Origin of the sequence: Saccharothrix sp. NPDC042600 (assembly GCF_040647305.1) — a bacterium.
Taxonomy (GTDB): domain Bacteria; phylum Actinomycetota; class Actinomycetes; order Mycobacteriales; family Pseudonocardiaceae; genus Actinosynnema; species Actinosynnema mutabilis.
In genome coordinates this window covers 112668-170338 of sequence record NZ_JBEZBW010000002.1, presented here as the reverse complement: position 1 = coordinate 170338, position 57671 = coordinate 112668, and the positions used below count along the sequence as shown (strand labels likewise).

General features: G+C 71.7%; 47 protein-coding genes, 3 tRNA genes and 2 pseudogenes (1 of these 52 only partly in view). 22 read left to right on the top strand and 30 right to left on the bottom strand.

All coding sequences use genetic code 11. The features are described from left to right. Positions 1–2748, top strand: the 3' portion of a protein-coding gene (locus AB0A74_RS02730; protein ID WP_358247156.1) for a DUF87 domain-containing protein. Its footprint begins 327 nt before the window's first position; only the last 2748 of its 3075 coding nucleotides appear in the window; its start codon lies off the left edge, out of view; it ends in the stop codon at positions 2746–2748. 68 nt (positions 2749–2816) lie between these two features. On the opposite strand, the gene AB0A74_RS02725 is transcribed toward AB0A74_RS02730, so the two are convergent. Beyond that, positions 2817–5018 carry a helix-turn-helix domain-containing protein gene (locus tag AB0A74_RS02725; RefSeq protein ID WP_358247155.1) on the bottom strand — a complete coding sequence of 734 codons (2202 nt, stop codon included), beginning with the start codon at positions 5016–5018 and terminating at the stop codon, positions 2817–2819. 553 nt (positions 5019–5571) lie between these two features. Next, positions 5572–5712, bottom strand: coding sequence for a hypothetical protein (locus tag AB0A74_RS02720; protein ID WP_358247154.1), 141 nt, complete (start codon positions 5710–5712; stop codon positions 5572–5574). Positions 5713–6201: 489 nt separating this feature from the next. Between AB0A74_RS02720 and AB0A74_RS02715 the strand changes: the two are divergent. The 4 genes and pseudogenes from AB0A74_RS02715 to AB0A74_RS02700 all read left to right on the top strand — a co-directional run. Beyond that, a pseudogene (locus tag AB0A74_RS02715) lies at positions 6202–6543 on the top strand (ThiF family adenylyltransferase); the annotation flags it as partial. Between the two features lie 183 nt (positions 6544–6726). Further along, on the top strand, positions 6727–7023 hold the full coding sequence (locus tag AB0A74_RS02710) for a hypothetical protein (protein ID WP_358247272.1): 297 nt from the start codon (positions 6727–6729) through the stop codon (positions 7021–7023). A 244-nt stretch (positions 7024–7267) separates the two neighbouring features. Next, positions 7268–7417: pseudogene (locus tag AB0A74_RS02705) on the top strand (transposase); the annotation flags it as partial. Between the two features lie 208 nt (positions 7418–7625). After that, positions 7626–7713: transfer RNA gene (locus AB0A74_RS02700), tRNA-Ser, on the top strand. Positions 7714–7803: 90 nt separating this feature from the next. On the opposite strand, the gene AB0A74_RS02695 is transcribed toward AB0A74_RS02700, so the two are convergent. Continuing rightward, complete coding sequence (locus AB0A74_RS02695; RefSeq protein WP_358247153.1) at positions 7804–8325, bottom strand: isoprenylcysteine carboxylmethyltransferase family protein; 522 nt, start codon at positions 8323–8325, stop codon at positions 7804–7806. Between the two features lie 157 nt (positions 8326–8482). Here AB0A74_RS02695 and AB0A74_RS02690 point away from each other — a divergent pair, with 157 nt between their 5' ends. Both AB0A74_RS02690 and AB0A74_RS02685 read left to right on the top strand, forming a co-directional pair. After that, on the top strand, positions 8483–9391 hold the full coding sequence (locus AB0A74_RS02690; protein WP_358247152.1) for an MmcQ/YjbR family DNA-binding protein: 909 nt from the start codon (positions 8483–8485) through the stop codon (positions 9389–9391). A gap of 772 nt (positions 9392–10163) precedes the next feature. Further along, positions 10164–10955, top strand: a complete 792-nt coding sequence (locus AB0A74_RS02685) for an AfsR/SARP family transcriptional regulator (protein ID WP_343931768.1) — start codon at positions 10164–10166, stop codon at positions 10953–10955. A gap of 66 nt (positions 10956–11021) precedes the next feature. On the opposite strand, the gene AB0A74_RS02680 is transcribed toward AB0A74_RS02685, so the two are convergent. Then, the gene (locus AB0A74_RS02680) at positions 11022–12416 is read right to left on the bottom strand and encodes an aminotransferase class V-fold PLP-dependent enzyme (RefSeq protein ID WP_358247151.1); all 1395 of its coding nucleotides are present in this window, start codon (positions 12414–12416) and stop codon (positions 11022–11024) included. 146 nt (positions 12417–12562) lie between these two features. Further along, entirely contained in the window at positions 12563–12943 is a 381-nt protein-coding gene (locus tag AB0A74_RS02675; RefSeq protein ID WP_343931770.1) for a hypothetical protein, read from the bottom strand. Between the two features lie 170 nt (positions 12944–13113). Between AB0A74_RS02675 and AB0A74_RS02670 the strand changes: the two genes are divergently transcribed. From AB0A74_RS02670 to AB0A74_RS02660, 3 genes are all read left to right on the top strand, one after another. Beyond that, positions 13114–13199 (top strand) — tRNA-OTHER (locus AB0A74_RS02670). 19 nt (positions 13200–13218) lie between these two features. Continuing rightward, positions 13219–13301, top strand: a tRNA-OTHER gene (locus AB0A74_RS02665). Positions 13302–13373: 72 nt separating this feature from the next. Continuing rightward, positions 13374–14429, top strand: coding sequence for an iron-containing redox enzyme family protein (locus AB0A74_RS02660; protein ID WP_358247150.1), 1056 nt, complete (start codon positions 13374–13376; stop codon positions 14427–14429). 131 nt (positions 14430–14560) lie between these two features. Here the strand turns inward: AB0A74_RS02660 and AB0A74_RS02655 are convergent, their stop codons facing one another. The 3 genes from AB0A74_RS02655 to AB0A74_RS02645 all read right to left on the bottom strand — a co-directional run bounded on the left by AB0A74_RS02655 (position 14561) and on the right by AB0A74_RS02645 (position 17277). Further along, complete coding sequence (locus AB0A74_RS02655) at positions 14561–15541, bottom strand: VlmB-like protein (protein WP_358247149.1); 981 nt, start codon at positions 15539–15541, stop codon at positions 14561–14563. Between the two features lie 122 nt (positions 15542–15663). Further along, positions 15664–16176 carry a hypothetical protein gene (locus AB0A74_RS02650; RefSeq protein WP_343931773.1) on the bottom strand — a complete coding sequence of 171 codons (513 nt, stop codon included), beginning with the start codon at positions 16174–16176 and terminating at the stop codon, positions 15664–15666. A gap of 39 nt (positions 16177–16215) precedes the next feature. After that, positions 16216–17277, bottom strand: a complete 1062-nt coding sequence (locus AB0A74_RS02645) for an acyl-CoA dehydrogenase family protein (protein ID WP_358247147.1) — start codon at positions 17275–17277, stop codon at positions 16216–16218. Positions 17278–17611: 334 nt separating this feature from the next. Here AB0A74_RS02645 and AB0A74_RS02640 point away from each other — a divergent pair, with 334 nt between their 5' ends. Further along, positions 17612–18604, top strand: a complete 993-nt coding sequence (locus AB0A74_RS02640) for a DUF2156 domain-containing protein (RefSeq protein ID WP_358247146.1) — start codon at positions 17612–17614, stop codon at positions 18602–18604. Beyond that, positions 18589–18843, top strand: coding sequence for a hypothetical protein (locus AB0A74_RS02635; RefSeq protein WP_358247145.1), 255 nt, complete (start codon positions 18589–18591; stop codon positions 18841–18843). Before AB0A74_RS02640 ends, AB0A74_RS02635 begins: the two co-directional genes overlap by 16 nt. A gap of 105 nt (positions 18844–18948) precedes the next feature. Here AB0A74_RS02635 and AB0A74_RS02630 read toward each other — a convergent pair whose 3' ends face one another. Beyond that, entirely contained in the window at positions 18949–19674 is a 726-nt protein-coding gene (locus AB0A74_RS02630; protein WP_358247144.1) for a 2OG-Fe dioxygenase family protein, read from the bottom strand. A gap of 152 nt (positions 19675–19826) precedes the next feature. On the opposite strand from AB0A74_RS02630, the gene AB0A74_RS02625 reads away from it, so the two are divergent. Genes AB0A74_RS02625 through AB0A74_RS02610 form a run of 4 tightly spaced genes read left to right on the top strand, consistent with a single transcriptional unit; the run spans position 19827 to position 26266 of the window. Next, entirely contained in the window at positions 19827–20138 is a 312-nt protein-coding gene (locus AB0A74_RS02625) for an acyl carrier protein (RefSeq protein ID WP_343931778.1), read from the top strand. 20 nt (positions 20139–20158) lie between these two features. Next, positions 20159–24154, top strand: a complete 3996-nt coding sequence (locus AB0A74_RS02620; protein WP_358247143.1) for a beta-ketoacyl synthase N-terminal-like domain-containing protein — start codon at positions 20159–20161, stop codon at positions 24152–24154. Next, the gene (locus AB0A74_RS02615; RefSeq protein ID WP_358247142.1) at positions 24141–25775 is read left to right on the top strand and encodes a long-chain-fatty-acid--CoA ligase; all 1635 of its coding nucleotides are present in this window, start codon (positions 24141–24143) and stop codon (positions 25773–25775) included. The genes AB0A74_RS02620 and AB0A74_RS02615 overlap by 14 nt, the downstream gene beginning before the upstream one ends. Next, positions 25772–26266, top strand: a complete 495-nt coding sequence (locus tag AB0A74_RS02610; RefSeq protein ID WP_358247141.1) for a nuclear transport factor 2 family protein — start codon at positions 25772–25774, stop codon at positions 26264–26266. Before AB0A74_RS02615 ends, AB0A74_RS02610 begins: the two co-directional genes overlap by 4 nt. Positions 26267–26611: 345 nt before the next feature. Here AB0A74_RS02610 and AB0A74_RS02605 read toward each other — a convergent pair whose 3' ends face one another. From AB0A74_RS02605 to AB0A74_RS02585, 5 genes are all read right to left on the bottom strand, one after another. Beyond that, a complete protein-coding gene (locus AB0A74_RS02605) occupies positions 26612–27211 on the bottom strand; it encodes a TetR/AcrR family transcriptional regulator (RefSeq protein WP_358247140.1) in 600 nt (199 codons plus the stop codon). 163 nt (positions 27212–27374) lie between these two features. After that, positions 27375–27731: a nuclear transport factor 2 family protein gene (locus AB0A74_RS02600; protein ID WP_343931785.1), complete on the bottom strand. Its 357-nt coding sequence runs from the start codon at positions 27729–27731 to the stop codon at positions 27375–27377. Positions 27732–27843: 112 nt separating this feature from the next. Next, positions 27844–29505 carry a nitrite/sulfite reductase gene (locus tag AB0A74_RS02595; protein WP_358247139.1) on the bottom strand — a complete coding sequence of 554 codons (1662 nt, stop codon included), beginning with the start codon at positions 29503–29505 and terminating at the stop codon, positions 27844–27846. Positions 29506–29522: 17 nt separating this feature from the next. Then, entirely contained in the window at positions 29523–30773 is a 1251-nt protein-coding gene (locus AB0A74_RS02590; protein WP_358247138.1) for a hypothetical protein, read from the bottom strand. Continuing rightward, positions 30770–32443 (bottom strand): hypothetical protein, encoded by a 1674-nt coding sequence (locus AB0A74_RS02585; protein WP_358247137.1) that lies wholly within the window; start codon positions 32441–32443, stop codon positions 30770–30772. The genes AB0A74_RS02590 and AB0A74_RS02585 overlap by 4 nt, the downstream gene beginning before the upstream one ends. Positions 32444–32777: 334 nt before the next feature. Here AB0A74_RS02585 and AB0A74_RS02580 point away from each other — a divergent pair, with 334 nt between their 5' ends. The 6 genes from AB0A74_RS02580 to AB0A74_RS02555 all read left to right on the top strand — a co-directional run bounded on the left by AB0A74_RS02580 (position 32778) and on the right by AB0A74_RS02555 (position 38628). Further along, entirely contained in the window at positions 32778–33476 is a 699-nt protein-coding gene (locus AB0A74_RS02580; protein ID WP_358247136.1) for a phosphoadenylyl-sulfate reductase, read from the top strand. 96 nt (positions 33477–33572) lie between these two features. Then, positions 33573–34490: a sulfate adenylyltransferase subunit CysD gene (gene cysD, locus AB0A74_RS02575; RefSeq protein WP_358247135.1), complete on the top strand. Its 918-nt coding sequence runs from the start codon at positions 33573–33575 to the stop codon at positions 34488–34490. A 2-nt stretch (positions 34491–34492) separates the two neighbouring features. Beyond that, the gene (locus tag AB0A74_RS02570) at positions 34493–35797 is read left to right on the top strand and encodes a GTP-binding protein (RefSeq protein WP_358247134.1); all 1305 of its coding nucleotides are present in this window, start codon (positions 34493–34495) and stop codon (positions 35795–35797) included. Positions 35798–35799: 2 nt separating this feature from the next. Next, positions 35800–36903 carry an ABC transporter substrate-binding protein gene (locus AB0A74_RS02565; protein WP_358247133.1) on the top strand — a complete coding sequence of 368 codons (1104 nt, stop codon included), beginning with the start codon at positions 35800–35802 and terminating at the stop codon, positions 36901–36903. Further along, entirely contained in the window at positions 36900–37700 is an 801-nt protein-coding gene (locus AB0A74_RS02560; protein WP_358247132.1) for an ABC transporter ATP-binding protein, read from the top strand. Before AB0A74_RS02565 ends, AB0A74_RS02560 begins: the two co-directional genes overlap by 4 nt. After that, positions 37687–38628: an ABC transporter permease gene (locus tag AB0A74_RS02555; protein WP_358247131.1), complete on the top strand. Its 942-nt coding sequence runs from the start codon at positions 37687–37689 to the stop codon at positions 38626–38628. The genes AB0A74_RS02560 and AB0A74_RS02555 overlap by 14 nt, the downstream gene beginning before the upstream one ends. On the opposite strand, the gene AB0A74_RS02550 is transcribed toward AB0A74_RS02555, so the two are convergent. The 16 genes from AB0A74_RS02550 to AB0A74_RS02475 all read right to left on the bottom strand — a co-directional run bounded on the left by AB0A74_RS02550 (position 38516) and on the right by AB0A74_RS02475 (position 57269). After that, positions 38516–39334 carry a sirohydrochlorin chelatase gene (locus AB0A74_RS02550; RefSeq protein ID WP_358247130.1) on the bottom strand — a complete coding sequence of 273 codons (819 nt, stop codon included), beginning with the start codon at positions 39332–39334 and terminating at the stop codon, positions 38516–38518. The genes AB0A74_RS02555 and AB0A74_RS02550 overlap by 113 nt on opposite strands. Positions 39335–39464: 130 nt before the next feature. Then, entirely contained in the window at positions 39465–40898 is a 1434-nt protein-coding gene (locus tag AB0A74_RS02545) for an MFS transporter (protein WP_358247129.1), read from the bottom strand. 281 nt (positions 40899–41179) lie between these two features. Continuing rightward, positions 41180–42142, bottom strand: a complete 963-nt coding sequence (ligD, locus tag AB0A74_RS02540) for a non-homologous end-joining DNA ligase (RefSeq protein ID WP_358247128.1) — start codon at positions 42140–42142, stop codon at positions 41180–41182. A 135-nt stretch (positions 42143–42277) separates the two neighbouring features. After that, positions 42278–42844, bottom strand: a complete 567-nt coding sequence (locus AB0A74_RS02535; protein ID WP_358247127.1) for a GNAT family N-acetyltransferase — start codon at positions 42842–42844, stop codon at positions 42278–42280. Continuing rightward, complete coding sequence (locus AB0A74_RS02530; protein ID WP_358247126.1) at positions 42841–44301, bottom strand: ATP-binding cassette domain-containing protein; 1461 nt, start codon at positions 44299–44301, stop codon at positions 42841–42843. Before AB0A74_RS02530 ends, AB0A74_RS02535 begins: the two co-directional genes overlap by 4 nt. Beyond that, positions 44298–45053 (bottom strand): ABC transporter permease, encoded by a 756-nt coding sequence (locus AB0A74_RS02525; protein WP_358247125.1) that lies wholly within the window; start codon positions 45051–45053, stop codon positions 44298–44300. Before AB0A74_RS02525 ends, AB0A74_RS02530 begins: the two co-directional genes overlap by 4 nt. Continuing rightward, positions 45050–45988, bottom strand: coding sequence for an ABC transporter permease (locus AB0A74_RS02520; protein WP_358247124.1), 939 nt, complete (start codon positions 45986–45988; stop codon positions 45050–45052). Before AB0A74_RS02520 ends, AB0A74_RS02525 begins: the two co-directional genes overlap by 4 nt. Next, a complete protein-coding gene (locus tag AB0A74_RS02515; RefSeq protein WP_358247123.1) occupies positions 45985–47499 on the bottom strand; it encodes an ABC transporter substrate-binding protein in 1515 nt (504 codons plus the stop codon). The genes AB0A74_RS02520 and AB0A74_RS02515 overlap by 4 nt, the downstream gene beginning before the upstream one ends. An 11-nt stretch (positions 47500–47510) precedes the next feature. Further along, a complete protein-coding gene (locus AB0A74_RS02510; protein ID WP_358247122.1) occupies positions 47511–48287 on the bottom strand; it encodes a class I SAM-dependent methyltransferase in 777 nt (258 codons plus the stop codon). After that, a complete protein-coding gene (locus AB0A74_RS02505; protein WP_358247121.1) occupies positions 48284–49462 on the bottom strand; it encodes an MFS transporter in 1179 nt (392 codons plus the stop codon). Before AB0A74_RS02505 ends, AB0A74_RS02510 begins: the two co-directional genes overlap by 4 nt. Continuing rightward, positions 49459–50505 carry a dipeptide epimerase gene (locus AB0A74_RS02500; RefSeq protein ID WP_358247120.1) on the bottom strand — a complete coding sequence of 349 codons (1047 nt, stop codon included), beginning with the start codon at positions 50503–50505 and terminating at the stop codon, positions 49459–49461. The genes AB0A74_RS02505 and AB0A74_RS02500 overlap by 4 nt, the downstream gene beginning before the upstream one ends. Further along, positions 50502–51563 carry a PLP-dependent cysteine synthase family protein gene (locus tag AB0A74_RS02495; RefSeq protein ID WP_358247119.1) on the bottom strand — a complete coding sequence of 354 codons (1062 nt, stop codon included), beginning with the start codon at positions 51561–51563 and terminating at the stop codon, positions 50502–50504. The genes AB0A74_RS02500 and AB0A74_RS02495 overlap by 4 nt, the downstream gene beginning before the upstream one ends. A gap of 3 nt (positions 51564–51566) precedes the next feature. Continuing rightward, on the bottom strand, positions 51567–52337 hold the full coding sequence (locus AB0A74_RS02490) for a DUF364 domain-containing protein (RefSeq protein ID WP_358247118.1): 771 nt from the start codon (positions 52335–52337) through the stop codon (positions 51567–51569). Beyond that, positions 52334–53572 (bottom strand): ATP-grasp domain-containing protein, encoded by a 1239-nt coding sequence (locus AB0A74_RS02485; protein WP_358247117.1) that lies wholly within the window; start codon positions 53570–53572, stop codon positions 52334–52336. Before AB0A74_RS02485 ends, AB0A74_RS02490 begins: the two co-directional genes overlap by 4 nt. Positions 53573–54312: 740 nt before the next feature. Further along, on the bottom strand, positions 54313–54927 hold the full coding sequence (locus tag AB0A74_RS02480) for a hypothetical protein (protein ID WP_358247116.1): 615 nt from the start codon (positions 54925–54927) through the stop codon (positions 54313–54315). Positions 54928–55010: 83 nt separating this feature from the next. Further along, entirely contained in the window at positions 55011–57269 is a 2259-nt protein-coding gene (locus AB0A74_RS02475) for a hypothetical protein (protein WP_358247115.1), read from the bottom strand. Positions 57270–57671 lie beyond the last annotated feature (402 nt).

The window sequence follows — 57671 nt, the reverse complement described above, 5'->3', positions numbered from 1 at the left end:
TCCCGGCCGGACGTGTCGGGCGACGCGCAGTTGACGAGCTTCCTGCGGAGGGCCTGCGCGCGCGCCGGCACGGCTCCGGAGGTGACCCGCGCCATCACCACGGGGAAGGGCCTGACCAGGAAGCACCTCGACGCGTTCATCGTGGCGCTGCGCTCGATCGACCAGCAGTTGGTGATGGAATGCGGTGACACCGCACGAGCACTCGTGCTGTCCGCCAGCGCGAACCCGACGACCAGCTACATCGGCGACTACTACCTCGGTGGGTTTGACGAGTCGAGGGGCGGCGAACGGCGCAAGTGGGGTATTCGGTCCGCCCCCAAGTCTTCCCTCACCCGGGCGCGCGAGATCACCCGGCTGCTCGCCTCGACCGGACCGATCGTCATCGGCGTCGACCAACTCGACACCCTGATCGCCCGGTCCGTCCTGCAGACCAAGGACCTCGGGCGGGCGAGCGCTGACGACCTGCTCGTGGCGCAGATCGCCGACGGCCTGATGCGCCTGCGCGAGGTGACCCGTCGTACCGTCACGGTGTTGACGTGCTTGCCTGGTACCTGGGACCAGATCAAGCACAAGGCGTCGGACACGGTCCCCGACCGGTTCCGGGAGTCGTTGACCCTGGGGCGGATCACCGATCCGGAACTGGCACGAGCCTTCGTCGAGAAGCGGCTCGGCGTGGCGTACAAGGTGATGGGTTTCACGCCGCCGTACCCGACCTGGCCGGTCGCGCCGTCGGCATTCGGCCCGGGCTGGGAGGAGAACACCCCGCGCGGTCTGCTCAAGCGTATCGGCGCCCACATAGACCTGTGCGTGCGCACCGAACAGGTGCGCGAGTTGACTTCGTTCGACGAGCGCGAGTCCGTTCACCCCGGTACGCCGCGGCCCGCGCCGAAGGCGGACCGGTTCACCGAGTTCGACACCCGGTTCCAGGAGTTGCGTTCCCTGGCCGATCCCGCGGTCCTGCTCGACGTCGACAGCGAGGACCAGGTGATGCCGCACCTATTGTCCGCCGCGCTGCGCGGCTGGATCACCGAGGTCGGCGACGACAACATGGAATGGGCGTGCGAGAACCAGAACGACGGCGGTGAATTGCACGCTTGGCTCACCCGCACCCTCGACGAGGCCTCCGACCTGGAGGAGCACTGGGCGTTCCGGGTGATCTCGGTCAAGAACGCGAACTCCGCCCTCCACCGGTTCCGCAAGGCCAGGTCTGCGGCGGGACTGCGGCAGGGCGCCGAAAACCGCCACTTGATCGTCATCCGCAACGCCTCTTGGTCCAAAGGACCCAAGACCCAAGCCGAGTTGAAGGCGTTCGAGGCGGCGGGCGGCAAGCGGATCAAGCTCTCGGAGGCTGACGCGCGCACGTTCTGGGCACTCGACCGGATGTTCGTCAACGGTGGCGCAGAACTGCACGAGTGGCTGGTCGCGAGGCGTCCCGCCAGCCGGTCCCAGCTGCTGTCGGCGGTCCTGCCGGCCGCCGCGGCGGAGCCCCGTTCGGGTGGCACACACCCTCCGCCGGACGACAGCGCGATCACGCTCGGGGTCTCCACGGGCACCGGGGAGCCCGTCCGGGTACACCTCGAGGACCTCCGGAAGCACACCGCCGTGTTCGCCGGTTCCGGGTCGGGCAAGACCGTGCTGCTCAGGCGGATCGTGGAGGAGTGCGCGCTGCGCGGGGTGTCGGCGATCGTGCTGGACCCGAACAACGACCTGGCTCGGCTCGGGGATCCCTGGCCCACTCCGCCAGAGGGGTGGGGGCCCGACGACGCGCGGCTCGCGCAGGAGTACCTGACCGAAACCGATGTGGTCGTCTGGACACCGGGCCGCGCCAACGGCCGTCCGCTGTCGTTCCAGCCACTGCCCGACTTCGCGAGCGTCAGGGATGACGACGACGAATTCGGCACGGCCGTGGAGGTCGCCCTGGCGACGCTCGCTCCACAGCTGCGCCTCACCGGCAGCACCGCCAAGGCGAACATCGGCCTGGCGGTGCTGCGCCAAGCGGTGGTCCACTACGCCCGCAGCGAGGACCGGCGCCTACCTGGGCTCATCGCTCTGTTGGGTAATCTGCCTGACGGGGTCACCACTTTCAACGACGGTCGGCGCATCGCCGCGGACTTGGCCGAGGTGCTCAAGGCCGCGATGGTCAACGACCCGTTGCTGGGTGGTCGCGGAGATCCCGTCGACCCCGGCGTCCTGCTCACACCGAGTCGTGGCAAGCGCGCGCGGGTATCGGTCATCAGCTTCGTCGGTCTGCAATCGGACGCGCAGCGGCAGAACTTCGTCAACCAGCTCCAGATGGAGTTGTTCGCGTGGGCGAAGCGAAATCCCGCGGTGGATCGCCCTCTCGGCGGGCTTTACGTCATGGACGAGGCCCAGGGTTTCGCGGCGTCTGGAGTGTTCGGCGCCAGCACCCGCAGCACGATCGTGCTCGCCTCCCAGGCTCGCAAGTACGGCTTGGGTCTCCTGTTCGCGACGCAGGCTCCAAAGGGCTTGCACAACCAAGTCGTCGGAAACGCGATGACACAGTTCTTCGGTCGTCTCAACAGTCCGGCGCAGATCGCCGCGGCCGTTGACCTCGCGAGGGCGAAGGGCAGTTCGGTGGCCGACATCTCGCGGTTGGAGCGCGCCCAGTTCTACGTGTCGGGGGAGTCGTTCGGCTTTCGGAGGGTCAGGACTCCGCTGTGCCTGACCCACCACCCGGCTGGACCGCTGCAACTCGAGGAGGTGGTTCGCCGTGCCAGATCGGGCTGAAGCGTCGACCACGTCCGAACCAACGCGACGGGCCGCCGACGTCCGTAACGTCGGCGGCCCCATGCCGGTCAACTCCCGTGCGTCCCGATCACGGGTTCCAGTCGAGCCCGCGCGTCCCCTTCTCCCACGACCAGCGGGTTCACCGGCAGCTTCGACTCGTCGGCTTCCCGCCACAGCCGAACGGCCTCCGCAGGTGAGCCGCGGTGGGCGGCGGTGTTGCCCAAGCCGACGAGGGCACGCGTGTGCTCGTAGGGCGTGTTCGCCAGTTGCGCTCGGTGCGCCGCCTGCCGGTAGAGGTGGCCGGCCTCCTCCAGCCGCCCCGCGCGGAAACAGACCCACGCCAGGCAGTTGAGGCACATGACCACGTCCAGCGGCAACTGCGCGAGGCTGTGAGCTTCGCAGGCGAACTCGAGGGCGGTATCGTGGTCGTCGAGCGCGGCCGAGGCCAGTGCGAGCCCCCGCAGCGCGATCATCTCGTTGCGCGTCCTCCCCGACCTCCGGTACCCGTCCAGTGCGATGCCGAGGTCGCGCACGGTATCGCCCGGTGATCCCTGGTAGAGCCGAACCCAAGCGGCGCTGGACAACGCGTCGAGGGCGCCCGGCGAATTGCCGGCCGAGTTGTACGCCGTTTCGGCCGCGGTGTGGCAGTCGAGGGCTTCGGCCAAGGCACCTCGTTCCACGTGCGCCATCCCAAGGCTGTTGAGCACCATGCCACAGGCGTTGTCGTCGGACAGGAGGCGAGCGGTGCGCAGCGCGGCCTCATGTGTGGCCGTCCAGGGCTCGAAGAGCTTCTCCCTGAAGAAGAACGGCCGCAGCAGGATCGCGAGCTGCCAGCACGGCGGTTGTCCCTCCACCGAGCGGACGATGTCGGCCAACGTCGCCCAGGACGTTCTCAACCACGCCAATGCCTGGTCGGCGTTGGCGAACGGCAGCCTGACAGGCGGGGGAAGGCTGACATGAGGGCGGAACTTGTGCGGGTCGAGCAGTTGATCCGCTGCGGCGACGAGCCCCATGACGTGAGCCGCCAACCGGAGCCGGGCGGCTTCGCGGTCGGCTTCGGCGACCGCCGGGAGCGCTTCGTGCAGGGCGAAGTCGCGCACGAGGTCGTGCATGGTCACGTCACCCTGGAAGGACCTCGTCACGAGGTTGACGTCGTGGAGTTGGTCGAGTACTTGATCCACCCTGGCGGTACCCAGTCCGATGAGGGCCTCGGCTGCCTCGGTGGTGATCGGGCCGGACGGGTGGCACGCGAGCAGCGCCAACGCTTGGCCGTGCGCCGCCGGCAATTCCTCGAACGACACGCGGAGTGCGGCGGTGACATCGCGTTCGCCGTCGTTCAGCGCCGGTAAGACCGTCGACTCGCGCGAGAGCCGCTCCAGGTACCGTTCCGGCGTCCAGTTGCCGGTGGCACAACGCGCAGCCGCCACGCGCACGGTCAACGGGAGCATGCCGCACCGTTCCACGATCTCGTCGACAACCGCACTCGCTTCACCGTCGTCGACAAGGGTCCGGAAGAGTTCGGAGGCAGCGGCCCGCGACAGGGTTCCCAACCCCACGTGCAGCGCCTCGTCGAGGGCTGCCAACCGGTTCCGGCTCGTCACGACGAAGCGGCAATTCGCGCTCTCGACCAGCAACGGACGCGCTTGGGCCGCCGAGGCGACGTTGTCCAATAACACCAGCGCGCGACTTGCGCGCAGCAAGGCCCGAAGTGCGATCGTGCGGTCATCGGCTTCCGCAGGGATCTGCTCGGGCTGGACATCGAGTTGGCGCATGAGGCGGTACGCCGCTTCCCCAGGGGTCACCGGGTCGGAACCGGGTGTGTGGCCCCGCATGTCGACGTAGAGCGTGCGCAACGCGAATTGCGTCGTCACGGCACGCACAGCGGTGAGTGCGAGGGCGGTCTTCCCCACGCCCGCCAAGCCGCTGATCACGCATGGTCGTTGCGCCCGGTTCGCCAGGCTCAACGTCGATGCGACGACCGACAATTCACGCTCGCGTCCGACGAACACCATCGGGGGAGCGGGTATCCCGGACCCGTTCGCAGTGGCTGGAGCACCTTTCGCGGCCGAGGCGATCGCAAGTTCGACCAACTCGCCGTGCGCCTCCAGTACTTCGTCGCAGCGCCGTGCGATCGACGCGGTGATGCCTCGGTGCCCGGTTTCGATCTTGCTCAGATGACCTTTGCTGATGTTGATCGCCTTGGCCAACCGGGTCAACGTCATTTCGCGTGCCTCGCGCCGTCGGCGCAATTCTGTGCTGAATTCAGTCACGTTCTCCAGGTCCTCTTCGAGTGGGTGGGGAGCCGGCCTGCGGCATCCGCGCCGCAGGCCGGAGTTTCGTCATCGGCTCAACATCGACAGGAGGGTTCCGAGGGCAATGAGGATTTCGTGGGTGTGCACGGTCGTTTCCTTTCGGTTCAGCAGGAGCCGGCTCCGCGGACAATGTGGCTGATCGTTCGTCGGTGGCGGAGCCTTCGGGTGCAGCAATCATCGATGCGTGGCGGCTGCGCCGGAAGTGGTTTCCTGTCGACAAATCGTGTCCCTTTCAATAGGTGCCCTGATCTGCACTGTTTCCTGCGTGTGGAAACGGTGGAAACGCCACTCCCCGGCGGGCAGTGCTCGGCCGTAGCGAAGGTGGGCCTCAGAGGGCATGGTGGGCACTCCTCGTCCGGTCGATGGCCCGGGGCACCACAACCATGCCCGTGTGGCAGTGCCGATTGGTACGACAAGTCATTGCCAGTAGGTGGTCACCGGGACGCGACCGAGCGCCGCCGAGGCGGTCGAGCACATCACCGATCGGTGGCGAGGGTGCGAGCGGAGCACCTCAGCCCCGATCGGTGCTCTGTGTCTTCGAGTCGTCCGACACGATATCGGTGGGGGACTTGTCGGGGCGGAGGCCTCGCCAGGTGGGGTGGCGAAGGCGGCCTTCTGGGGTCCAGGTGCGGAATTGGACTTCGGCTACCAAGGTGGGGGTGGACCCAGTGGGCGTTTCGGGCGTAGTCGGTGGGGACTTCGGTGGTGAAGGGGGGTTGGCGGTGTAGGGGGTGTAGGCAACAGCCCTCGAACCCCCGAAGTGAGGCAGCCTTGACCAGCGGCACTCCCCGAAGAGCTGCTCCGACCCAGCCCAGCTTGAGGCAGACGTCGCCTTGGAAGGACCGCCCGACGCGAGTTCAACCCCGGCATCGCCAGCCGCATCGTCGCCAGCAGTTCTACGGGAAGACCGCCAAGGTTGCAGTCCGAACTACTGAACCCGAAGCGTTATGTGGGTTCGGTCGAAGAGCATGCTGAGCGTGCGGCGGCTATACGGCTTGCCACTGACTGTAAAGGCGATCATGAGCATCGCGTACGCCTGGAGCCTTGTTCGCGTGATCCCAAACGCCGCGTTCGTGAAGACATCACCGACCACTCCCACGCCCGCGTCGCGGAGACCATCACCGGGCAGCCACTCGTCGGTATGAAGCTAGCTGGCGACCGGACCTGGTTGGCAAGGACATGGGATGCCGAACAGAGGCACCTCCACGCGGAGAGTGTCCGCGTCGTCGGCCGTGGGTTCCGCGTCCATTGGAACGACGCCGTCCGACCTACCCCGGTCCCCACCAGGTCTCAGGTGCGGACTGTCTCGGCCTGGGGCGAGTCCGTCCAGCGGGACCTGGCGCGACTCAGAATTCTCGTTGTCGGCGGCGGCACCGTCGGGCTCGATGTCGCCATCCGCTTGGCGCAGGCCGGCATCCAGAACGTCGCCGTGATGGACTTCGACACCGTTGAGGAGGTCAACCTCGACCGCCTCATCATGGCGACCCGGCTTGACGCCCGTCTTTCCGCAGCAAGGCGCACGTGGCACAGCGAGCCCTGCACGAGGCCACGACCGCAAGCAGCCCCGAGATCGAGAGCTTCGACCTCAGCGTGTGCGAGCCCGACGGCGAGTGGACCGCGTTGGACTACGACATCATCTTCAGCCCGACCCGGCTGCGACGGCCTGGTGTTGCTGTGGAGCAACGACGACCTGGACTGGCGTCCGCTGGCCACCTTCCGCGCCACCGCCGCCGACGCCTTCCGAATCCACGACGGCGCCACCCTCGATGGCGAGCGGGCCTGGTCGGCACAGGCCGGTGCCGGGACAACGGCAGGACGCGAGAAACCCATCGCCCTGACCGGCCATTACCGGATGGCCTGGCGCGACTTCACCACGCTCGACCATGCCGTCGGCGGCCGCATGCGACTGCTCGCGGTGCAGGTTGAGAAGGTCGCGCAAGGCATGACGGCTCAGCATGGTTGACCTGCCTGGACGACGCTGCAGGTCTCCACGGCCCGTGCTCGGTGGATGATTGGCGTGAGCGCCTCTGACGGCGCAGGGGCGCTTCAGGAAGGCTAATCTTCGGTCTTGTCGGGTGAGGTGTTGTCCGGCGGTAGGTTGGTTAGGCTGGTGTGGCCCGGCGTCGGCCGTGGGAGGTCGAGGGCGAGCTGTGGGAGCTGATCGAGCCGCTGCTGCCGAAGGTCGAGCGGCGGTTCCGGTACCCGGCGACGGCATGCCCTTAGCGGTGGCGCTGACTGGTGCCAACCGCAATGACGTCACCCAACTGCTGCCACTGCTCGACGCCGTCCCACCCCTCCTCACACGGGCGGGACGGCCGCGCCGTAGGCCCGACCGGCTGTATGCCGACCGGGCCTACTGCCACGACCAGTACGCCGGCCACCGCAAGCGACACAGCCGGATCGAGCCGCACGGGCCCTCCTGCGGAGGTTCCCCATCGGGCATCGGACGGTGATTCGCTACCTTGAGGAGCACGTGGGAGCGGATTGTGGGAGCAAATTAGGAGCCATGGAACGCGTTCAACGGCGTTGAGTCGCATTGAACGGCTCCGTGCGCTCACGCCTTTCGTGCGATGATTTGTGTTTGCGCTGGTAGAGGTGTTGTTTGGCTTCATTCACACCGAAGAGGTCACAGGTTCGATCCCTGTATCGCCCACACCGCGAAGATCCCCTCTGGCCACCATGACCAGAGGGGATCTTGCTATTCACGGGCGCGTCGGGGTGGGGCGCGAGGGGGTTTGCGTTGTCATCTGGGTTTGTTGGGTGGGGTTGGGCGGTGGGGGGTGAGGGTGGGGAGTAGGCGGGGGACTTGGTGGGTGTAGGGCTTGTAGGCCGGGAAGTGTTTGGTCAGGTGGGTTTCTTCCCAGCGGGCCTTCGTGGTCAGTAGGGCGGTTAGGGCTAGTAGGGTGCCGGCTCGGAGCGGGCTGGGGGTGGTCAGGGTCCAGCCCAGGGCGGTGGCTAACAGGCCCGTGTACATCGGGTGGCGGACGTATCTGTACGGGCCGGTCGTGCGTAGCTTCGCGTGGGCGTTCGGGAGTGGGGACGGGGTCAGGCCTCGGCGGAGGGTTGCCGCCGTCGCGATCATCGTCAGTAGGCCCGCTGTGATCAGGAGGATGCCCGTCCAGCGGAGCAGGGGCGGGGGAGTCCACGCGGGCTGCGGGAAGGCCAGGACCAGTAGCAGGGCTAGTTGTAGGGCTACCAGGGTTGCGGCTATCGCTTTGTCCCGCGGCGTCCGTGAAGGGGGAGGGGAGGGCGTGTCGGGGGTCATGTCGGCGGACTGTACGTCTGGGGGTGTGGGGGTGGAAGTGCGGACGGTGGGGTCGGCGTGGGCCTAAGGTTTGTGTGTGGAGCCGGATGTTGCCTCGTTGAGGGCTGCTGTCGCCTTGTTCGGTGGGGACGGGCAGCCGGAGCGGTCGTGGGGTGTGTTGAGTGCCGCGACCGGCGGGGTGATCGACCTCGGGGTGGCGGCGCATCGTGATGCCGTGCATGTGTGGCTCAACGCCTGGGGGTGTCGCATCCGGGTGCCGCGTGCCGGCGAGCCGCGGGTGTTGGATGACGGGTTGGCCCGATGGTGGGAAGTCTGGCGGGACTCGCTGCCCGGGCCGGGGGTGCGGCTGGCGGACCTGACCGACGACGTCGTGGAACGGGTGGGTGACGCGTTCGCGGCGTTGTCCGCCACGGCGGCGGCGCGAAGCGGGCGTGGCGTTCGGACACTCGGGCCCACCGCGGCGTCGAAGTTGCTGTTCGCGTTGCGGCCCAACAGTCTGCCGCCGTGGGACAACCTGATCGCGCAACGGCTCCACGGCGGCCGCGACGGTGCGGCCTACCGCGCCCACCTCCGGGTGACGCGGGGCTGGGCGGCGCGCCTGCTGGCCGAGGCCGGTGTGTCCGAAAGCGAGCTGCTCGACGGGCTGGGGCGGCCCGGGCGGTCGCTGGCCAAAGTGCTCGACGAGTACTGCTACCTCGTGTTCACCCGCGGGTGGACGCCCCCGCGCACGCGGGCCACGGCCGACGACGTGCGGCGCGTCGCGCGTTCCCTGCCGCGCACCGAGGAGTACGTGGTGCGCGACCAGGTCCGGTTCCGCGTCGGCCGGCTGGTCTACCTGAACCTGTCCCCGGACGAGGAGACGATGGGCTTCGCGTTCCCGAAGGAGGAACGGGAAGCGCTCATCGCGTCCGCACCGCACCGGTTCCACGCTCCGTCGCGTTCGGACATGCGGTTCAACTGGGTGTGCGCGACGCTGGCGGAGTTGACTGTCGACGAACTCGAAGAGTTGGTTGTGGACGCTTGGCGCATGTGCGTGCCGAAGAGCGTCGCGCGCACCCTGTCCTGAGACTTTCGACGCGCTGTCGGGCCGTCGCGGCCTTCTTCGACCCGCTGCCGATCATTGTGATCATGCCGTCGGCGTGACGGTCGGTAATCTTTTTTGTTTGCTGAACGAAAGCGTTTCGCAATGCTTCCTGACGCCCTGTGCGCACGTTTGAAGAAGCTGGTCCGGCGGACGGGGCCGGTTATCCGTCGTGACTGGGCCAGATGGCTCGTTGACAGAGGTATCGCCCTCGACTACTTTTGATCAATGTTTGCGGAACGTTCGGTCCAATTCATTGAAATTGGCTGGGGTGCAGATGTCGGAAACCTCCCGTCCAGGTGGCGATAACGTTCGGCGCACGCCGTCCCGCGGCCTTCGCCGGCACTTGCGACCGTTGTCGGTCCCGAGTTCGGCCACCGCGCCCCGCCCCCGGCGGAACCGCACCGCACCCGGTTCGGTCCGCATCGTCGACGCCGTGGTGGGCGTCACGTAGCGCCATGTCAGGCCTGGTCAGGGCCTACTCCGTGGAACGTGTCAAGTGTGGGGGCCGAAGTTCCCCGCCGAAATCGAAAATGGTGGGACCGCCCGCGCGCGAGGTGGCTGGACGACGAGTTCGTCCCCCGCCCGACGGCCGGTGGACCCGGCTGCCTGATGGCTCCGCCGCCGCGTCGGCCCACCTTGTGGAGTCGTTCACGATGGGTTTTCTTCGCCGTCTGGGGGATCAGTCGTGCAATTCTCGGTTCTCGGATCCATTGAGATCCGTCATCAAGGCCAGGTTATCCGGCTCAGCGGGGCGATGCAGCAGACGCTGCTGGTCGCGTTGCTGATGTCCGGCGGCACGTTGTTGACCGTCGACGTGCTCATGGAAGAACTGTGGGGCACCACCCCGCCGGCCAAGGTCGCCAACGCGTTGCACGCGCAGGTGAGCCGCTTGCGGCGCAGCCTGGCCCGGCTGGAGGCCGACCAGTCCGAACCGCGGCTGACCACCAGCCCGTCGGGCTATGTGCTGCGCGTCGACCGGTCCGAATTGGACGCCTGCGTTTTCGTCGACACCATCGACGCGATCCGCGCCAGGGTGGACGCCGGGCTGGTCGCCGACCCGTCCGCCTGCGCCGCCGAGGTCCGCGCGTCGCTCGCGCAGTGGCGGGGACCGGTGTTCGGCGGCCTGACCGGCGGGCTGCTCTGCCAGACGGCCGCCGCGAAGTTCGCCGAGTCCCGGATCTCGGCGCTGAGCCTGCTCTACGAATTAGAGATCAGCAGCGGGCACAGCGCGAAGGTGCTGCCCGAGCTCACCGAGCTGTTCGCCCAGAACTCGTCCCAGGAGCAGCTCTGCCTCCTGCTCATGGTCGCGCTCTACCGCTCCGGCAGGCAGATCGACGCGCTGGACGTCTACCGCAAGTTCCGCCGCGTCCTCGCCGACAACCTCGGCATCGAACCCACGCCGGCCCTGCAGCGCTACGAGCGCGCGATCCTGGCGCACGACCCGATCCTCGTGGAGGACTTCCTCCGGGTGGCCCGCACCACCGACCACGCCCGACGCCGCCTGGACCTGGTCCAGCCCGCGATGCCCGCACGCGCGGCCGGCTGAACCCGCCGCACGCCGGAGACGTCCGCGCCACCCGCCGAACCGGTGGGTGGCGCGGACGTCCCCGCGTCACCCGATGCGCTCGGCGACCGCCGCCCTGATCACCTTCACCGAGCGGTCGACGTCGTCCTCGGTTGTCCGCCACGACACCACGGACACGCGCATCGCCGCCCGGCCGTACCAGACCGTGCCGCCGAACCAGCACTCGCCGCTGGCCTGCACGCGGGCGATCACGTCCCGGGTCACCGCGTCGTCGTCGCCGAACCGCACCATCACCTGGTTGAGCACCACGTCGTTGAGCAGCTCCACGCCCTCGATCTCGCCGAGCTGCTCGGCGAACCGGCGGGTCAGCGCGCAACAGCGGTCCACGAGCTCCGCGACGCCGGACTTGCCCAGCGTGCGCAGCGCCGCCCAGACCGGCAGGCTGCGCGCGCGGCGGGAGAAGTCCGGCACCCACTCGATCGCGTCGCGCTCGCCCGGCCGCTGGGCGGGCAGGTAGCCGGCGCGCTCGTTGAGCATCGCCGCCCGGTGCGCCTCCGGCCGGGTCACGAACACGATCCCGCAGTCATAAGGGACGTTGAGCCACTTGTGCGCGTCGCACGCCCACGAGTCGGCCCGCTCCACGCCCTCGACCAACGGGCGCAGCGACGGGCTCGCCGCCGCCCACAGCCCGAACGCGCCGTCCACGTGCACCCACGCCCCGTACCGGTGGGCCAGGTCGCAGATCTCGCCCACCGGGTCGATCGCGCCGGAGTTCACGTCGCCGATCTGCACGCACACGATCGGCGGCGACTTGCAGTCGGCCAGCACGCGCGCCAGCTCGTCCGGGCGCATCCGGCCCTTGTCGTCCACCGGCACGTTGCGCACCACGCCCGAGCCGAACCCGAGGTAGCGCAGGGCCAGGTCGATGGTCATGTGGTGCTGCGCGCCGGCGATCACCTCGATCTCCGGGGCTTCGCGCAGGCCGTGCTTCTCCACGTCCCAGCCGCGCTGCCCGAGCAGGTGGTTGCGGGCCGCGGCCAACGCGGTCAGGTGGGCCATCGTGCAGCCGGTCGGGAACCCCACGGACGTGCCCGCCGGCAGCCCGAACAGGTCCACCAGCCAGTCGCCGGCGACGTCCTCGGCGACCATGACGGCGGGGGAGAGGTTGTAGAGGCCGGCGGTCTGGTCCCACGCCGCGACCAGCCAGTCGGCCGCGATGGCGACCGGCAGCGTGCCGCCGGTGACGTAGCCGAAGTACCGCGGACCGGACGCCGACGGAATTCCGCCGCGCTCCACGGCCTCGCCCAACAACGCGATGGTGTCGTTCGCCGGCAGCGAGTTCTCCGGCATCGGGCCGCCGAGCAGTTCCACGAGTTCTTCGAGACCAGCCGTGGCGCCCACCGGCCGTTCCCGCAACCCGGTCAGGTAGTCCACTGCCTGCCGATAGGCGAGGTCGAGTGGCGCTCGTTCGATATTGGTCACGAACTACACGATAGGCAGTGGCGCTGACCGGGTCCTGACCATTGTCGAAAGCCTCGGCGGTAATTCCCCGGCGGAAACGCCAAGGCACTCGCTGCCGACAGCCGGGGCCATCGGACGCGAGCGCCGAGGAGTGTGGTGGGAACGGGTCACTCCAGTTGGGAGACGATCATCGTGCAGTCGGTGTGCGCCTTGGTCCAGTGGCCCTTGCCCTCGGTGTCCTCGACCAGCATCGTGTTGCCCGGGACGAACCGGCGCGATTCGCCGTCGCTCACCCGCGACTCCAGGTCGCCGCTGATCAGGGTCATGAGCTGGCGGCGCGGGGCGGGGTGGAAGTCGCCCACGTAACCGGCCGGGAGGAACAGGTAGACGGCCTGCTTCGCGGGCACGCCGGCGGAGACGTAGAACGGCGGCGCGGGCGGCGCGAAGTCCTGCGCGACCACCTCCAGCATCTCGTCCACGAAGTGCGACTCACCGGACTCGTCGTGGTACAGCCGCTGGACCGCAATCTTGCGTGACTCGTCGCTCAACTTCTTCTCCTTCGAATCGGACGCTCGCTCCCGAGCATCCCAGAAGGCGCTGATTCCACGCTGATGCGAGTCGCGCCGGCCCGGCTCAGCGCCAGATCAGGAACGCGTCAGAACCCCTGTCGTAAGGTGGTGACAGCGAAAGGGAACACGACGTAGCGGAAGCGAAGTCGGGAGAGGTACCCGAAGCGGCCGAACGGGGTCCGGGAAACCGGACGGGTTAACACCCACGCAGGTTCGAATCCTGCCCTCTCCGCCACCTTTCGCCCGGCAAGTCGGGAGAGGTACCCAAAGCGGCCCAATGGGGTCCGGGAAACCGGACGGGTTCACGCCCACGCAGGTTCGAATCCTGCCCTCTCCGCACACACGGCACGGGCGGCGCGGCCGGTCGTGCCCCATCCGATCCGGTCACAACTACAGAAACGGAGCCGCGGTGCCCAGCATCGATACTCCCGACGTGGCGGTCGACGACCCGGTCGACCACCGGGCGGTCGTCGACGAGGTGACCTCCTGGCTCACGCGTCCGGCGGACGAGGTGGACGCGAAGTTCGCGCCCGAACAGGCCCGCGTGGTGGCGGCGGTCGACCGGCTCAACGGCGACGCCGAGTCCGGGGACGACGACGCGTACTACCTGCAACAGCTGCTGCTCTCGCGCATCTACCAGACGATCATGCAGATCCCCGAGGCGCCCACGGCCGAGGGGTCGCGGGTGCTGCACGAGGTCACCCGGTCCCTTGAGGTCGCCACCATCGCCTCGGAGGACCGGTGGATCGAGCCGGGCTTCCTGGAGTCCGCGCCCACCGAGCCCCGGGAGTACCTGTCCTGGCTCAAGGGCATCGTGCGCGGCCACCGCGCGTTCAAGCACCCCTACTACACCGAGTTCATCAACGAGTCCGCCGGGCAGGACGACCTGCGGACCTACGTGATCCAGGAGTCCCTGGTCGACGGCCGGTTCGACGACTTCCTCGCCATGATGCAGGTCGGCACGTCCGGCCAGGCGAAGATGGAGATCGCGAACAACTTCTGGGACGAGATGGGCAACGGCGACCCGGCCGAGGTCCACACGCACCTGTTCAACAAGATCTACGAGGTGTTCGACGTCCGCGGCGACGAGGTCGAGCACCTGCTCACCGGCAGCGACCTGCTCTCGGGCAACCTCGCCGTGCTGCTGTGCCGCTACCGCAACTTCTACCCGGAGGCCGTGGGCTACCTCGGCATGACCGAGTGGCTGGTGCCGGACCGCTTCCTCAACGTCATCCGGGCGTGGGAGCGGCTGGGGCTGCCCGAGGTCGGCATCACCTACCACCGGTTGCACGTCACCATCGACTCCCAGCACGCCGCCGGCTGGTTCCACAACGTGGTGCTGCCGGCCGCGACGTCGGAGTACATGCGCCGCGGCATCGCCCGCGGCGCGCTGTGGCGGGTGAACTCCTCGGCCCGCCACCTCGACGAGCGCCTGTCCTACGCCCGCGTCACGGCCAGGGCCTGACGCGAGCACCCCCGTTCCACGGTCCGGCCCGCGGCAAGGGAACAGCCGCGGGCCGGACCCTTCGCGTCGTGCGGCGCCGGAGAGACGGGAAGAGCCACGAGCCGCGCGGCTCGTGGCCCTTCCCGGTTGCCTCAGCGCTTCGGCGTGGTGCGGATCAGCTCGACCGCCTCCGGCACGCCCATGTACGGCAGGCGCACCTCGGCCATGTCGTCGGTCCACTGCTCGGCCAGGTCGTAGCGCTCCCGCGGCGTGGTCTCCAGCAGCTTGCGGCCGGGGAACACCTCGTAGTCGCGCAGCAGGTCGGCGTGGGCGGCCATCCCCTCCTGGAACAGCTCCTCCCGGTGCAGCACGAACTCGTCCACGGGCAGTTCGTCCCACAGCGCCTTGCCGCGCCGCACCAGCTCGATCAGCCGCGGCCGGTACTCGGGGTGCTGGAGCAGGTGCTTGCGGACGATGTCGCTGCCCACCGCGAGGTGGCGGATCTCGTCGATCGACGCGCCGCGCGCGATCTCCGCGGCGGCCGGGTCCAGCAGCGTCCACTTGCGCTCGCTCAGCTCGGCGGCGGGCGCCAGGACGCCCTCGATGACGATGGTGAACACCGCCACCGCGCCGATGAAGTCGCCCTCGTCGCGCACCACCTGAGTGGCGAAGTCGGCGATGGGGTTGAGCACGCGCTCGGTGTAGTCCGCGCCCTGCTCCTCGATCAGCGGGTGCAGCTTGTCCTCGGGCACGCCGAGTTCGAGCAGGTGCCGCCGGAAGATCATCGCGTGCCGGGCCTCGTCGACCACCTGGGTGGTGAAGAACTCCAGCTCGGCGATCCCCGGCGCGGCGATGACGTAGTTCGACAGCACCCGCACCGCCCGCGCCTCGGCGATGGAGCGGTTGCCCAGTTCGAGCACCAGCGCCTCGCGCAGGGGACCGGGCTCGCGCATGTAGTCCGGCGTGGTGGTCGCGTGGCCGCGCTCGGCGCGACCGCGCAGGGTGCCCTGCGCCACGGCGGTCAGCCAGTACGCGAGGTCGCACTGCTCGGCCGACATCGTGAGCTCCTGGGCGCCGTCGAGCAGGTTGGGCGCGCGGTCCCAATCGGCCTCGACCGGTACGTCGATGGTCATGTCTTCCTTTCGCGGTGGTGGGTGCGGTGCGGGAGACCGCCCGCACGCGACACGGGCCGACGGGCGCAAACCCGTCGACCCGCGCTCGTCGTGCCGGCCCGGTGCGGGCGCGGTCGGGTGGATCAGTGGGCGGCCTGGGCCGGCACGGCGGTGACGTCGTCCTCCACCGGCGCGGGCACCCGGTCGGACTGCGACCGGCGCCGCATGAGGTCCACCAGTTGCTGGTAGCGGGGGCTGTCCTCCGGCTCGAACGGCAGGCCGAACGGCTTGAGGAAGTTGCCGAACACGCCGCGGTCGCCGAAGACGTGGAACGCGACGGCCAGCAGCGCCCACTCCGGGCCGAAGATCAGCATCCACAGGCCCACCACGACACCGCACGTGATGAAGCTGTGCATGGTGTTGTAGAGGACGTAGTAGAACTTGGGGATGCGGCCGTCCTTGCTGCGCCGGTACGCGATCGCGCCGGGGATGTAGCCGAACACGTCGATGTAGAGGAACAGGCCGATCGCCGCGATCCAGTTGATCTCGGTGAAGTGCACGATCATCAGCACGATCGTGATGGCGAACGCCACCAGGTACTCCGCCCGGTGCAGGGCGAAGGTGGTCGGCGACTCGTAGGGGTTCTTGATGTCCATGGTTGCGTCCTTCCACGACCTCGTGGTGGTCTGCGGTGATCAGGACAGGTGCAGCGGGCCGCCCGCGAAGTAGTCGGCCAGCTGCGCCGCGACGCTGCCGCGCGACGGCGGGTGGAACGCCAGCGCGTGCACCGCGGAAGCGAGGTAGGCGACCTCGGGCTGGCGGATGAACGCGATGCCGCCCAGCAGCTCCACGGCCTGCGCCACGGTGCCGGCGAGCAGGTCCTGCGACGCGTACCGGGCCACCAGCACCTTCGCCACGGCCTCGTCGTCGGTCACGCCGTCCTCCAGGGCGCGCGCCGCGCCCTCGACCAGGTCGACGGCCGCCTCCATGCGCACCGCGAGCGCGCCGCGGTCGCTGTCGCTGCCGCGCTTGCGCGCCAGCACGGTGTCCACCAGCGAGGAGGCCGCGCCGACGTAGGCCGCCGACGTGAGCAGCTCGAACCAGGTGAACCCGGCCCGCTGGAGGTCGTCCAGGCTCTGCTGGTCCTCCAGCGTGCTGCGGATGACCAGGTCGCGCGGCACGTGCACGTCGGTCATCCGGACCTCGTGGCTCTGCGCGGCGGCCAGGATCGGCGTGGTCCAGAACGGGGTGACGTCGATGCCGGGCGAGTCGGCCCGGATCAGCAGCAGCGCCAGGCCCGACCAGCCGTCGGAGTCGGTGAGGTTCACGCTCGCGGTGAGCACGTCCATCGACTGCGACAGGCTGCACGGCTTCTTCGAGCCGTTGACCCGGTAGCCGTCCTCCACCGGCTCCGCGACGACGGCCGGGGCCAGGATGTTCTGGTCGGTGCGGCCCTCGGCCCAGCCCGACGCCAGCAGCAGCCGGTCGCCGGCCACCGAGGACAGCAGCGCGAACTGCGTCGCGGTGAGCCGTTCCGCGGTCTGCGCGAGGCTGAACAGCATCGCCACGGTGAAGTGGTGCATGACCGTGGCGACGCCGAGGGACGGGGACGCCGACGCCAAGCCGCGCTGCACCCTGGTCGCCTCCAGCGGTCCGGCCGCCATGCCGCCGAACTGCGCGGGCACCAGCAGGCCGGGTCCGGAGTGTTTCCGGTACATCTCGACCACCGGGCTGTCGGCGGCCTCCCGCTCTGTCATCGGCAGGCTCTCCAGAGTGCCGAGCAGTCCGGGGTGGAAGCGTTCGCAAGCCTCCCGAGCGGTTTCCAGAGAACGCATTGCCGTGCCTTTCACGCGAGAGGGCCGAATAGGCGACGCAATGGTGCGCCGAGGCGCCGCACGTCTTTGCCGACCCAGCCTGGCAGCCCCGCGCTGACCCGACCCTGACACCGTTCTGACCTGCTTCGACCCGGCGGGCGACCGGGCTTGCTGACGGCGTGCTGACCGCGCGCGGCCGGGCCTTGCGGCCGGTGCGGAAACCGTGCGATAAACGAGGAGGAGCCGACGACCGCCGCGGGCGAGTTGGGATGCCGTCATGACAGATCTGTCAGTGGAATCGGACGTGGTGGACACCATTCGGCGGTACGCCGGATCGGGCAATCCCAGCGCCTATTTCGCGTTCAACACCGGCAACGAGCACTTCCGGTCGCCCGGGGTGCCCGGCCTGATCGTCTACCGGGCGGTCGGCCGGTACCTGGTGCAGTTCGGCGGGCCGTTCGCGCCGCCGGAGGCCGCGCGCGAGCTGCTGCGCGGGTTCGTCGCGCTGGCCGCCGAGCAGGGCCGGGAGATCGTCGCCGTGCAGCTGCAGGGCGCGGACGCGGGCCCGTACCTGGCGGAGGGTTTCACCATCAACCAGATGGGCGCCTCCTACGCGGTGGACCTGGACACCTTCTCGTTGGCGGGCACGAAGTTCATGCGCCTGCGCAACAAGATCTCCCGCGCGATCCGCACGGGTCTGGAGGTCCGCGAGGCCCCGTACGAGCAGTGGGCGGACCAGGTGCGGGCGCTGGACGAGGCGTGGCTGGGCACCAAGGGGCCGGACGTCAAGCCGCTGGAGTTCCTGGTCGGCCAGACCGGCGGGCCCTACCAGCACCTGCGCCGGCTGTTCGTCGCCGAGCGCGCGGGCGACCTCATCGGGTACGTGTCCTACGCGCCGGTGTACGGCCCGCAGCCGGGGTGGATGCACGACCTGAGCCGCCGCCAGCCCGACTCGCCGCCGGGCGTGATGGAGGCGATCAACAAGGCCGCCCTGGACACCTTCCGCGAGGAGGGCGTGAAGTGGCTGCACTTCGGGTTCACCCCGTTCACGTCCCTGGACGCGCCGAAGTTCCCCGGTTACAGCAAGGCCTTCCACTGGTTCATCAACCACCTGTGGGAGCACGGCGAGCACATCTACCCGGCGCGGACCCAGTTGGCCTACAAGGAGAAGTGGGCGCCGAGCCTCGTGCTGCCCGAGTACCTGGCGTTCCAGCACGGGGCGAGCCTGCCCGCGCTGGTGCACGTCTTCCGGGCGTGCAACGCCATCTGACGCCGTCCGACCGCGCCACCGAAGGGGTGCCGATGCTGGAGCAGCGGATCGCCGAACAAGGCCTGCGCGTGGTGGAGTTGTTCACCGCGTGCGGGTCCGCGCCGGACGACCTGGACGTCGCCCGCGCCGCCGACGAGGCGTTGGCGCGCTTGGAAGTCCTGCTCACCGAAGCCGAAGACGAGACCGGGACCGGGACCGGGGCTCAGGCCGACGCCGGGACCGACGCCGACGGGTCGTAGGGGCCGTCGCCGCAGCGGCGGCCCCGACCCGGAACGCCCGACCGGACCGGCCCCCCAGGGTCGCCGGTCCGGTCGCACCGCCCGCCGGCCGCGCCGGCGGGCGCTTCAGTCGTCCTCGCCCAGCGTCGGGTCGCAGCGGTAGCCCATGATCAGCACGTCCCGGACCGCCGGGGTGCTGTCGTCCACCACGGTGATCGGCGTGACCGCGTGCAGGATCATCTCATCGGCCCAGAACATCGTGTCCATCGTATTCTGGAGCTGGAATTCGGTGACCAGCTCCTTGTCCTTCGTGTAGACCTGCGAGAAACCGCCGGCCGCGTTCGTGCGGGACATCAGGTGGATGGCGCCGAAGTGCACCTCGTCGCGGTGCGGGCCCTCCGGCGTCGGCTCGCCGAGTTCCTCGGCCCGGCCGATGATGCGGAACTGGTGGCACTGCACGTCCCACGGCTGGTGCAATTGTTCCGGCCGCACCGGGAAGTGCGCGAAGTTCCACCGGATCAACGCCTGCAACAACGGGTTCTGCACGCTGGACGCGGTCAGCGGCGCGACCGACCGGTCGATGCCGCCGCCGTAGTCGTTCACGTCGGCCGATTGGAAGTAGGGCCGGTGCGGGCGCAACCGGACCGAGTCGGTGGCCGGCACGTAGCGGAAGCGGTCGTAGCGCCGCTCGCGGAATCGCGCGCCGTTCTTCAGGTACTGGTCCAGTTCCAGGTTCTCCCACTCCTTGGCCAGGTCGGCCTCGAAGCGGCGCAGTTCCGGGTCGATCGTCAACTCGGCCTCGCGCACCAGGGCGTAACCCCTGGTCCGCAGCTCTTCGCGGGCGTCGGGCACCGCTCTCCTCCTCCATCCGCCGGCTGGTCCACCCCGACGATCCCAAATCGCGCCTGACAGCGAACTGACACGTTCGCGGTGTCAGCGCTTAGTCAGCTCCGGGTCACGTCGCGGTGATTTACTCGAAGCGCCAGCCGAAGGGGGCGGATGCGATGACCGCGGTGCTCGAAAAATTGCAGTCGCTGTCCAGGGCGGAACGGCTCGCCGAACTCGAAACGCTGATCGTGGCGGAGTTCAAGGCGGCGTTGCTGATGGACGAGGACGACGAACTGCCGTTGACCGACAGCTTTTTCGACCTGGGGCTGACGTCGTTGGGCCTGATGGACGTCCGCCAACGCCTGGAGGAACTCCTCGGCCGCGGCATCGGCAGCACGATGCTGTTCAACAGTCCCACCGTGGAGCTGTTGCTGGACTACTTGACCACCGACGTGCTCACCGAGTTGTTCCCGGCGCGTCGACAGTGACCGGACAGGAGACGCCGGCCATGCCGGACGAGGATGTCGCGACGATCCGGGCGGAGTTGCTGGCCGCCTACGAAACCATCCAGCAGCAGCAGCGCAGCCTGGAGAAGATCGTCCTGGAACGGCTCGAACCGATCGCCGTCGTCGGCACCGGGCTGCGCTTCCCCGGTGGCAACGACACCCTCGACGGGTTCGAGGAGTTCCTGCGCGCGGGCGGGTCGGGCATCCGCCCGCTGCCGCGCGAGCGCTGGGACGTCGCCGACCGGGACGTCGAGGGGCTCATCGGCACGGTCGCGGGCGGCTTCCTCGACCGCGTCGACGAGTTCGACGCGCAGTTCTTCAACATCCCGCCCAAGACCGCGCCGTTCGTGGACCCGCAGCAGCGGCTGTTGCTGGAGACCGCGTGGGAGGCGTTGGAGAACGCCAACATCGACCCCACGGCGCTGCGCCACGGCAACGGCGCGGTGTACGTCGGCGCGTCGCCGCTGGACTTCGCGCTCGGCCTGGGCACCCTCGGGGTGGACCAGCTCGACGGCGCGATGGCCACCGGCTCCGGCGCCTACTCCCTGTCGGGGCGGCTGTCCTACTTCCTCGGCTGGCGCGGCCCCAGCCTGACCGCGGACACCGCGTGCGCGTCGTCGCTGACGGCGTTGCACCTGGCCGTGGAGGGCCTGCGCCGCCACGAGAGCGACATCGCGCTGTGCGGCGCGGTCAACGCGCTGCACGACCCGCGCTCGTTCATCATCCTGTCCAAGGGCCGGATGCTCTCGCCCGACGGCCGCTGCAAGGCCTTCGACGACGCCGCCGACGGCTACGCCCGCGCCGAGGGCTGCGGCGTGCTGGTGCTCAAGCGGCTGTCCGACGCGTGGCAGGACGGCGACACGGTGCTCGCCATCGTGCGCGGCACCGCCATCGGCCAGGACGGCGAGAGCGCGGGCCTGACCGCGCCCAACGGCGTGGCCCAGGAAGCGGTCATGCGCACGGCGCTGGCCAACAGCCGCCTGGAGCCGGCCGACATCCAGTACGTCGAGGCGCACGGCACCGGCACGCCGCTGGGCGACCCGATCGAGATGAGCTCGATCCACGGCGTGTTCGGCGGGACCCGGTCGCACGACGACCGGCTGACCGTCGGCTCGCTCAAGTCCAACATCGGCCACATGGAGCCGGCCGCGGGCGTCGGCGCGGTCATGAAGGTCATCCTGCAACTGCGGGCCGGCGTGTTCTTCCCGAGCCTGATCGACGCGCCGTCGGGCCGCATCCCGTGGCACGACTACTCGGTGACCGTGCCGACGGAGGTCCGGCCGTGGGACGCGCCGGTCCGCCGCGCCACCGTCAACGGGTTCGGCGTCACCGGGGCGATCGGCGTCGCGGTGCTGGAGGAGGCCCCGCAGCCGCCCGCGCCGGAGGCGCCGCCGCGCGAGCTGCCGCGCGACACCGGGCACGTGTTCACCCTGTCGGCCAAGAGCGAGACGGCGCTGCGCCGCCAGATCGAGCGGTACCGGGAGTTCGTCGTCGCGCACCCGGACCTCGACCTGGCCGACTTCTGCTTCACCGCCAACGCCGGCCGCGCCCACTTCCGGCACCGCGTCGCGGGCGAGGTGCGCTCGCACGCCGAGCTGACCGCGTTGCTGGACCGCGCGGCGGCCGTCCCGGGCGTGCGCCCGCGCGAGTCGTTCCGCCGGACCGCGTTCCTGTTCACCGGGTCCGGGTCGCAGCACGTCGGCATGGGCGAGGTGCTCTACGAGCGGTACCCGGCGTTCCGGGCGCGGGTCGACGAGTGCGACGCGCTGTTCCGGCCGCACCTGGGCCGGTCGATCGCCGAGCTGATGTTCGGCCGCGCGCCCGACGCCGGCGACGTGATCGCGGAGACCCGGTTCGCCCACGCCGCCCTGTTCACGCTGGAGTACTCGCTGGCGGCGCTGTGGCGGTCGTGGCGGGTCGAGCCCGCGGTGCTCATCGGGCACAGCGTCGGCGAGGTCGTCGCGGCGACGGTCGCGGGCGTGTTCTCCCTGGCCGACGGCGTGGCGTTCCTGGCCACCCGGGCCCGGCTGATCGAGTCGGTGGCCAACGCGGGCGGGATGGCCGCGGTCACCGCGCCCGTCGAGGAGGTCGCCCCGCTGCTGCGGCGGTGGCCCGACCTCGCGGTCGCCGCGGTCAACGCGCCCCGCCAGTGCGTGGTCTCCGGCGGCGCGGACTCGCTCGCCGCCGCGGTCGAGGCGCTGCGCGAGCGGGGCACCGCGGTCAAGCCGCTGCGGGTGTCCAGCGCGTTCCACTCCCCGCTGGTGGCGGCGGCCTCCGACGAGCTGCGGGAGTTCCTGGCGGGCGTGGAGTTCCACGAGCCGGAGCTGACCGTCGTCTCCAACGCGACCGGCGCGCCCGCGGCGGTCGACGAGATCACCACGCCCGAGTACTGGGTCCGGCACGTCAACGACACCGTGCACTTCGCGGCGGGCGTCGCCGCCATCGCCGAGCGCGGCCGGCACGTGATGCTGGAGATCGGGCCGGCCGGGGTGCTGACCGCGCTGGCGCGCCAGTGCGTGCCGGAGGACGACCACCGGTGGCTGGCCTCGCTCAGCCCCCGCGACACCGACGCGCGGACCATCCGCGAGACGTTGGCCCAGCTCTACGTGGCCGGGGTGGACGTGGCGTGGGCGGCGGTGCACGAGGGCCGGCAGCGGCGGCGGGTCGCGCTGCCGACCTACGCCTTCGACCGCCGCCGCTACGGGCTGCCCCGGCGCTCGGCGGAGGCCTTCGCGACCGGGCACCCGCTGCTCGGCTCGGCCGTGCCGACCGGGGCGCCGGCGCGGGAGTTCACGAGCCGGATCAGCGCGGCCCGGCCCGCGTACCTGGGCGACCACCGGGTGGGCGGCAAGCCCTTCCTGCCGGCCGCCGCGCACGTCGAGGTCCTGCTCGCGCTGGCCGACGAGCTGCACGGCGACACCGGCCGCCCGGTCGAGGACCTCCGCTTCCACGAGGCCGTGTTCCTGGACGAGCGCCCCACCGGCCTGCGCACCAGGGCGACGCCCCGCGCGGACGGCACGTGGCGGGTCGATGTGCACAGCCAGGACGACTCCGGTGAACGCCGGTGCGCCTCGGCGGTGCTGGGCGCGCCGGACGCGCCCGCCCTGACCGACACCGGCCGGGAACTGCTGCGCCGCCTGGACGAGCTGGGCGCGCCGGACCAGGTGCTGAGCGCGGAGGACGTGCGCGCCGCCTACCTGCGGGCCGGTCTGGACTACGGCCCTGAGTTCACCCGGGCGCGGGAGGTGCGGCGGCACGGCGCGGACCTCGCGGTGTGCGAGCTGTCCGGCGAGGGCCTGTCCACCGCCGAACACCTGCCGCCGCCGCTGGTGGACGGGGTGACGCACGGCCTCGCGGCGTTCGCCGACGACGGCGAGAACTACGTGGCCACCGGGATCAGGCGGGTGCGCGTGTTCAAGAAGCCGCGGGCGCGGCTGCTGCGCGCGGTGCTGCGGTTCACCAGGCCCGAGCGCGGCCCGGCGTTCACGCTCGACGCCGTCCTGCTGGAGGACGGGACGCCGGTGCTGGAGCTGTCCGGCATGGCCTTCGTGCGCCTGTCCCGCGCGCCGTCCGAACCGGCCGCCGCCACCCGCGACGGCAACGGCGGCAACGGAAACGGAGACGGCCGCACCGGCAACAGCACCGGCCGCGGCACCGGCAACAGCACCGGCACCGGCACCGGCAACAGCACCGGCACCGGCACCCACGAGGTGGCGGGCGCGCCCGTCGCCGACGTCATCCGCCGCACCCTGGCGGACCTGCTGTCCATGGACGAGGCGGACGGGGTCGACGGCGACACCACCTTCCTCGAACTCGGGGTGGACTCCCTGGTGGTCGTGGACCTCAAGGACCGCCTCCAGTCCCGGCTCGGCCTGACGCTGCCGCTGTCCGCGGTGCTCGAACGGCCGACGGTCGACCAGCTCGCCACTTTCCTCGACCGCCAACTCGCGGGTGACCCGGTCGGGTCCCGCACCGGAGGTGATGATGACCGGGGTTGAGATCACCGGCCTTGACGAGCACGTCCACGCCCCGCTGGAGGAGGAGCAGACGCTGACCGCGCGGTCCGCGCTGCACGCCGCGCTGCGGCCGGACGCCGTGGCGGTGGTCTGCGAGGACCGCTCGCTGACGTTCGGGCGGCTGCACGCCGAGAGCAACCGCACCGCCCACGCCCTGCTGGCCGAGGGCCTGGCGCCCGGCACGCGGGTCGGTTACCTGGGCATGGAGTCCGAGCACTACTTCGACATCGCCCTGGGCTGCGCGAAGAGCGGCACCGTGCTCGTGCCGATCAACTGGCGGCTCACGCCCCGCGAGATCGACCACGTGCTGCGCGACTCGGGCGCGGAGCTGCTGTTCGTGGAGAACGCCTTCCGCGACGTCGTGGACCGGCTGCGGCCCACGCTGCCCGCCCTGCGCACGGTGGTCGCGCTGGACAGCCCGACGCACGTCGCGGGCGGCCTGCTGGAGTGGAAGGCCGGTCGGCCCGACACCGACCTCACGCCGGGCACCGGCCGCGACGACGCGGTCGCCCAGCTCTACACCAGCGGCACGACCGGTCTGCCCAAGGGCGTCGTGCTGGCGCACCGGACGTTCTTCACGTTCATCGCGGACATGCGGCGGCACGGCGTCGACTGGATCGACTGGCAGCCGACCGACCGGGGGCTGAGCTGCTTCCCGGCGCTGCACACCGCGGGCTTCGGCTGGTTCTTCCACTCGTTCAACGTCGGCGCGACGACGGTGATCATGCGCCGGTTCATCGCCGACGAGGCCGCGCGGATCATCGAGCGCGAACGGATCACCATGCTGTGGGCGGCTCCCGCGATGATGCGCATGATGATCACCGAGCGGGGCGTGACCAGCAAGACGTTCGCCTCGCTGCGCAAGGTGGTCTACAGCGGCTCGCCGATCGACCGGGAACTCCTGCTGACCTGCATGGAGGTCATGGGCTGCGAGCTGGTGCAGGGCTACTCGTCGGCCGAGGCGGGCAGCTTCGTGACCGTCCTGCCGCCCGCGGCGCACACCCCGGACAGCGGGGTGCTCGGCTCGGCCGGCCTGGTGTGCCCCGGCAACGAGGTGCGCATCGTGGACGACGAGGGCGCGCCGCTGCCGGCCGGGCGGCTGGGCCGGGTCCTGGTGCGCGCCCCGGGCCGCTTCCTCGGGTACTGGCGGCTGCCCGAGGCCACCGCCGACGCGCTGGTGGGGGACTGGCTGCGGATGGGCGACCTCGGCTACCTGGACGAGGACGGCCACCTGTTCCTGGTCGACCGGGTCAACGACACGATCATCGTGGCGGGGCAGAACATCTACCCGGCCGAGGTGGAGGCCGTGCTGCGCGACCACCCGGACGTCGTGGAGGTCGCCGTGTTCGGCGTGCCCGACCCGCACTGGGGCGAGGCCGTGCGCGCCGCCGTGGTGTTCCGCCCGGACGCCGCCGTGCCGCCCCGCGAGCTGGTCCGCTTCCTGCGCGGCAAGCTCGCCGACTTCAAGATCCCCACCGGGTTCGTGCCCGTGGACGCCCTGCCGCGCAACCCCACCGGCAAGCTCCTGCGCCGGGTCCTGCGCGAGCAGTACGGGACACCGCAGACCACCGGCCGCACCGACTCCCCGCGGAGGACACCGTGACCCTCGACCCCGAAGAGTTCGCCGACCGGTACGTGGCGCTGTGGAACGAGACCGACCCGGACCGCCGCCGCAAGGGCGTGCTGGAGCTGTACGCGCCGGACGCCACCTACGTGTTCTACCGCAAGGACCCGGTGGTCGGGCACGAGGCGATCATCGACCAACTGGCGTACACGCACGAGATCTACGACCCGATGGGGTACGTCTTCCGCTCGGCGCACAACGCGGTCGGCCACCACAACCTGGTCCGGTTGAACTGGATGATGGTGCTGGCCGCGACCGGCGAGACCGAGATGCGCGGCGAGGACCTGCTGGTGCTCGACGACGACGGGCGGATCCTGTCGGACTACCAGTTCCACGACGAGCTGCCCAAGTCGTTCGTCTACAACGACGGCTACGAGACCGACGGCGTCGCCACCCGGCCCGCCCGGCCCGAGCGGGTCATCCCGTGGCCGCACCAGTTGGAGGCGTCGCCGGGCGGAGCCGCCGGGTGACCGCCCGCCGGTGAGGTGACGCGTGTCCGCGAGGTCGGGGCTTCGGCTCCGGCCTCGCGGTCGTCGGTGGGCCAGCGGCCGTGGTGGGCCGGCGGTGGGGCGGCTGGGCGCGGGTGGGCCGGCTGGGCGGCGGTGGGCCGGCGCGCGGCGCTGGCCGGCGGTGCGGCCGGCTGGGCGGCGGTGAGCCGGCGTGCGGCCCGCTGCGCGGCGTTGGGCCGGCGGTGCGATCGGCCCGGCGGCCGTGGGCCGGCCGCGCGGCTGTGGTGGCCGGGGGGCGGCGGTGCGGCCGGCGGCTCGCCCCTCGCCGAGCCCGAGCGGCTCAGTGCGGGTCCGAGTTCGCGCGGGTCAGTGTGTGGCGGCGCCGGCGGTCGCCGGGCACGCCTGGCGGATGATCGCCGCCGCGGTCGGGACCGCGTGTTCGGCCGGGCCCTTGCCGGCGAACGCCGTCCCGTTGACCAGGAGGCCGCCGATGATGAGCAGGAGCGTGTCCGCCAGGCCCTCGGGGTCCTCGGCCCCGGCCTCGCGGCCGTAGTGGGCGAACAGCGCGCGCACGCGTTCCAGGTGCGCCACGGCCGCCCGCCGCCCCGGGTGGTCCTCGTCGCGGAACTCGGCGATCGTGTTGTAGAAGACGCACCCGTAGAAGTCGTCGGCCAGGACGCTGTCGTGGATGAACTCCACCAGCGCCAGCATCTGCCGGGCCGGGTCGCCCTCGTACGGCCGCGTCGCCGCGTCGGCGTACTCGCCCCAGGCCGCGTCGGTCTCCTTCAGCCACTCCGCGACCAGGTAGTCCTTGCTGCTGAACTCGCGGTAGACCAGGCTCTTGCCCAGGCCGGTCTCGTCCACGAGCCGCTGCATGCCGACCGAGCGGACGCCGTGCCGGCCGAACAGCCGCGCGGCGACGGCCAGGATCCGCTGCTTGGTGTCGGGGGCTTGCCGGCGCGCCATGTGTGCTCCTCGGATCCGGCTACACACCAATCCCTGATGAGATCCAGATTAACACCGCCGGCAGGGCTGTGGACCGATCGGTCTGCGATCCCGCCCACACGTGCGACGGCCGGGCCGCGAAGGGGTGGGAAACCCCCTCGCGGCCCGGCCGCGGCGAACCGGCTCAGCCCTTGACGTAGCCCATGCCCTCGACGATCAACCCGTCGCGCAGGCGCATGAGGTTGACGCCGCGCACGTGGTCGTTCGGGCCGGGACCCCAGGTGAGCTTCCACCGGATGATGCCCCGGTCACCGGAGGCCCACACCTCTTCGGGCTCGAAGTTGTTGTTGGCGTCCGCCGCGATCGCCGACCAGAACTCCCGGCACGCGGCCAGTCCCTCGTGCCGCGAGCCGTCCGGCGCCGGTCCCGAGTTCTCCAGGACGCAGTCCTCGGCGAGCAGTCCCTCCAGCAGGCTCGGGTCGTGCTTCTGGAACGCCGCGTTGAACTGGTTCAGCACCTGCAAGGTCTTGTCGTCGGACATCGGTGTTTCGTACCTCCCTGTCGGCGGTCTGCTACGTGCAGTAAAGCCACATACGGCCGCCGATGCCACGTCCATCGGCGGCCGTATCAGTGCCGTGTCAGAGTTCCGCCGTTCAGCGCAACTGCTCCTCGGGCGCGCGCGCCACCCAATCGGTGAACGACTCGGACTCGTCCACGCGGCCGTCGAGGTAGCGCAGGCTCAGCCGCTCGACGTAGGCGGGCAGCTCGGCCGCGGTGGTCTTCAGGCCCCGCAGCTTGCGGCCGAACCCGCCGCCCTGGCTCTCCGCCATGCCCAGGCCGCCGCCCAGGTGCACCTGGAAGCCCTCGACCTGCGCGCCGTCGGCGTCGGTGACCAGCATGCCCTTCAGGCCGATGTCGGCGACCTGGGCGCGGGCGCACGAGTTGGGGCAGCCGTTGAGGTTCACGCTCAACGCCACCGGCCGGTCGGCCAGCCGCTCCTCCAGCTCCGCCACCAGGGTCGCGGCCCGGTTCTTGGTGTCCACCACGGCGAGCTTGCAGAACTCGATCCCGGTGCACGCCATCGTGTTGCGCCGCCACGGCGACGGCTCGGCCTCCAGGCCGATCGCCCGCAGGTTGCGCACCAGCGGCTCGGGGTCGGCTACGTCGAGGACCAGCAGCTTCTGGTACGCGGTGAGCCGGACGCGCCCGGACCCGTGGGCTTGCGCGATGTCGGCGAGCTGGGTCAGCTGCTTGCCCGACACCCGCCCGACCACCGGCGCGACGCCGACGTAGTGCCGGCCGTCCCGTTGCCGGTGCACGCCGATGTGGTCGATCGGCGTCGCGGGCAGCGCGGGCGGCGGGCCGTCCAGCAGCGGGCGGCCGAGGAACTCCTCCTCCAGCACCGCCCGGAACCGCTCCACGCCCCAGTCCGCGACCAGGAACTTCAGCCGCGCCCGGTGCCGCAGCCGCCGGTAGCCGTAGTCGCGGAACAACCGGGTGATCGCCACCCACACGTCGGGCACCTCGGCGAGCGGCACCCACGCGCCCAGCCGCTGGGCCAGCATCGGCGCGGTGGACAGGCCGCCGCCCACCCACACGTCGAAGCCCGGCCCGTGCTCGGGGTGCACCGCGCCGAGGAACGCCACGTCGTTGGCCTCGTAGGGCACGTCGGCCAGCCACGACACGGTCGACTTGAACTTGCGCGGCAGGTTGGACAGCGACAGGTCGCCCACGAAGCGGTCGACGATCTCCCGGATGGCGGGGGTCGCGTCCACGACCTCGTCCGCCGACACCCCGGCGACCGGGCTGCCCAGCACCACGCGCGGGCAGTCGCCGCACGCCTCGGTGGTGGACAGGCCGACCGCCTCCAGCCGCCGCCAGATCTCCGGCACGTCCTCGATGCGCACCCAGTGCAGCTGGATGTTCTGCCGGTCGGTGACGTCCGCGGTGTCGCGGGCGTAGCGGGTGGAGATGTCCGCGATGGCGCGCAACTGGGCCAGGTCGAGCTGACCGCCGTCGCTGCGCACCCGCATCATGAAGTACTCGTCGTCCAGCTCCTCCGGCGCCAGCACGGCGGTGCGACCGCCGTCGATCCCCGGCTTGCGCTGGGTGTAGAGGCCCCACCAGCGGAACCGGCCGCGCAGGTCGTCGGGGTGGATGGCCGCGAAGCCCTCCCGCGCGTAGACCCGCTCGATCCGGTCGCGCACGAGCAGCGGGTTCTCCTCCGCCTTGAACTTCTCGTTGGGGTTGAGCGCGTCTCGCTGTCCCAGCGCCCATTGGCCCTGCGACTTGGTGGGTGTCGACGTGTCGGTCATCGTGGGGGTGGCCCCTCTCACCTCTCGGGCAGCGGCCCGGTCACCGGGATGATCAGACCGCCGGGCAGCCAGTCGGGGGTCGAACCGTGGTCGTGCGCGGTCACGCCGCCCATGCCGGGCATGTAGGGCGCGGCGGCGACCGCGTAGAGGCGCACCGGGTCGGCCGCGACCGACCGGCCGCGCGCCTGGTGCCAGGCCAGGTAGCCGGCCGCGCTCGGCGCCTCGCCCGGCACCCGGGCGGCCAGCGCGGCGAGGTAGTCGCCGGCGGCCGGGTCGCGCGGCGGGTAGCGCAACGGGATCTGCTGGCCGCTGGCCCGCCGCAGCAACGCGGAGGAGAGCAGCCACGGCGCGAGGTAGGTGCTCTGCGCCACGACCGCGCCGGTGTCCACGTCGCGCACGACGGCCTCCGCGCCCGCCCACCCGGCGACGACGACCAGCGGTCGGTTCGTGCCGTCCGGCGCGGTCACGGTGAGCCCGGCGCGCTGCGCCGCCGACCGCACCTCGCCGGCCGCCGCGACACCGCGCGGCGACTCGTCGGACACCAAAGCGAGGCTGCGTTCACCGCGCCCCGCGAGGAAGTCCACCGTGGTGCGCAACGCCTCGGCGTCCGCTTCCGACAGACCGTCGGACGGGCAGGCGTCCGCGGCGTCACCGTTGGCCAGCAACGCGCCCACGACGGCGCTGGCGCACTCGGGACCGTCCGGACCGCGCAGCGCCGCCCGCGCGGGAGCGGCGTCGGAACCGGTGTCCACGTCCAGCGCGCCGGTCGCCCCGCCCGCGGACACCCACAGCTTGCTCGGGCCCGCCGGCAGGTCCACGGCCACCCACGTGTGCGCGCTGCCCGGACGCCGCTCGCCCGCGGTGAGGCGGTCGCGGTCGGTGCCCGCGCCCGCGTCCGCCGCGCCGACCGCGACCAGGTTGAACCCCGGCCGGTTCGGCACCACCAGCACCGGCACCTGCTTCCCGGCCAGCGCGAGCGCGCCGAGCCGGGGCGTGCCCGCGTCGGGGAACAGCCCGGAGTCCTCGGCCCGGGTGACGCTGACCAGCAGGGCGCCGGTCGCCACCGCCAGCGAGGCCGCCAGCGCGGCGACGAACCGCCCGCGGGGCAGCTCCCGGCCGAGCAGGACGACGCCCGCGGCGGCGACGGCCGCGAGACCGGCGACGATCATCGCGACGACCGCCGCCTTGTCCGCGGCCACCGCCGGCCGGTCCAGGTGCCCGTGCTGAGCGATCAGCACGGACACCTGGTTGGAGACCGATCCACTCACTTGAGCTTCCCGTCGCTGACCGCGAACAGGACGCCGTGCGGCTGGCTGTCGCCGTAGTCGCCGTGCGGCCACGACGGGCGGTTGAAGCTGACGCAGGGCCGGCCGGTCCGCTCGTCGCGGAACTTCTTGTCCAGCTCCACCTTGCCCGCGCGGTTCATGTCGAACATGCAGACCCGGTGGTCGCCGCCGCCGCCGAAGGAGCCGGCGACGAAGTAGTTGGACACCGCGAAGCGCTTGACGTGCTCGGTCTCCCGGTACATGCCCCGGTGGTCGCGCTCGAAGTTGTCCATCGCGCCCCAGTGCGGGCCGCCGTCGCTGGTGTCGCGGATCGGCACCACCGCGGTCAGCTCGGGGCAGTCGCGCTCGGAGCCGCCCGCGTAGACCTCGCGCAGCTCGTCCACGCTGCACCGGACCCGGTCGCCCGAGTCGAGCAGCTTGCGGATGTCCAGCACGTAGATCATGCCGGTGGTCTTGTCCAACGGCTCGCCGTACGGGATGGACTGGCCCATGACCGCGTGGAACAGGAAGCGGTCGTCCGGGCTGACCGCGAGCCAGCTGGAGTTGTCGCCGCCACCGGTGACCGAACCGTCCGGGTGGAACCGCTTGTAGGCGGTCGTGTCGTCGAACACCTCACGCCACTGCGGCGCGGGCGCGGTGATGTCGGGCGTGTAGAAGACCGCGCCACCGGCCATGGAGGACACGAAAGCGCCCTTGTGGCCGGGCTTGTTGGTCATCGCGACTTCCATGACCACGCGCGACTCCTTGAAGAACGCCTTCTCCTCAAGGACCGAGCGCGGGCCGTCGGCGACCTTCGACACCGACTTCAGCGTCGGGTTGGTGCGGTTGGTGATGTCGAAGACGCGCACGGTCTGCCGGGCCAGCTCCTCGCGCAGCGGCGAGTCCGGCGTCATGAAGTTGCGCGCCTCGGCGAAGTCGCTGGCCACCAGCACGTTGAGGTCCTCGCGGACCGCGATGCCGTGCGGGTTGGCGCAGCTTGACTGCGGCAGGGCCGGCACGTTGCCGCACTGCGCCGGGTCCTCGCCCTCCTTGGTCGCCGCCGGGATCTCGGCCAGCGTGCGGCCGTCCTTGCCGATCAGCACGATGTCGCCGGGCGACCCGGCCGCGCCGTTGCCGATCCGGACCTCGCCGTTGGTGTAGGTGCACGGGCCGGCGACGTTCGGGCCGCCCATGTAGGTCGCGTACGCGGTGCCGTCGCGCAGCGTCTGGTACGCGTCCGGCAGGGTGCCGCACGGCGTGTCCATCGGCGTGTTCACGCCGACCAGGCGCAGCGCGGGCAACGCCTTGGAGTCGAAGACGAACGTGGTGTCGGAGATGATGCCGCCGGCGTAGATGTGGTCGCCCTTGTGCCACACGTACTGCATGTGGTGGGGCTCGTTGCCCATGCCGGGGCCGACGGTGACGGTGTTGACGACCTTGCCGTAGGTGCGCGAGCTCGGCGTGGCGTCGATGACCGCCAGGAAGTCCGGCGCCGGCTGCTTCGCGGGACCGGACCAGGCGAGCAGCCACTGCCGGCCCTCGCCCCGGGACGCCGGGAGCAGGTGGTTGGTGGCGGTGTAGGTGGTCCCGTCGGAACCCTTGAAGCTGGTCGTCCACTGGACCGCTTCGCTGCCGGCCGCATTGGCGCCGGTGAGCAGCGCAGCGGCCGTCACAATCACTGAAACAAGCCCCAGCGCCCTTGCTGCCGGGCTTTGTCGGAAATTGAGGAGCCTCACACTTGTACCCGCTCTTTCGGGAGACGGACGGTGATCCCGCGGTGCCTGGGCATGCGCATTAGCACACCTCCCGCGGTACTGTCGCAGACACTCGCTGACGTGCTGCTGATACGCGCGGGGTGCGGTCTCGCGCAATGCGGATCAGCGCGCTGTCAGCACCGCGTCCGCGCCTGCTGCTAATGTCGCTGACACCGGGCGCCTTTGTTCGAAATACGTTCCCCGAACCACCGCCGCAACGCGGAGTTCGGCTGTGGAAGGTGGTTTGCGAACAATGACTCGCAGCAACACCCCCGAACTCGCCGAGCTGGCCGCGCGGGCGGATCGGCGGTTGGCGGAGGCCTCGGCCGAGGAGGTCCTGGAGTGGGCCGCGACCACGTTCGGCGAGCGGCTGTGCGTCGCCTCGTCGATGGCGGACACGGTCCTGGTGCACCTGGCGTCCCGGGTCGCGCCCGGGATCACCGTGCTGTTCCTGGACACCGGCTACCACTTCGCCGAGACCATCGGCACCCGCGACGCCGTCGCGGAGTTCATGGACGTGACGGTGGTCAACCTGGTGCCCCGCCAGAGCGTCGCGGAGCAGGACGCGGAACACGGGCCGAGGCTGCACGACCGCGACCCCGACCTGTGCTGCGCCCTGCGCAAGGTGGCGCCGCTGGACGAAGGCCTCGCGGGCTACGACGCGTGGGTCACCGGTGTGCGCCGCGAGGACTCGCCGACCCGGGCCGACACGCCCGTGGTCGGCTGGGACGCCAAGCGGGACATGGTGAAGGTCTCGCCCCTGGCCCGGTGGACGCAGTCCGATGTGGACTCCTACGCCGCCGAGCACGGCGTGCTGCTCAACCCGTTGCTGTCGGCCGGTTACCCCACCGTCGGCTGCGCGCCCTGCACCCGTCCGGTGCGGCCGGGGGAGCACGCCCGCGCGGGCCGGTGGGCGGGCCTGGGCAAGACGGAGTGCGGCCTGCACACCTGACCCGACGACGACAGCTCCACGGCCGACCGCCCCCTCCGGCCGGCCGACCACCCCTACCACCACAGAGGACACACGCCTGTGACGACGGCCGCAGCGGTGAGCGAGTGGACTGACGACCCCTACGCCCTGACCCACCTCGACGCCCTCGAATCCGAGGCGGTCTACATCTTCCGCGAGGTGGCGGGCGAGTTCGAGCGGCCGGTGCTGCTGTTCTCCGGCGGCAAGGACTCCGTGCTGATGCTGCGCCTGGCGCTCAAGGCGTTCGCGCCGGCGCCGCCGCCGCTGGCGCTGATGCACGTGGACACCGGGCACAACTTCCCCGAGGTGCTGGACTACCGCGACCGCGTGGTGGCCGAGTGCGGCCTCAAGCTGCACGTCGTCTCCGTGCAGGACTACATCGACCGCGGCCTGCTGCACGAGCGGCCCGACGGCACCCGCAACCCCCTGCAGACGCTGCCCCTCAACGACGCCATCCGCGAGCACCGCTTCGACGCGGTGTTCGGCGGCGGCCGGCGCGACGAGGAGAAGGCGCGCGCCAAGGAACGGGTGTTCTCACTGCGCGACGAGTTCTCCCAGTGGGACCCGCGGCGGCAGCGCCCGGAGCTGTGGCAGCTCTACAACGGCCGGCACGCGCCGGGTGAGCACGTCCGGGTGTTCCCGCTGTCGAACTGGACCGAGCTGGACGTCTGGCAGTACATCCACCGCGAGCACATCGAGCTGCCCGACCTGTACTACGCCCACCGGCGCGAGGTGTTCCGCCGGGACGGGATGTGGTTGGCGCCGGGCGGGTGGGGCGGGCCGCGGGCCGACGAGCCCGTGGAGACCCGGGTGGTGCGCTACCGCACGATCGGCGACATGTCGTGCACCGGCGCGGTCGAGTCCGACGCGACCGACCCGGCCGCGGTGATCGCCGAACTGGCCGCGTCCCGGCTGACCGAGCGCGGCGCGACCCGGTTCGACGACCGGCTGTCGGAGTCCGCGATGGAGGACCGCAAACGCGAAGGGTACTTCTAGCCATGGTGACACCCGGCACGACGACCACCCTCCTCCGGTTCGCCACCGCGGGCAGCGTGGACGACGGCAAGTCCACCCTCGTGGGACGGCTGCTGCACGACTCGAAGTCGGTGCCGGCGGACCAACTGGCGTCGGTGGACCAGGCCTCCCGCGACCGCGGCGGCGAGGGCATCGACCTCGCGCTGCTCACCGACGGGCTGCGCGACGAGCGCGAGCAGGGCATCACCATCGACGTGGCCTACCGCTACTTCGCCACGCCGCGCCGCCGGTTCATCCTCGCCGACACCCCCGGGCACGTGCAGTACACCCGGAACATGGCCACCGGCGCGTCCACCGCCGAGCTGGCGATCATCCTGGTGGACGCCCGGCACGGCGTGGTCGAGCAGACCCGCCGGCACGCGGCCATCACCGCGCTGCTGCGCGTGCCGCACGTGACGCTGGCGGTGAACAAGATGGACCTCGTGGGCTGGTCGGAGCGGCGGTTCCGCGAGATCGCCGAGCAGTTCGGGACCTACACCGACACGCTCGGCCTGACCGGGGTCACCGAGATCCCGATCGCCGCGCTCACCGGGGACAACGTGGTCGAGCCCTCCGGCCGGATGCCGTGGTACGGCGGCCCGACCGTGCTGGGGCACCTGGAGGACGTGCCGGTCAGCCACGACCCGACGGCGTTCCCCGGCCGGTTCCCGGTGCAGTACGTGATCCGGCCGCGCGGCGCGGCGCACGCCCACTACCGCGGTTACGCGGGCCAGGTGGCCTCGGGCGTGTTGCGGGTCGGCGACCGGGTCACCGTGCTGCCCGCCGGCACCACGACCACCATCACCGGCATCGACGCCCTGGGCGGCAGCGTGCCGGCGGCGTGGGCGCGGCAGTCGGTGACCATCCGGCTGGCCGACGACCTGGACGTCGCGCGCGGCGACCTCATCGCGCCGGTCGGCAGCGCGCCGACCCCGACGCGGGCGGTCGACGCGATGGCGTGCCACGTCGCGGCCCGGCCGCTCGTGGTGGGCGACCGGGTGCTGCTGCGGACCGCCACCCGCACGGTCAAGGTGGTCGTCGAGGGCATCGAGGTGCAGCCGGGTGTCGAGGACGCCGCGCGCTGGGCGGGCACGGGTGGACGGGCCGCGGACCGGTTGGCGGTCAACGAGATCGGCCGGCTCGCGCTGCGCACCGCCGAGCCGCTGGCCGTGGACGCCTACGCCGACTGCCGGTCCACCGGGTCGTTCCTGCTGATCGACCCGTCCGACGGCGCCACGCTCACCGCGGGCATGGTCCGGTCCGCGCCGCGGGCCGACGGGAGCTGGTGAGGATGGCGGTCACCGCCCGCGGCGCCTCGGCGGCGCGCGTCCGGCGCTTCGCCGTCGTGCTCGCCGCGCTGGTGCTGGCGGGCTGCGGCTACGGCTCCCTGCGCGACGCCGATCCCGCCCCGGTCGCGGCGAGCGGCCCGAAGCTGTCGGTCGACGTCGTCCGGATCGGCTACCTGCCCAACCTCACCCACGCGACCCCGTTGGTCGGCGTGCGCGACGGGTTCTTCGCCCGCGAGCTGGGCGGCACCGGCGTGTCCGACGTGGTGTTCAACGCCGGGCCGTCGCTGATCGAGGCGGTGAACGCCGACTCGGTCGACATCGGCTGGATCGGCCCGTCGCCGATCATCAACGGCTACGCGCGGGCCGCCGGCGGGAACCTGCGGGTGATCTCCGGTTCCGCGTCCGGCGGGGTGCGGCTGGTGGTCCGCCCGGAGATCGGCTCCGCGCGCGACCTCAAGGGCCGCCGGATCGCCTCGCCGCAGCTGGGCAACACCCAGGACGTCGCCCTGCTCACCTGGCTGGCCGACCAGGGCCTGCGAGTGGACGCCCGCAGCGGCCGGGGCGACGTGTCGGTGGTGCGCACCGCCAACGCCGAGGCGCCCAGCGCCTACCGGACGGGCGCGATCGACGGGGCGTGGGTGCCCGAGCCGACCGCGGCGAAGCTGGTGGCCGAGGGCGCCAAGGTGCTGCTGGAGGAGTCCGACCTGTGGCCCGGCGGGGCGTTCGCCACCACGAACGTCGTTGTCTCGCAACGCTTCCTCGCCGAGCACCGCGACGTCGTGGCCGCCGTGCTGCGCGGTTCCGTCGCGGCCAACGCGTGGATCAACGCCAACCCCGCTCAGGCGAAGGAGTCGGTCAACGGCGCGCTGCGGCGGCTGACCGGCAAGGCCCTGCCCGCCGAGGTGATCGACCGCGCCTGGGACTGTGTCGAGGTCACCGACGACCCGCTGGCCTCGACCCTGGCCACCCAGGCCGCGCACGCCGTGGCCGTCGGCCTGGTCGAAGCGCCGGACCTGCGCGGCCTGTACGACCTGAGCCTGCTCAACGACGTCCTGCGGGCCGCGGGCCGGCCCGAGGTCACCGACGCCGGTCTGGGGGCGAAATGACGTCCGCGAAGCCACGCCCGGCCGCGGTGGAGGCGCCGCCCGCGCCGCCGGTGTACCGGGTGCGGGTGCGGGGGGTGTCGAAGGCCTTCCACACCGGCCGCACGACGACCGCCGTGCTGGACGGCATCGACCTCGACGTCGAGGCGGGCCAGTTCGTCACGCTGCTCGGCGCGTCCGGCTGCGGCAAGTCCACCCTGCTCAACCTGATCGCGGGGCTGGACCGGCCCTCCGCCGGGACCATCGACACCGGCGGCGACCGGACCGCGCTGATGTTCCAGGAGCACGCGCTGTTCCCGTGGCTCACCGCGGGCCGCAACATCGAGCTGGTGCTGCGGCTGCGCGGCATGGGCAAGGCCGACCGCCGGACCGAGGCGGAACGCCTGCTCGACCTGGTCCGGCTCGGCGGCGCGCACGGCAAGCGGGTGCACGAGCTGTCGGGCGGGATGCGGCAACGCGTCGCGCTGGCCCGCGCGCTGGCCCAGGACTGCCGCCTGCTGCTGATGGACGAGCCGTTCGCCGCGCTGGACGCGATCACCCGGGACGTGCTGCACGAGGAGCTGACCCGCCTGTGGCGGGAGACCGGCCTGTCGGTGCTGTTCGTGACGCACAACGTGCGCGAGGCGGTGCGGCTGGCCCAACGGGTGGTCCTGATGTCCTCCCGCCCCGGTCGGATCGCCCGCGAGTGGCGCGTCGACATCCCCCACCCGCGGCGCGACGAGGACGCCGCGGTGGCGAACCTGTCGGTCGAGATCACCGAGGTGCTGCGCAGTGAGATCCGACGGCATGGCCGGCACTGACCACCGGGACGACGGCGGCCTGGACGAATTGGCCCGCCTGGAAGCGGGGCTGGACGCGCTGGAGTCGCCGACCCAGCGGCGCGTGCCGGTGGGTGACGTGCTGCGGCGCAAGGTGTTCCCGCCGGTGCTCGCGCTCCTGCTGGTGCTGCTCGCCTGGCAGGTCCTGGTGTGGGCGCGGGTCACCGACGACTACAAGCTGCCCGCGCCGCTGGACGTGTGGGCCAGCGCGCGGGAGCTGTGGCTGCGCGGCGAGCTGCTGCACATCGTGTGGACCAGCGTGTCGCGCGGCCTGTTCGGGTTCCTGCTCGCGCTGGCCATCGGCACCCCGTTGGGACTGCTGGTCGCGCGGGTGGCGCTGGTGCGCTCGGCGGTCCGGCCGGTGCTGTCCGGGCTCCAGTCCCTGCCGTCCATCGCGTGGGTGCCGCCGGCGGTGATCTGGTTGGGGCTCAACGACACCATGATGTACGCGGTGATCCTGCTGGGCGCGGTGCCGTCGGTCGCCAACGGCCTGATCGCGGGCATCGACCAGATCCCGCCGCTGTACCTGCGCGCCGGGCGGGCGATCGGCATCCGCGGCGCGCGCAGCGTCCGGCACGTCGTGCTGCCCGCCGCGCTGCCCGCCTACGTGGCCGGGCTCAAGCAGGGCTGGGCGTTCTCGTGGCGCTCGCTGATGGCGGCGGAGATCATCGCCTCCTCGCCCGACCTGGGCGTCGGCCTGGGCCAGCTGCTCGACAACGGCCGCAACAACGCCGACATGGCGGGCATCTTCCTGGCCATCCTGCTGATCCTGGTCGTCGGCATCGCCATCGACCTGCTCATCTTCTGCCCCGTGGAACGGGTCGTGCTGCGCCACCGCGGTCTGCTGCGAGAAGGGGAGAACTGCCGGACCACGTGGTTCCGGCGGCCCGCGGCCGAAGCCGCGCCGTAGCCCGGTAGCGGTCGAGCACCAGGCGCACCAGCTCCGGCGCGTCACCCAGCTCGGCCGCCACGACGTCCGCGTCCGCCGCGCCGCGCGCGATCCGGTCGGACAGCCGTCCCGGGCAGATCACGTACCGGGCCACCGCCACCCGCCGCACGCCGTCCGCGCGCAACGCCCGGACGGCGTCCTCGGGCGCGGGGACGCCGGTGGGGGAGGACCCGGTGGCGAACGCGGGCACCACCGCGCGCCACCCGCTCTTGGCCCACACCCGCGCGATCCGCCGGATCACCGCCACCGCGTCGGGGTCGGTCGAGCCGGCGGCGGCCAGCACCAGACCGGTCGAGGCGCGGTCGACGCGCCGCACACCGGCCTCGGCGAGCCGGCGCTCCAGGGCGCGCACGAGCAGGCGGGACGGGCCGAGCACGGCGGAGCGGCGGACCGCCACCCCGTGGTCGGCGCGCAGCACCGCGGGCAGGTCCACCTTGTCGTGGAACGCGCTGGTCAACAGCAGCGGCACGGCGACCACGTCCGAGGCGCCGCCGGCGGCCAGGACGTCCACGCACTCCGGTGGGCCGGGGTGGTCGAAGTCGAGGAAGGCCGGCGCCACCGCCAGGTCGGGCCGCTGGGCGCGGACCCGGTCGGCGATGGCGGCGACGGTGGCCGCGTGCCGCGGGTCGCGGCTGCCGTGCGCGACGAGCATCAACGCCGACGTCATCCGCACTCCTCGTCCCTGGACGCGAAAGAGCCGCGTAGCGCGAACCGTGGTGGGGACACCACCGGGAGGGGTGTTCGCGCTACGCGGCAGGGGGGTCCTCCGTGCGGAGGCCGGGTTCAGGCGGGCCCGGTCAGGCGGTCGCCTTCTTGCGGTAGGTGACGGAGCCCGCCAGGGCCAGCAACGTGACGGCGATCGTCGTGATGGTCACGACCCACAGGCCGGCCCGGTAGCCGCCCAGCGCGCTGCTCGTGACCACCGTGAGGACGGTCGCGGTGATCGCGACCACGATGCCGTTGCCGATCTGCGCGCCCGCGTTGAACAGGCCGGACGCGAGGCCCTGCTCGTCCTCCGCGGCGCTGCCCACGGCGGCGATGTTGAGCGCCGGGTAGACCGCGGCGAAGCCGAAGCCACCGAGCAGCTGCTGGACCGCGAGCAGGACCAGCGGGTCGACCGAGCCGATGAACAGCACCCACGCCAGGTAGCCGACGCACATCATGACCAGGCCGATCGAGGCGATCGGCCACGCGCCGTGCTTGGTCACCAGGACCGCGCCGTAGCGGGCGGTGCCCGCCGTGAGCACGCCGCCGACCAGGAAGGCGAGGCCCGCCTGCAGCGGCGACCAGCCCAGTTCCACCTGGTAGTACAGGGTGAGCACGAACTGGAACGCGACGTAGGCGCCGAAGAACAGCATGCAGATGTTCGCCCGGGTGAGCTGGGGCCGCCGGAAGATGCCCAGCGGGACCAGCGGCGCGGGGTGGTTGCGCTCGACCGCGGCGAAGATCGGGAACAGCACGACCGCGGCGGCGAGCGAGGCGATGGTGATCCAGTCGCCCCACCCGTTGGTGGCGGCCCGGCTGAGCCCGTACACGAGCGCGACCGCGCCCGCGGTGACCAGGACCGCGCCCAGCACGTCCATGCGCTGGCGCTGCGACGCCTCCTGGCGACCGGGCACCACGGCGCCCGCGAGCAGGGCGACGATCAGGCCGACCACGGCCGGCAGGAACATGGTCAGCCGCCAGGAGATGCTGGACAGCAGGCCGCCGAGCACCAGGCCCAGCGAGTACCCGGCCGAGGCGACGGCGAGGAACGTGCCCAGCGCCCGGTTGCGCGCGCTGGGTTCGCGGAAGGCGTCCAGCAGGACGGCCATGGCGACCGGTGCCGTGATGCCGGCGCTGATGCCCTTGGCCAGGCGCGCGACGACGAGCAGCAGGCCGTTGTCGGCGAAACCGCCCACGAGGCTGGCGACGATGAAGACGACCAGCCAGCCGATGAGCAGCTTCTTGCGGTTGTAGACGTCGGCGAGCCGGCCGCCCAGCAGCAGGAAGCCGCCGAAGCCGAGCGCGTAGGCGCTGACCACCCACTGCAGGGCCGCGGGCGACATGGCCAGGTCGTCCTGGACCAGGGGGAGGGCCGGTCCCATGGACGCGATGTCCATGGCGTCGAGGAACTGGACCGCGCAGACGACCGCCAGCAGCAGCGGCAGGTTCTTCACCACTGTCGCGCCGACCGGCGGTTTCGGGTCCTGGTGGATGGGTGGCGAGGCCGCTGGGGACGGCTCGGTCATGATCAGCTCCGCTCATGTGGGACGCCGAACCACCTTTAGTGGACCGATCAGTCCCGGACTGGTCGGTCCATCTTCCGGCCAGACGAATGCCTCTGTCAACAGAGGCAATTCCGGCCGTTACGGTCCGTACACCCGGCACCGGGTCTTCGCGGGCTGTCGAGCCGGCCGTCGAGAGCCGTGCCGTCGCTCGGCGACGGCCGGTGGCGGAGTCCGTCCGCGCGGGTCTCCAGGGCTCGCCAGCGCCCGGCATCCCGAGTCCTGGGGCGGTGACTGCCGCCGAGTCAGAGGTCGGCCGGGGACTTGTCGGGGCGCAGGCCGCGCCAGCTCGGGTGGCGGAGGCGGCCCTCGGTGGTCCAGTGGCGGAATTGGACTTCGCCGACCAGTGACGGCTGGACCCAGTGCGCGCCTCGGGCGTGGTCGGCAGGGACCTCGTCGGCGAAGGGCGGGGTGGGGCGGGTCAGGGGGTGTAGGCGGGTGAGCAGGTCGGACAGCATCGGGGCCGTGAAGCCGGTGCCCACCTTGCCCGCGTAGTGGAGGCCGTTCGGGGTCGGCACGCCCAGGAGCAGCGCGCCGATGGTGCCGGAACGGCGGCCTTCGCCCGGCCGCCACCCGCCGATCAGCACCTCCCGCGTGCGGATCAACGGGACCTTGATCCACGACGGCGACCGGCGGCCCGGGTCGTAGCGGGACGTCAGGCGTTTGGCCACCACGCCCTCCAGGCCGTGCTCGGCGGCGATCGACTGGACGGTCCCGCCCGGCAGGTCGGTGAAGTACGGCGGGACGCGGATGGACGGGTGCCTGCTCAGCCCCAGGCCTTCCAGGAGCTCGCGGCGGGTGGTGTAGGGCTCCGCGAGCAGCGGGCGGCCGTCCAGGTGCAGGACGTCGAAGACGTAGTACGAGACCGGGATCCGGGCCAGCAGCTCGTCGGTCGGGCGGCGGGTGTGGATCCTCGACTGCAGGCGGCTGAAGTTGGGGCGGCCCTCCGGGTCCAGGGCCACGATCTCGCCGTCCAGGACCGCCGGGCGGTGGTCCAGCAGGGTGGTCAGGGCGTGCAGCTCGGGGTACGTGCGGGACGCGTCCAGGTCGTTGCGGGTCAGGACGCGCAGGCGGTCGTCCCGGACGTAGGTCGTCGCGCGCACGCCGTCCCACTTGAACTCGAACGCCCAGCCCCCGCCCTCCGGCAGGTCGCCCAGGACCGCCAGCATGGGCCGGACCAGGTCCGGGAAGTGCTGCCGCTGCGCCAACTCGTCCGTCCTCTGTAGACGGCTCCGGTGCCACCCAGTGTCGGTCGGGGAGGGCGAGCGCGCAGTGCGGCTAGCTCTGCGAAGGACATAAGCCCGACGGGGGCGTCCGGGAACGCCCCCGTCGGGGTGGGGCGGTTACAGCGGGATCTCGAAGTGCACCGTCTGGAACGCCAGCGGGTCACCGTCGCGGGCGTCGTGCACCTCGGTGGCCACCGAGCGCCAGAACGGCTCCGCACCCGGGATCCGCGTGTCGGTGTGCAGGTACAGCTTCGAGTAACCCGGCGTGGCCGCCACGAAGCGGGTCGCCAGGTCCACCAGCGCGCGGGCCAGCCCGGCCCGGCGGTGGTCGGGCCGCACGTACACCCGGAACAGCTGCGCCGTGCTCGCCGACGGGTACCGGGCGGCCAGCCACGCCGGGTGCGGCGGGCTGGCCGGACCCTGGGCCCGGACACCCGTCGTGCCGACCACCTCGTCACCCTTCAGGGCGACGAACAACGCGTGCCGCGCCGGCCGCAGGTACGCCCCTTCGAGGTCGACCACGTCGGCGTGCCACTCGGGCCGGTAGCCGTAGCCGAACTCGTGGTAGAAGGTGTCCAGCATGACGCCGCGGGCCCCGGGCAGGTCGGCTTCGGTCGCCAGGCGCACGTCGTAGGGCCCTACGGCCGACAACGTCGGCGCGGCCTGGCGGTGGTGCGTGGTCATGTCCTCTTCTCCTCTGTTCCTTCCAACGCGCGGCCCAGCAGGCCGATGGTCACCGGGTGGGTGGGGGAGTCCAGCACCTCCGCCGCCGAGCCGTGCTCGACGAGGAGGCCTTGGTGCAGCACGGCGACCCGGTCGGCCAACCGGGCCACCACGGCCAGGTCGTGGCTGACCAGGACGACCGCGCAGGGCAGGTCCGCCAGCAGGTCGAGCAGGCTCGCCTGGGTCAGGGTGTCCAGCCCGGAGGTGATCTCGTCGCACACCAGCACGTCCGGTTCGGCCAGCAGGGCGCGCACGAGCGCGGCGCGCTGCAGTTCGCCGCCGGACAGGCCGGGCGGTCGCCGCCGCACGGTGTCCTCGTCCAGGCCGACGGCGGCGAGCCCGGCCAGCGCCTCCGCCTCGCCGCCCGCCCGCAGCCGCACGGCGGTCCGCGCCACCTGGGCCAACACCGTGCGGCTCGGGTCGAACGACGACCTCGGGTCCTGGAAGACGTACTGGACCGCGGCCAGTTGCGCCCGCGACCGCCGCCGCAGCGACCGCGGCAGCACCCGCCCGGACAGCCGGACCGTCCCGTCGTAGCGGGCGTGCAGGCCGGACAGGCACCGGGCGAGCGTGGTCTTGCCGCTGCCCGACCGGCCGACGACCGCCAGGCACTCGCCGGCGCCCAGCGACAGGTCCACACCCCGCAGCACCACGGCCTTGCGGTGCCGCGCCGTCAACCCGCCGACCTGCATCAACGGCGGCTTCGCGGCCACCTGCACCGGCACGGTCACGCGCGGCTGGGCGGCCACCAGCGCCCGCGTGTAGGGCGAGCGCGGCCGGTCCAGCAGCCCGACCGGCCCGGCTTCCGCCACCCGGCCGTCGCGCAGCACCACCACCTCGTCGGCCAGCGCCCGCACCACGTCCAGGTCGTGGGTCAGCAGGACCACCGCCACCCCCTGGGCCGCGACCGACGCCAGCTCGTCCACGATCTCGGCCCGCGTGATCGGGTCCTGCCCGGTGGTCGGCTCGTCGGCCACGACGACCGCCGGATCGCCCACCAGCGCCTGCGCCAGCACCACCCGCTGTTGCTGCCCGCCGGACAGCTCGTGCGGGAAGCGCCGCAGCAGCTCGGCCGGCACCCGCGCCCGGCGCAGCGCGGTGGCGATCAGCTCCTCCGGATCGCCCTCCCGCACGGCCGCGACCTCCCGGAACACCCCGCCGATCCGGCGCACGGGGTTCAGCGCGCCGGCGGGCTGTTGCGGCACGAACCCCACCCGGCCCTCGACCGACACCCGCCCGGTCACGGTGACGCCCGGCGCGTGCTCGCCCAAGAGAGCCAGCCCGGTCGTGGTCTTGCCGCTGCCCGACGCGCCGACCAGCGCCAGCACCCGCCCGGCGGACAGCGCGAAGCTCACCCCGTCCACCAGGGTCCGCCCGCCCGCGACCGCCCGCAGATCCTCGACGTGCACGACGGTCACACGGCCTCCTTGCGCAGGGCGCGGTCGAACGTCAGGTTCAAGCCCACCGACAACGCCACGATCAGCAGCGCGGGCACCACCACGGCCCACGGCTGCAGGAACAACCCGACCCGGTTGCGGTCGACCATGACCGCCCAGTCGGCGGCGTCCGGCGGCACGCCCACACCCAGGAAGCTGGCCGACGCCACCAGGTACAGCGCGCCGGTGAGCCGGACCCCGGCGTCGGCGGCCAGCGTCCGCAGCATCGACCGCCCGGTGTAGACCACGGAGGTCCGCCACCACGACTCGCCCTGCAACCGCATCGCCTCCAGCGCCGGCCGCGCCGCGATCTCCAGCGCCGCGCCGCGCGAGATCCGGGCCACGTCGGGGAAGTTGACCAACGTCACGACGCCGATCAGCACCGGCAGCCCGGGACCGGCGATCGCCGCCGCCAGGATCAGCACCAGCAGCGACGGCACGGCCAGCAGCAGGTCCAGCGGGCGCATCAGGACGTCGTCGACCACTCGGGACATCGCCGCCACCACACCCCACGGCACGCCGACCGCGTAGGAGAACACCGTGGCCAGCAACGCGACCAGCACGACCGTCTGCCCGCCCAGCAACACCTGTTGCCACACGTCCCGGCCGACGAAGTCCGTGCCCAGCGCGGAGTTCGGCATGAACGGCGCACCGCGGGGCACGTCGTCGCCCACGAACAACGGCCCCACCAACGCCAGCACCAGCGGTACCGCCACCAGCAACGCCCGGATCACGCGACCACCGCCGACCGGGGCGCGAGCCGGAACCCGACCAGGTCCGCCACCAGGTTGACCAGCACGGTCGTCACCGCGAACACCACCGCGAGCCCCTGCACCACCGGCAGGTCCCGCCCGGCGACCGCGTCCACGAGGATCGTGCCCAGCCCCGGGATCACGAACACCGCCTCCACCACGATCACCCCGCCCAGCAGCCAGTCCGTGGTGCGCGCGAGTTGCTGCACGGCCGGCGCGACCGCGTTGGGCAGGGCGTGCGCGAACCGGACGCGCCGCTCGCCGATGCCCAGCCGCCGCGCGTGCCGGACGTGGTCGGAGGCCAGGGCGTCGATCATCCCGGCCCGCACCAGCCTGCTCACCGAGCACACCGGCCGCGCCAGCAACACCACCAGCGGCAGCACCAGCACCTGCGGCTGGGCCAGCAGGTCCGCGCCCACGGCCGTCGGCGGCAGCCACCCCAGTCGCACCCCGAACACGGCGATCAGCACCACCGCCAACGCGAACTCCGGGATGGAGTGCAGGCCGACCGTCACCGTGGTCAGCGCCCGGTCCAGCGGACCGCCCTCGCGCAACGCCGCCGCCACGCCGACCAGCACCGACAGCGGCACCAGCAGGACCAGCGACACCACCGCGAGGACCAGCGTCGGCCCGAGCCCGTCGGCCAGGAACTCCACCACCGGCCGCCCCGACACCAGCGACACCCCGAGGTCACCGTGCGGGAGCCCGGACAGCCACGCGCCGAACCGGTCCAGCGCGGGCCGGTCGAGCCCCATCGCCGAACGGATCTCTTCGATCCGCCGGGGGTCGGGGTTGTCGCCGGCCAGCGCCACCGCCGCGTCCCCCGGCAGCGCCTGCACCAGGAGGAACACGGCGGTGACGACGGCGATCACCTGCGCCAGGCCGATCGCCAGCCGCCGCAGGGCGTACCGGGTCACCCCAGCCACACCTTGTCGAACCGGGCCCAGTCCAGGGTGTTCGCGGGCGCGGTGGAGATGCCGCCGACGTTGGGCGCGGCGCCCACGATCCAGTCCGCGAAGCCCCACATCAGGTAGCCGCCCTCGGCGTGCAGCGACCGCTGCATCTCCCGGTACAGCGACGCCCGCTCCCCGGCGTCCACGGTGGACACCGCCTTGCGGTACAGCTCGTCGAACTCCGGCCGCGCCCACTTGGTGACGTTGGTGCCGGAGTCGCTGAGCAGCCGCTGCGCGATGTGGGTCTCGATCGGCATGGCGCCGGACCGGAAGCTGGACAGCGAGCCGTTCTTCAGCGTGTCCGACCAGTAGCTGTCCTTGTTGCCGGTCACCACCTCGATGGTCAGACCGGACCCCTTGGCCTGGTCGGCGAACACGGTGGCCGCCTCGACCATGCCGGCGGCGGCCGTGGACGTGTCCAGCTTGACCGTCAGGCCCTCCGCACCCGCCTTGCGGATCAGGAACCTGGCCTTGTCCAGGTCCCGGGTGCGCTGCGGGATGTCGTCGGCGTAGTACTGGTAGCCCTTGCCGAACAGGTCGTTGGCCACCTGCCCGCTGCCCGCCAGCACCGACTCCACCAACTGCTGCCGGTCGGCCAACAGGAACATCGCCTCCCGCAGGTCGCGGTTGTCGAACGGCGGCCGGTCCAGCTTCATCGCGAACGCCTGCACGGCGCTGTTGGGGGAGCGGTGGATCGCGATGCGGCCGTCGCTGTGGCTGCGGGCGGTGGTGGGCGTGAGGTCGTGCGCGTACTGGACCTGGCCGCCGAGCAGCGCGTTCGCCCGCGCGGACTCCTCGTTGGCGATGACGAACTCCAGCTCGTCCAGGTGCGGCGCGCCCTCCCAGTAGTCCGGGTTCTTCTTCAGCACCACGGACTTGCCCGGCTCGAACGACACGAAGCTGAACGGGCCGGAGCCGACCGGCTTGGCGAAGTCCTCCGCGCCGGCGGGCACGATGTACGCGCCGAACGCCGCCAGGGCGTTGGGGAACTCGATGAACGGCCGCTTGAGCGCGAACTCGACGGTCCGGGCGTCCACCGCGCGGCTGTTCGCGAGGTCCACCAGGCTCAGGCTGGACTTCGCCCGGAACGCCCGGTTCGGGTCGAGGATGCGGGCGTAGCTGGCCAGCACGTCCTCGGCGCGCACCGGCCGGCCGTCGTGGAACTTGGTGTCCCGCAGGGTGATCCGCCACTTGGTCAGCGTGGCGTCGGGCTCCCACTTCTCGGCCAGTCTGGGCTGCGCCGAGACGTCCGGGCCGAGGTCGGCGAGCTTGTCGAACACCGCCTTGGCGCGGGCGGCCTCGACGAACAGGTTGGCCAGGTGCGGGTCCAGCACCTCCTTGGCCCCACCGCCCGCGAACGCCGCGCGCAGCCGGCCGCCGGCTTTCGGCGCGGAGGCCTGCTGGGCGGCCGGGGTGGCGCACGCGGACAGGGCGGCCAGCGGGAGCAGGCCGAGGAAGTGGCGGCGGGTGGGCATGGTGGTTCCTTTCACAGGCGGCGGGCGACGACGTGCAGGCGGTCGCCGGACAGGGCTTCGCTCAACCGCGCGTCCGGGGACCACGGTTCGTCGGTGCGGGGACCGGGGCCGTCGAACAGGGCGAGCACCTCGAACCCGGCGAGGTCGAGCAGGTGGCGCAGCTCCAGCGGGAACAGCAGCCGCCACGCCGAGCGCTGCACCAGCGGCGGCGCGCCCGGCCAGGTCCACTCGCGGCGGCGGCGCAGCAGCTGGGCGGCGTGGTCGATCCACAGCTCGGTGCGGGAGGTGTAGGGCACGCCTTCCCACTCGACGGTCCGGGTGCGCACGCCGTCGAGCAGTTCGGTGTTGCCCAGGAAGAACGCGCCGTTGCGCATCTCCGCGACCAGCAGGCCGCCGGGGGTCAGGTGGTCGCGGCAGCGCTGGAGGAACGCGGTCAGGTCGGCGTTGGCGTGGCAGTACAGGAACGCGCTGTCCAGGCACGTGATGACGTCGAAGGACCGGTCGAGCGCGAAGGTGCGCATGTCGCCGAGCACGAACTGGGCCCGGTGGTGCTCCCGTGCGTACGTGACCATCCGCTCGGAGCTGTCCAGCCCGACGACGTGGTAACCGTTGCGGGCCAACCACCCCGCGTCCCGGCCGGTGCCGCTGCCGATGTCCAGCAGGGTGCCTCCGCCGCCGAAGCGGGTCACGACGTCGTGGACCCAGCGGGCGGCGACGTGGTCCGGGTCGGGGAACTGGTGCTCGTAGAGCGCCGGGTTGTCGGTCAGGAAGTTCTCGCCCACGCTCATCGGGCCGCCTCTCGGGTCGGGGTCAGGACGCCGCGGCGGTGCAGCCACACCACGGCCGCCGCGCACCCCAGCCCCACGGCGACGCACACCAGCGACGCCGCCGCGCCGGACACGCCGAACACCCAGCCGATGGCGGCGTTGCCCGCCGTCGCCGCGATGCCCGACACCAGGTAGAACACGCCGAAGTAGGTGCCGGACCGCCCGGCGCGGCCGAACGCGGGGATCAGCTCGTAGACGAACGGGTGCGCGATCATCACGCCCAGGGCCAGGAAGAACGCGGCGACCAGCGGCCCGGCGAGCCCGCCCGCCCGGACGTGGCCGAGCGCGGTCGCGCAGAACCCGACGCCCATCACGGCCAGCCCGACCGCGATGGCCCGCCCGCGCGGCACCCGCTCGAACCACCGCGTGACCCGCACCTGCAGGAGCAGCGTCGCCACGGTCGAGACCAGGAACACCGCCGCGACCGCCCGCGCCGACCCGGTCAGCCGTTCGACCTCCAGCGGCAGCACCAGGTAGAGCTGGTTCTGCAGCACGAACATGCCGGTCAACGCCACGGTGAAGGCCAGGAACCGCCGGTCCGCCAGGCTCTCCCGCCAGTCGTCCAGGACGGTGCCGTCCTGCGGGGCCGCCTCCCGCGCGGGCAGGACGAGCGCCTGCGCCACCGTCAGCACGGCGAAGATCCCGGCCGCGACCAGCGCCGACACGCGGAAGTCCCACAGCAGCAACAGGCTGCCCAGCAGCGGCCCGGCCAGCGCGCCGGCCTGCGCGTAGACGTTGAACAACGCGAACGCGCGGACCCGGTCGTCGGACTCCTCGGCGATGTACGCGCGCACGGCCGGGTTGAACAGCGCCCCCGCGAGTCCGCTGAGGACGGACGCGGCGAGCAGCACGGTCATCGTCTCACCGACCGCGAACAGGCCGAACCCCACGGCCCGCAGGGCGCAACCCGCGATGATGACCCGGCGCGGCCCGAGCCGGTCGGCCGCCGAACCGCCCAGCAGGAACAGCCCTTGCTGGCTGAACGTCCGCACGCCCAGCACGACGCCGATCGCCGCCGCGGACAGGCCCACGTCGCCCAGGTGCGTGGCCAGGTAGGGGATGAGCAGGTAGAACCCGGTGTTGACGCCGAACTGGTTGACCAGCAGGAGCCGCACGGGCAGCGGGAACCGCCTCATCGCGGCACCACGCCGGTTCCGGCACGGGGCACCTCGCCGGCCTCGGCGCGTGGCACCACGCCGAGACCGGGCGCGCCGGTCAGCCGCAGGGTCCCGTCCTCGCCGCCGATGCCCCGCCACGGGTCGTGGGCGAGCAGGAGGTGGCCGTCCAGGTCGACCCAGCGGGCGTGCCCGGTCAGGTGGGCGGCCGGCGCGATGCCCAGGGAACTGGCGACCAGGCAGCCCAGCATGACGTCGAGACCGGCCTGGTGAGCGGTGTCGATGATCTCGCGGGCCTTGGCGATCCCGCCGCACTTGGCCAGCTTCACGTTGACACCGTCCACCAAGCCCGCCAACGCCTTCACGTCGTCGGCGGTGGCCGCGTCCTCGTCGGCGACCAGCGGGGCGGGGCAGCGTTCCTTCAGCCAGGCCAGTTCGTCGAGGCGGCCCGGGGGGAGCGGCTGTTCGAGGGCGTCGACCGGAGGCAGTTGGTCGAGCACGCGCACCGCCTGCTCCGCCGTCCAGCCGCCGTTGGGGTCTAGGATCAGCCGGGCTTCGGGAGCGGCTTGGTGGACCGCGCGCACGGTCGCCACGTCGTGTTCGGCACCGACTTTGACCTTGAGCACGGAGAACCCGCGTTGGGCCAGTGCGGACGCCTGTGCGGCGCAGTCGAGGGGATCGCCGATGCCGATGGTGAAGGCGGTCGGCACGTCCGTCCACTGCGGATCGGCGATGAGTGCGTGCAGGGGCGTACCGGCGCGCAGGGCGAGCAGGTCGTGCACGGCCGCGTCGAGAGCTGCGAGGACACCGGGCGGCAGTGGCGGTAGCCGGTCGAGGAGTTCTTCAGGGGGTGAACCAGAAACGATTGGCGAGACGTCGGTGAGCAGCTCGACGATCCGGGGCACGTCCAGGTTGTAGAACACGCTGGTCACGACCTCGCCGTGGCCGCGGACGCCGTCGTGCTCCAGCACCACGCGCACGGCGTCGCGCCGGGTCATCACCGACCGCGAGATGCGCAGCGGCGAGGCCAGGTCCAGGCCGTAGACGTGCCAGGAGAGCTTCACACCGGCACCCCCACCGCGTGCGTGCCCGAAGAGTTCGGCGCGGCGACGTTCGAGCACCGCGCCCAGCTCGTCACCTCGATCTCGCCGGAGTGCCCGATCTCCACCGGGCGGTCGGCGGGCACGCCCAGCAGGCCGCGCGACTGGCAGAAGTCGTCGTCGAAGATCGTCCCCAGGTAGCGGTGCGGACCGTCGGGGAAGATCGTCACGACCCGCGCCGAAGGCTCCAGCCGCGCCACCCACGCCGACACCAGCGCCACCGCGCCGGTGCTCCACCCGCCGGTGACGAACCCGTCGCGGGCCAGCCGCCGGCACGCGTCCACCACCTCGACCGGGCCGAGCCAGTGCACCTCGTCGAACTCGTGGTAGGCCACGTTGCGCGGGTGGATGCTGCTACCCAGGCCGCGCATCACGCGCTGCCGCGCGGGCTGGCCGAAGATGGTCGAGCCGACGGTGTCCACGCCGACCAGCCGCAGCAGCGGCCAGTACCGGCGCAGCGCCGCGACGACGCCCGCGCTGTGCCCGCCGGTGCCGACGCTGCACACCAGCACGTCCGCGCGGTCGAGCTGCCGGACCAGTTCCCGGGCCAGGCCCGCGTACCCCGCGGGGTTGTCGGGGTTGTTGTACTGGTCGGGCCAGTACGCGCCGGGCAGGCCGCGCAGCACGGCCCGCAGCCGGTCCAGCCGCGCCTGTTGCCAGCCGCCGGTCGGGTGCGGCCGGTCCACGATCTCCAGCCGGGCCCCGTGCGCGCGCAGCAGCGCCCGCATCGACGGCTCCAGTTCGTGGTCCACCACCAGCACCACGGGGTGGCCCAGCGCCTGGCCCGCGAAGGCCAGGCCCAGGCCGAGCGTGCCGCTGGTCGACTCCACGACCACCGCGCCCGGCCGCAGGTCACCGCGCTGCTTGGCGGCCAGCAGCATGGCGACCGCCGAACGGGCCTTCATGCCGCCCGCGCCGAGGTGTTCGAGCTTGGCCCAGAACCCGCCGTGCCGGTGGGGCAGCGGGGTGTCGATGCGGGCCACCGGCGTGTTGCCGAGCAGGTCCAGCAGACTGGCGCGCATGGGTCACGGTTCCCGGTAGTGGAACAGGGTGGTCGGGCCGCCGTGCAGCCAGAAGAACGGGTACGGCTCCGCCGACACCGCCCGCAGCCCGGCGCCCAGCAACCACGGCGCGACGGCGCTCGCGGTCTGGGCGAACAGGGTGACCGGGCGTCCGGTGGCGAGCAGGGGCTCGAACGTGCCGTTGCCCAGCGTCATGCCCGAGGCCAGGACCAGGTCGAAGTCCGCGCCGTCGGCGTCGGTGACGATCGGCTCTCCCCACTCCGTCCGGCCACCCTTGAGGTCGCACGGCACGTACGGGACGCCGCGCGCGCGGAGGTGGTGCAGCAGGGAGTTCACCACGCCGACGACCAGGACCCGTTGTCCCGGCCGCGGGTCGAGCAGGTCGACGACGGCTTCGGCGCGGTCCATCGACTTGGCCAGCGAGTCGCCCCGGGCGAGGGTGATGGGCTCGGCCTTCGCCGTCTCGTGCGGGTGGACGTGCATGAGGTAGGCGTCGAGGGCGGCCGTGCGGACCGCCGCGTGCGGGTGGTCGAGCAGCTCGGCGACGCTGGCCCCGGCGCAGTCCGCCACGTCGGGCTCGTCGTCCGGCTCGACCGCGCACGACCCGACCGCCTCGCCGACCCGCAGGCTCACCACCGTGTTGCGGTAGGACCGGTCGCGGGTGGCGTGCCGGGCGCTCTGGCGGGTGGAGAACGCGACGCTCACCGCCGTGCCCGCCGGGTCCGGTCCCAGCTCCCCGGCGCGGACCCGGCGCACGAGGTCGGCGGGGGTCACTTGTCGTCCTCGGCGTAGCGGACGTCGATGCCGGCGACGACCCGCTCGGCGCGGGCGCGAGCGTCGTGCTCGGGCGAGGTGACCATGACGTGCCCGAGGTAGGTGTTGTTGCTGGTGGGCTCGCCCGCGCGGTGCCCGGCGGGCTTGACCGACCAGTCCACGACGTCCGGGTGGTCGGGGGCGTCGATGCCCGCGATCACGCCGGCCCTCGGCGGGAGGAGGAAGGAGATGGCCGCGCTGCGCACCCCGGTTTCGCGCGGGCGCAGGTCGGGGCGCTCGCCGACGGCGAGCTGGGCGAACACGGCCGGGAGGTCGATGCCCGTGGTGCGGCGGACCAGCTCGGTGATCTGGTTGCCCGCGGGGCGCGGGTTGACCTCGATGAGCTTGGGGCCGTCGGCGGTCAGCTTGACCTCGGTGTGGGCGACGGACTCGTCCAGGCCGAGGGCCTCGATCGCGGCGAGGGCGGTGTCGATGGCTTGCCGGGCCTGCGCTTCCGGGAGGGCGGCGGGGAACATGTGCCCGCTCTCCACGAACCACGGGTCGCCGGCGATGCTCTTGTCGGTCACGCCGATGACGTGCGTGGTGCCGCCGGTGGTGACGGTCTCCACGCTGACTTCCGGGCCGACCAGCAGCTCCTCCAGGAGGATCGCGGGGATGCGCGGCTGGTTGCGGGCGTTGACCGGGAAGGCTTCCAGCGCGAGGAACGCGTCCCGCAGGCCGTTCTCGTCCTGGACCTTGCGGACGTGCATGCCCGCGCACAGGTCCACCGGTTTGACCACGAGCGGGTAGCCGAGGTCGGCGGCGGCCTTGGCGGTGGAGGGCCAGTCGTGGGCGAGGGCCCAGCGCGGTCCGGGGACGTCCGCGGTGGCCTGGCGGGTGAGGTCCTTGCGGTAGGCGCGCTCGACGGCGTCGGCGGCCGGGCCGGGCAGGCCGAGGTGGTTGGCGACCTTGGCGACGGTGGCCAGGTAGTAGTCGCAGGAGGAGATCACGCCGTCGAACCCGAGCAACCCGTGCGCCTCGGCCACGAAGGGCAGCAGGTGGTCGAGGTCGTTGGTCTCGGTGGTGAGGACGTTGTCCGCGGTGAGCAGCGGGTGCGGGTGGCTGGGAGCCGAGCGCAGGTAGTGGTGCAGGTCGCGGGTCAGGAAGGTGAAGCGGTGCCCGGACTCGCGGATCGCGCGCGGCAGCAGGCTGCTCATCGCGCCAACCCAGCTCTCGATCATCAGCAAGTGCGCCACGCAGGTCCCTCCGACGGTCCTCGATCGTGTGATCGCCGCAGCGGTGATCGTCGGGAATGGTAACCGTTATCAGTTTCGGTAGATGCCTCTTCTCGGGTGACCTGTGTCACTCGTTCTTGGACGCGCTTCGCGCTGGTCTTGGTCGCGCTGTCGCGCTGGGTCTTGGACGCGCTGCGCGCTCTCAAGCTGGACGCGCTGCGCGCTCTCAAGATCAAAAGCGCCTCGCCGGCGGGCAGGCCCCCGGGGGTGGAAGGGCGTCGGTTCGTTCCCCGTACGGCCTGCCGGAGGCAACCACCCTTCACCGTTCTTTGCAACCGGTGAAGCGTGGTTGCAAAGAACGGTGAAGCGCGGTTGGGCTTCGCCCAGGCCGTACGGGGAACGAACCGAGGCCCTTCCTGTGGCTGATAGCCACAACGGTGGCGCCTGCGGCGCCAAGAGCCGGGTCGGTCCGCCCATCACCGGTGGTGCGCCCGGCCTCCGCGCGCAGCGCGGGCTCTTCTTTGGGCTATTTAGCCAAAGGAAGGGCCTCGGTTCGTCTCCCGTACGGCCTGGGCGCAGCCCAACCGCGCTTTGGGGTTCTTGGCAACCAGCTTTTCCGGTTGCCAAGAACCCCAAAGGGTGGTTGCCTCCGGCAGGTCGTGCGGGAGACGAACCGACGCCCTTCCTCCCCGGGGGCCTGCCCGCCGGCGAGGCGCTTTTGATCTTGAGAGCGCGCAGCGCGTTCGAGCTTGAGAAGCGCGTCAGCGCGACAAGGCCTGAGAGCGCGCAGCGCGTTTAGAAAGCGAAGCGTGCCGCCAAAGAGGGAAGAAGAGAACGGTGAGAAGGGAGACAGCGGGAACGGGGGAGTCGAAGAGAACCTCACCCAGGAAGTAGTCGGTCGCAGGGATGGCTAGACACGCGGCGAACGTCCAAGTCGGCGCGGTCGGGAGCTTCCCGGGACGGGCCCACGGCGTGCGGCCCAACGGCTTGGCCACCGACAGCCACACCTGGAACGCCAGTGCCGACGCCATCAGCAGCGACCCCAGTCGCATCAACGCCGGTGAGCCGCCGGGGTGCAGGTTCGGGCTCAGCACGAAGATCCCGATGTAGAGCTGGCTCAACGACACGAGCGTCTTCACCGCCACCCACCAGTGTCGGAAGTACCCCCACGGCGTCAGGCCGGACAGCATCAACCCCGTGAACGCCGACGTCGTGGCCATGAACTGGAGCACGTGCACGTCCAGCAGCAGCGCCACGTCAAACGCCGTCATGTGCCCGTTCAACGCGTAGCTCACCACCACGAACAGTGCCAGAGCCATGCACATCCAACCCGTGGACGTGACGACGTGCAGCCACACCAGCAACTTCCGCGTCACAGCCGACCTCCTACAAGTAGCCGCACTACGTATAGTACGGCTACTTGTAGGTCACCGGTCGAGCGAGTCGAGCGAGTCGATCGTCAGACGCGGCAAGGGCTGCCGCCCGGGCGGCCGGGCAACGGTTCGACGTTGGCCTTCGCCTCGCCCAGCACGACGTCGGTCAACGCGGTGTCCAGCACCAGTGCTCGCTGGACCACGCTGGTGCCCGTGGTCGTCGTGCTGTTCAGGCGCAGCGACCCGATCACCAACGGGATGGTCAGCGGTGCGCTGCCGACCGTCACCGGGACGCCGTTGATGGACAGGCTCGCGATGTGCGACGAGCCCGCGAAGCGTTCCGTGCCGTCCGGGCCGCAGGTCACGGCCGCGTTCGACTGGATCACGCCCACCTCGATGGTCACCAGCAGGCTGGAGATGCGGGTGTGGTCGATCCGCGCCGACGCTGTCGCGCCGTCACCCGGCATCGGCGGAGTTCCGGTGAGCACGTCCGGGGTCTGGTCGGTCCGGGCCGTCAGGGCGTTGGCGCGGACGTTCAGGATTCCCGCGTTCAGGTTGACGTTGGCGACCTCCTTGAAGTCGTCCGCGCACGGCACGTCCGGCGGGTTGGCGCGGGCGACGATGATTCCGGCCAGGTTGAGCGCGGTGGCCTGGCAGGAGAACACGCCGGTCCGTTCCGAGGTCTTGATCCGCAGGTCCGACAGCACCGGGCTGGCACCGTTGGGAGCGGCGGTCAGGGTGGCTCGCACCTCGATGTACCGGCCGGTCTTGGCGAACTTCACGCCGTTGGCCACGGCCGTGAACGCCTCGCCCGCCAAGCCCGCCTCGGTGTCGGACGTGCGCGCCTCCACCACGATGGACGTGCCGGCCGGGACGCTGCCCTGCGCCTCGGTGTTCCAGGTGACGGTGCCCCACGTCTGACCCGCGACGCCGCCGTCCTGCACCACCGACCACGTGCCGACCGGGGCGGTGATCTCGCCCAGGACGGACCCGGTCATGTCGCTGTAGTTGTACGGCCCCGCGCCCGCGCCGAGGTCCACGGTCAGGTCGACCGCGCCGACCGGGAACCCGCCGCCGCCGATCGGACCGGCGGCCGGGTCGATGCGCATGGCGTTGTTGGTGGTGATGTTGGTGACCCACACCTTGCCGTTGCTGTCCACCGCGACACCGGTGGGGCCGGTGCCGCCGGGCAGGGTCACGTTGCCGACGTACGTGCCGTCGGTGCGCAGGTGGCCGACCGTGGTCGCGCCGAAGAGCGCGTGCGCGACCCACACGTTGCCGTTCTTGTCGACCGCGACGCCCTGCGCGTTGGTGTTGCCGTGCGGGAACGTGCCCAGCACGGTGCCGTCCGGCGCGAGCTTGACGACCTGGTTGCCGGCGACCTTGGTGTGCCAGATGTGCCCGGTGTTCGGGTCCAGGCCCAGGCCGTAGTCGCCGTGGGTGGTGTCCAGGCACGCGCCCGACCCGGTGCCGGGCTCGTAGCGCAGCAGGTTGGCGCCGAACCGGGCCGACCACAGCGTGCCCGCCTGGTCGACCAGGCCGCCGTAGCCGCCGCAGCCCAGGCTGAACGGCGTGCTCAGCGACGAGCCGTCCAGGCCGGAGATCTTCTCGTGCTGGGTGTTGGAACCACCGGTCCACAGGTCGTTGTTGGCGTCCACCGCGACCGTGCGGGTGTTGGTGCCGGCGACCCGGCTGTAGGTGATGATGCACTCGTCGGCCGCCGTGGTGACGCCGCCGTTGTCGTCCGCGCCGCCCGCGTTGGTCCACGGTCGGATGTCGCCCAGGCCGCGCGAGGTGGCGTACAGGCCGTCGCCGTCGCGGTCCGCGCACGTGTTGTACGCGAACGGGCCTTTCAGGTAGTCGCCCGTCGGGTTGGGCGTGCCGTCGGCGTTGGCGCGGGCGCCGCCGAGGATCACGCCCACCCGGGTGACGGAACCCTTGCCGCCGGCCGATTCGTCCCGGTTGGACAGCCAGGTGTTGCCGAGCTTGTCCACCGTCGTGCGGGACGGGTTGCGGCCCCGCCCGTCCGGCGCGGACCGCCACTCGCCGACGATCGCGCCGGTGTCCACGTCGATGCGGACCATCGTGCCGCGCGCGGACGCGGCGACGTTGACGAACGGGAAGAACGCCGTCTCCCGGTCGAGCTGGAGCTGGTCGTCGTTCGGGGTGTCGTGGTTGACGTCCTGGAGCACGCCCTGGTCGAAATCGGCGTCGAGCGTGTAGAGCACGTCCGAGCCGGGGACGGGCGCCGCGGCGGCGGTCCCGGCCGGCAGGGCGACCAGCGCGGCGGGGAGCGCGAGGACGCCCGCCGCCAGGGTCGCCAGTGATCTTCGGGGTCGGTGCATGGGGATCTGCCCTTCCTGGGGAGAAGCGGGTCTCGGGCATTTCCGTCACGTGACACCCGGATGTCGAGCGGGTTGGTGAACCCGTTACCGGGGGTGGGTATGGGTGTGTTGCGCCACCGCCGAATTCGGGTCCCGAATTCATCCCGAAGGCGTCCGGGCGTGAGCGCGTGGACCAGCGCGCCGCCTCCGCCGGGTGGCGGTCCCCGGCGTGTCGGGACCCGGACGGCCCAGCGGTTGGGCCGTTCCGGTCGATCCCGGACCGGGTTCACCGGGCGGGGTTCGGCCACCTTTGGTCCATTGGGCCGACACCGGGAATTCGCCCAGTTCACCGGATGGACCACGAGCGGTGCGGCCGGCTTGACAAGCGCGCGCGGCGGAACGGAAGCTCCGCTGGCCCGGAGC

What these genes read in the sequence shown, in the direction of transcription:
- AB0A74_RS02695 (WP_358247153.1), bottom strand. Translation starts at nt 8,325, where the DNA reads ATGACCCCCGACACGCCCTCCCCTCCCCCTTCACGGACGCCGCGGGAC.
- AB0A74_RS02685 (WP_343931768.1), top strand. Translation starts at nt 10,164, where the DNA reads ATGCAGCAGACGCTGCTGGTCGCGTTGCTGATGTCCGGCGGCACGTTG.
- AB0A74_RS02655 (WP_358247149.1), bottom strand. Translation starts at nt 15,541, where the DNA reads ATGACCATCGACGTACCGGTCGAGGCCGATTGGGACCGCGCGCCCAAC.
- AB0A74_RS02650 (WP_343931773.1), bottom strand. Translation starts at nt 16,176, where the DNA reads ATGGACATCAAGAACCCCTACGAGTCGCCGACCACCTTCGCCCTGCAC.
- AB0A74_RS02645 (WP_358247147.1), bottom strand. Translation starts at nt 17,277, where the DNA reads ATGACAGAGCGGGAGGCCGCCGACAGCCCGGTGGTCGAGATGTACCGG.
- AB0A74_RS02640 (WP_358247146.1), top strand. Translation starts at nt 17,612, where the DNA reads ATGACAGATCTGTCAGTGGAATCGGACGTGGTGGACACCATTCGGCGG.
- AB0A74_RS02625 (WP_343931778.1), top strand. Translation starts at nt 19,827, where the DNA reads ATGACCGCGGTGCTCGAAAAATTGCAGTCGCTGTCCAGGGCGGAACGG.
- AB0A74_RS02620 (WP_358247143.1), top strand. Translation starts at nt 20,159, where the DNA reads ATGCCGGACGAGGATGTCGCGACGATCCGGGCGGAGTTGCTGGCCGCC.
- AB0A74_RS02615 (WP_358247142.1), top strand. Translation starts at nt 24,141, where the DNA reads ATGACCGGGGTTGAGATCACCGGCCTTGACGAGCACGTCCACGCCCCG.
- AB0A74_RS02605 (WP_358247140.1), bottom strand. Translation starts at nt 27,211, where the DNA reads ATGGCGCGCCGGCAAGCCCCCGACACCAAGCAGCGGATCCTGGCCGTC.
- AB0A74_RS02600 (WP_343931785.1), bottom strand. Translation starts at nt 27,731, where the DNA reads ATGTCCGACGACAAGACCTTGCAGGTGCTGAACCAGTTCAACGCGGCG.
- AB0A74_RS02595 (WP_358247139.1), bottom strand. Translation starts at nt 29,505, where the DNA reads ATGACCGACACGTCGACACCCACCAAGTCGCAGGGCCAATGGGCGCTG.
- AB0A74_RS02580 (WP_358247136.1), top strand. Translation starts at nt 32,778, where the DNA reads ATGACTCGCAGCAACACCCCCGAACTCGCCGAGCTGGCCGCGCGGGCG.
- AB0A74_RS02570 (WP_358247134.1), top strand. Translation starts at nt 34,493, where the DNA reads ATGGTGACACCCGGCACGACGACCACCCTCCTCCGGTTCGCCACCGCG.
- AB0A74_RS02565 (WP_358247133.1), top strand. Translation starts at nt 35,800, where the DNA reads ATGGCGGTCACCGCCCGCGGCGCCTCGGCGGCGCGCGTCCGGCGCTTC.
- AB0A74_RS02560 (WP_358247132.1), top strand. Translation starts at nt 36,900, where the DNA reads ATGACGTCCGCGAAGCCACGCCCGGCCGCGGTGGAGGCGCCGCCCGCG.
- AB0A74_RS02555 (WP_358247131.1), top strand. Translation starts at nt 37,687, where the DNA reads ATGGCCGGCACTGACCACCGGGACGACGGCGGCCTGGACGAATTGGCC.
- AB0A74_RS02550 (WP_358247130.1), bottom strand. Translation starts at nt 39,334, where the DNA reads ATGACGTCGGCGTTGATGCTCGTCGCGCACGGCAGCCGCGACCCGCGG.
- AB0A74_RS02545 (WP_358247129.1), bottom strand. Translation starts at nt 40,898, where the DNA reads ATGACCGAGCCGTCCCCAGCGGCCTCGCCACCCATCCACCAGGACCCG.
- AB0A74_RS02535 (WP_358247127.1), bottom strand. Translation starts at nt 42,844, where the DNA reads ATGACCACGCACCACCGCCAGGCCGCGCCGACGTTGTCGGCCGTAGGG.
- AB0A74_RS02515 (WP_358247123.1), bottom strand. Translation starts at nt 47,499, where the DNA reads ATGCCCACCCGCCGCCACTTCCTCGGCCTGCTCCCGCTGGCCGCCCTG.
- AB0A74_RS02510 (WP_358247122.1), bottom strand. Translation starts at nt 48,287, where the DNA reads ATGAGCGTGGGCGAGAACTTCCTGACCGACAACCCGGCGCTCTACGAG.
- AB0A74_RS02505 (WP_358247121.1), bottom strand. Translation starts at nt 49,462, where the DNA reads ATGAGGCGGTTCCCGCTGCCCGTGCGGCTCCTGCTGGTCAACCAGTTC.
- AB0A74_RS02495 (WP_358247119.1), bottom strand. Translation starts at nt 51,563, where the DNA reads ATGCGCGCCAGTCTGCTGGACCTGCTCGGCAACACGCCGGTGGCCCGC.
- AB0A74_RS02475 (WP_358247115.1), bottom strand. Translation starts at nt 57,269, where the DNA reads ATGCACCGACCCCGAAGATCACTGGCGACCCTGGCGGCGGGCGTCCTC.